This window comes from Pseudomonas sp. TH21 (genome assembly GCF_016651025.1).
GTDB lineage: Bacteria > Pseudomonadota > Gammaproteobacteria > Pseudomonadales > Pseudomonadaceae > Aquipseudomonas > Aquipseudomonas aylmerensis.
The window spans coordinates 176304-233974 of record NZ_JAEKEQ010000001.1; the positions used below are offsets into that span (position 1 = coordinate 176304).

Sequence of the window (57671 nt, forward strand, 5' to 3'; positions counted from 1 at the left end):
GGACGCAGGGCGATCAGGTGGGCGGTTTCCAGCTTGAGCTCGCGCACCGGGATATTCAGCTCGGTGCTCCAGAAATCCAGGCAATACCATTGCAACTGTCCGGCGTTACGCTCGAACAGCGGCTGCAATTCCATCTCGGCCATGGCCCGGCTCACCCCGTGCAGCTCGGCGTAACGCTGGGGCAGGTGTTCCATCCAGAAGTGGTTGTCGAAATGCAGGTCGAGCAGTGTGCCGTCCATGTCCAGCAGGACGGTGTCGATGGCGTGCCAGGGCAGAGAGGGCATGGAGTGGTCTCATGTAAGTAAAGATATCCGACACAGACAATCGGAAAAGCCACGGTATAGTAACCCGATCACGCCAAGGAGCCGCTTATGCGCCAGAAACCCACCGTCCTCGCCCGCGAAATAGTCGCCAGTAGCCGTTTGTTCCGCGTGGAGGAAGTGCAATTGCGCTTTTCCAACGGCGTGGAACGGACCTACGAGCGCCTGGTAGGCCGCGGCGCCGGTTATGGCGCGGTGATGATCGTGGCGATGATCGACGACGAGCACGCGTTGCTGGTGGAAGAGTACTGCGGCGGCACGGACGAGTATGAATTGTCGTTGCCCAAGGGCTTGATCGAGCCCGGTGAGGATGTGCTGGCGGCGGCGGACCGCGAGCTCAAGGAAGAAGCGGGCTACGGTGCACGTCAGCTGGAGCATCTGACCGAGCTGTCGCTGTCGCCTGGCTATATGAGCCAGAAGATCCAGGTGGTGCTGGCCACTGATCTCTACGAAGAACGCCTGGAGGGCGATGAGCCCGAACCAATGCGCGTGGACAGGGTCAACCTGCACGAGCTGTCGCAACTGGCGCAGAACGAGCAATTCAGCGAAGGCCGCGCCCTGGCCGCGCTGTATCTGGTACGAGATTTGTTGATTCAGCGTGGAGCGTTTATCGCATGAGCGAACTGTTTTTAGGCCATCCGTTTATCGCCCCGGTGATTGAGCTGGCTCGCCAGGCGGGTGAAGTGATCCTGCCGTATTGGCGCGCGGATGTGGCGGTGACGTCCAAGGCCGATGATTCGCCAGTGACGGCGGCAGACCTGGCCGCCCATCACCTGATCCTCGCCGGCCTCACGGCCCTGGACCCGAGCATTCCGGTGCTGTCCGAAGAGGATGCCGATATTGACCAGAGCGTGCGCGCTGGTTGGCAGCGCTGGTGGCTGGTGGATCCGTTGGATGGCACCAAGGAGTTTATCGCCGGCAGCGAGGAATTTACCGTCAACGTGGCGTTGATCGAACAGGGCCGCGTGGTGTTTGGCGTAGTGTCCATGCCTACCAGTGGCCGTTGTTACTTTGGTGGCGCGGGCCTCGGTGCGTGGCGCTCGGATGTCAACGAAGCCCCCAAGCAGATCCAAGTGCGCGAGTCGCCGGCCGTGGGCGAGTCCTTCACCGTCGTGGCCAGCCGTCGGCATACCAGCCCCGAGCAGGAGCGTTTGCTGGACGGCTTGAGCGAAGGCTTGGGCGCCTTGAAGCTGGCCAATATCGGCAGCTCGTTGAAGTTCTGCCTGTTGGCCGAGGGCAGCGCCGATTGCTATCCGCGCCTGGCGCCAACGTCGCAGTGGGATACCGCAGCCGCCCAGGGCGTGCTCGAAGGGGCGGGCGGTGAGGTAGTGGAGTTGAGCGGCGAGCCGTTCAGCTACCCGGCGCGGGCCTCATTGTTGAACCCATTCTTCCTGGCATTGCCAGCCAAGGCCGCCTGGCGGGACCGACTGCTCACCCTGGCGCGTTCCTGAGTCGGTTGGGGATTTAATGTGGGAGCTGGCTCCCACATTCGAACTGCGCCACCTTGGAGGCGATTGCGGTGGGTCAGCCAGCTTAGCCGGTTCTGATCCACCGCCTTCGCGGGCAAGCCCGCTCCCACATTTTTGATCGGTGTGAAGCTTCGCGTTTGGCCGCGCGGTTGGAATTGCCGGGGTGCACCGCAAGAGCGGACGACGCATCCCCCAATGTGGGAGCGGGCTTGCCCGCGAAAGCGGTATGCCAGTCACTGAACATGTTGGCTGATCCACCGCCTTCGCGGGCAAGCCCGCTCCCACATTTTTGATCGGTGTGAAGCTTCGCGTTTGGCTGTGCGGTTGAAATTGCCGGGCCTTGCGCCGCAGCAATGGACGACGCATCCCCCAATGTGGGAGCGGGCTTGCCCGCGAAAGCGGTATGCCAGTCACCGAACATGTTGGCTGATCCACCGCCTTCGCGGGCAAGCCCGCTCCCACATGGGAACTGCGTCGGGCGCGGATTCAGGCTAGGCCGCTTCCACGCTGGTGCTTTTAGCGGTGCAGGACGTAATGGCCAGTAAACGCCACCGCGCGCGCCTCACTGCCCTCATTCACAATCCATGTCTCCAGGGTCAAACGCGCTCGGCCATAACGCTTATAGGTGGCGAGAAAGCGCTTCCACACCTTCTCTTCCGGCGCTGCGCACATCACCGTCGCATCCTGCGTCACCGGCAGCGGATAGCTGATCTGCCCTTCCTGGATCACGATATGCCCGTCTTCAATGCCTTCCTCGCGCAGCTGCAGGTGCAGCCAACCCCAACCCGCCAACACCGCGCCGCAATACAGGCTGCCGCCGAACATGGTGCTCTTGTGGTTGATATTGGCCTGCAGGGGCAGGTGCAGCTGCAATTGGCCGTGTTGCCAGTCGAGCACCTTGAGGCCCATTTCCCGGGTGAGGGGAATGTCGTGGTGAAGGATGGATTCCAGGTAACGGCTGTCGCGGCTCATGGGTGCCTCTTGATGGGTGGGCGGGGTCATTCGTCGTCGGTACTGTGGTTGCCGCTGTCGGCGAAGTTCAGGCCGTGTTTACGCAGCTTGTCGTGCAGGGTCTTGCGCGGCACACCCAGGGCTTCGGCGAGGCTGCGCAGGGAGCTGTGGGGGCGTGTGAGTTCGGCTGCGATCAGGCTCTTCTCGAACTGTTCGACTTGCTCGCTCAAGCCTCCAGGAGTGGAGGTCAGTACACCGGCCGCCGGATTGTCCGGCGTGTTGTCCAGCGCCAGCTCCAGGCCCAGGGCAAAGCGCTCGGCAGCGTTCTGCAGTTCGCGGACATTGCCCGGCCAGCTGTGGCGCAGCAGCAGCGCGCGTTGGCCCGGTTGCAGCGCGTGCAGCGGCAGGCCGTGGCGGCTGCTGGCTTCGTCGGCAAAGTGCTGGAACAGCATCAGCGCATCTTCACCGCGCTCGCGCAGCGGCGGGATGCGCAACGGCGCGACGTTGAGGCGGTAGTACAAGTCGGCCCGGAAGCGGCCCTGGTCGGCGGACTGGCGCAGGTCTTCCTTGGTGGCGGCGATGATGCGGATATCCAGTGGAATCAGCTGATTGCCGCCCAGGCGCTCGACCACACGCTCCTGCAACAGGCGCAGCAGCTTGACCTGTACATCCAGGCTCATGCTTTCGATTTCGTCGAGGAACAGCGTGCCGCCGTTGGCGAATTCGAACTTGCCGATACGCCGCTTCTGCGCGCCGGTAAAGGCGCCCGGTTCATGGCCGAACAGCTCGCTTTCGACCACCGACTCAGCCAGGGCGCCGGCGTTGATCGCCACAAACGGCCCGCTGCGTCGGCTCGACAAGTCATGCAAGGCGCGCGCGACCACTTCCTTGCCGGCGCCGGTTTCACCGAGGATCAGTACATCGGCCTTGGTCGCCGCCAATGCGCCGATCTGCTCGCGCAGGCGCAGCATTTGCGGGGAGTGGCCGACCAGCCGCGTGCTCAATTGCTGGCGATCACTCAGGGCCAGGCGCAGGCTGCGATTGTCCAGCACCAGGCGGCGCAGGGCCAGGGCGCGGCGCACGCTGTCGAGCAGGGCGTCGCTGGCGAAGGGTTTTTCCAGGAAGTCATAGGCGCCGGCGCGCATGGCCTGCACTGCCAGCGGCACGTCGCCGTGGCCGGTGATCAGCAATACCGGCAGCTCCGCGTCCTGGCCGTGCAGTTCGGCCAGCAGCTCCAGGCCATCCATGCCGGGCATGCGGATGTCGCTGACCACCACGCCCGGCCAATCGCGGGACAGGCGTGCGGTAAGGCCGGTGGCTTCGCCCAGCGTCAGGACTTTCAGCCCGGCCAGGTCCAGGGTCTGGCACAGGGCCTGACGCAAGTGTGGATCGTCGTCGATCAACACCACCTGAATCTGGTTATCGATACTCATACACTACGGTCCTCGGACGGTTGCAGACTGACGCCCGGCGAGCCGGCACGCAATTTCAAGGTTAACAGCGCGCCGCCTTCCTTGTGGTTGGCGAACAGCAGCTCGCCGCCAAAGGCACGCATCAGGGTGTCACAGATTGCCAGCCCCAGCCCCAGGCCTTGAGTGCGCGTCTTGGTGGTGTAGAACGGCTCGCTGGCGCGGCCCAGGGCTTCCATGCAAAAGCCCGGGCCGTTGTCGCGAATGTACAGGTTGACGCCCTGTTCGGTGGTTTGGGCACTCAGCCAGAGCTTGCGCGGCGGGCCTTTTTCGGTGAGGGCGTCGAGGGCATTGGCCAGCAGGTTGCCCAGTACCTGGCGCAAGCGGGTTTCGCCGGCCTGCACCCACAGGGTCGCTTCCGGCAAATCGCGGATCAACTCGACTTCCATCGACCGCCGCCGCTTGGCCAGCAAGGCCAGCGCGTCGTCCAGCGCCGGCTGCAGCGCCACGCTTTCTGGCGCATGGCGGTCGCGGCGGGCAAAGGCGCGCAGGTGCGCGATGATCGAGGCCATGCGCCCGGTCAGTTCGCTGATCAGCTTGAGGTTGCCCCGCGCATCACTGGTGCGCTCGTGGTCGAGCAGGATCTCGGCGTTTTCCGCGTAGCTGCGGATCGCCGCCAGGGGCTGATTGAGTTCGTGGCTGATGCTCGCCGACATGGTGCCCAAAGCCGACAGTTTGCCGGCCTGCACCAGGTCATCCTGGGCGCGCACCAGTTCCTGCTGGGCGTGTTCGCGTTCGAGCACTTCCTGCTTCAAGCGGCGGTTGAGGCCTTCGAGGTCGCTGGTCCGCTCGACCACGCGCATTTCCAGCTCACGACGGGCCTTGGCTTCGAAGGCAATGCGGTCCAGATAGTGGCGGCGGCGCTGCATCATCAGGCCGAGCAGCAGCATCAACACCAGCAGCGTGGCGCCCCCCACCGCAACCACTGTGCGCACCGGGCGGTTGATCAGCGAGCGCGGCGCCAGGATCTCCACGTTCCAGCCGGTCTCGGCGATGGCTGTGGATTGGCGCAGCCACGCCGTGGAGCTCAGTGCCAATGGCTGCGGGTCGCGAGTCGGGTAGGGCTGGATGGCGATGATGGCCTGGCGTTCTTCGGCGGTCAGTGGCCGAGTGGCACGGAAGCGCCATTGCGGGCGCGAGGTCAGGATCACCACGCCATTGTGGTCGGTGACCAGCAGTTGTTCCGGGGTATTGCCCCACAGGCTCTCGGTGTGGTCCAGGTCGACCTTGACCACCAGCACGCCGATGATGGTGGCGCCATCGCGCACGGCGGCGGCGAAGAAGTAACCGCGTTTGGCCGAGGTGGTGCCCAGCCCGAAGAAGCGCCCCAGGCGCCCGGCCATGGCTTCGCTGAAGTAGGGGCGGAAGGAGAAATTGCGGCCGACGAAACTGTCTTGTTTGTCCCAGTTAGACGCGGCGAGGGTCTTGCCGGTGGTGTCCATCAGGTACATCACTTCCACCCCGGCCTGGGCCGCGACGTCCTTGAGCAACAGGTTGGCGTTGACCAGGTTGGTGCTCACCTGCGGCGCATCCAGGGCCGTGCGCAGGGCCGGCAAGTCACCGAGAATCTGCGGCAGCACTTCATAGCGATGCAGCGTGCCGAGCAGGTTGGCCACGTACAGGTCGAGGGTCTGGCGGTTCTGCCCGGCCAGTTCACTGCGGTAATAGCGCTCGGCCAAGTGCTCCAGCGGCCACAGCAGCGGCGCCAGGCACAACGCCAGCAGGGCGAGGCTGCGCCAGCGGGGTCTTCGCGGAAGGGGTGGGTTCATGGGAGTCGTGCGCCTGTGGGTACAGGCGCATTATGCCTAGTGCTGCCTTGCAAGACACTCGCGCAATGCGTCTTGCCACTGTGGCTGGCTGACCTGCCATTGTTGCTGCAGGCGACTGCAATCCAGGCGTGAGTTCAGCGGGCGCTTGGCGGGCGTCGGGTAGGCGCTGGAGGGAATCGCTTCCAGTTCGGCGCAGGCTGTGCCGCCGGCGCGCAGCTGCTCGGCGATCGCCGCGGCGAAGCCGAACCAAGAGGTCTCGCCCTGGGCGGTCAGGTGGTAGACCCCCCATTCACCGGCCTTGCCGGCCTGCCAGCGGTCAATCAAGGCACGGGTGCTGTTGGCAATCGTGCCGGCCCAGGTCGGCGCACCGATCTGGTCGGCGACGATACGCAGGTGCGGTTTTTCCTGCAGCAGGCGTTGCATGGTCAGCAGGAAATTCTTGCCGTGGTTGGAGTAGACCCAACTGGTGCGCAGGATCAGGTACTCACCCCCCACGGCGGCAATCGCCTGCTCACCCGCCAGCTTGCTCTGGCCGTAGACGCCCAGGGGGGTCGGTGTGTCGGCTTCGGTGTAGGGCGAGGGTTTGTTGCCGTCAAACACGTAGTCGGTGGAGTAGTGGATCAACGGGATGCCCAGGGCCTCGGCTTCCTCGGCGAGGACGCCGGGGGCAATCGCGTTGATGGCGAAGGCGACGTCTGCTTCGCTTTCGGCTTGATCGACCGCAGTGTGGGCCGCGGCATTGATGATCAGGTCGGGACGCTGGGCACGGACCTGCTGGCGGATCTGGTCGACGTCAGCCAGGTCGAGCTGATCGCGGCCCAGCACGATGAGTTCGCCGAGATCCTGCAGCCGCTGTTGCAGCGCCAGGGAGACTTGGCCGTGTTGGCCGGTGATGAGGATTTTTAAACGCGGGGTCATGGGAATAGATCCGCGTCTTTGAGGCTTTTACCGCTCTGATCTTTGGCGGACAGGGTCGGAGCGCCGCTGAGTTGCCAGTCGATATTGAGTTCCGGATCGTCCCAACGAATACAGCGTTCGGCTGAAGGCGTGTAGTAGTCGGTTGTCTTGTAGAGGAATTCGGCGTAGTCGCTGAGCACCACGAACCCATGCGCGAACCCTGGCGGAATCCACAGCTGGCGGCTGTTATTGGCCGATAGCCTGACCCCCGCCCATTTGCCGAACGCGGGTGAGCTCTGGCGGATATCCACCGCCACATCCAACACCTCGCCTGCGGTCACACGCACCAATTTTCCCTGTGCGTGTTCGACTTGATAGTGCAGGCCGCGCAACACGCCTCTCTGCGAACGTGAGTGGTTGTCCTGCACAAATTGCTGTTGTAGCCCGGTGGCTAGCGCAAAATCCCGGGCATTGAAACTCTCATAGAAAAAACCGCGTTCATCGCCAAAAACCTTCGGCTCGATGATCAAGACACCGGGCAACTCAGTGGCGGATACATTCATATGGATTATCCCCTGCGAGGGTAAACAAGTATTGACCATAGCCGGTCTTGCCAAAATATCTGGCTCTTTCCAGCAAATACTCACGATTAATCCAGCGGTTCTGGTAAGCAATTTCTTCCAGGCACGCCACTTTCAAGCCCTGGCGATGTTCAATGGTTTGCACGTAAAGCGAGGCTTCGAGCAAGCTGTCATGGGTGCCTGTATCCAGCCAGGCAAACCCTCGGCCGAAGCGTTCCACATGCAGGTCGCCGCGCTTGAGGTAGGCGTTGTTGACGTCAGTAATCTCCAGCTCGCCACGGTGTGAGGGTTTCACTGCCTTGGCAATCTCGATCACATCGTTGTCATAAAAATAAAGACCGGTCACCGCGTAAGGCGACTTCGGCTTGAGGGGCTTCTCTTCGATGGACAGCGCGCGGCCTTCTGTGTCGAAGTCGATCACGCCGAATCGCTCGGGGTCTTTGACCCAATAGCCAAACACCGTAGCGCCGGACGGCCGTTTGGCCGCAGCACGCAACTGCTCGCCGAAATACTGGCCGTGGAAAATGTTGTCGCCCAGGATCAGGCAAACCGGATCATCACCGATAAACTCTTCACCAATGATAAACGCCTGGGCCAAGCCGTCCGGCGACGGTTGCTCCGCGTAGGTGAAGCGCACACCGAATTGGCTGCCATCGCCCAGCAAATTGCGGTATTGCGGTAAATCCACAGGGGTGGAGATCACCAGAATGTCCCTGATCCCCGCCAGCATCAGTACCGAGATCGGGTAGTAGATCATCGGCTTGTCATACACCGGCAGCAGTTGCTTGGACACACCCAGGGTAATCGGGTGCAGGCGCGTTCCGGAGCCACCCGCCAATACGATTCCTTTCATCATGCAATCAGATCCTTCATGTTGGTATTGCCCAATCGTTCACCCTGATAACTGCCATCCTGGACCCTGCGGCACCATTCCAGATTGTCCAGGTACCACTGCACAGTTTTGCGCAGGCCGGTGTCGAAAGTTTCTTCGGGAACCCAGCCCAGTTCGCGTTCGATCTTGCGGGCGTCGATCGCATAGCGTTGATCATGGCCTGGACGATCTTTGACGAACGTGATCAGGTCGATAAATTTTTCGACATTGGCAGGGCGCTGTGGTGCCAGCTCTTCCAGCAGTGCGCAGATACCTCGTACCACGTCGATGTTTTTTTGCTCGTTATGGCCGCCAATATTGTAGGTTTCGCCGACTGCGCCCTCGGTGACCACTTTTAGCAAGGCGCGTGCATGGTCTTCGACGAACAGCCAGTCGCGCACCTGCAAACCATCACCATAGACGGGTAATGGCTTCCCTGCGAGGGCGTTGAGAATCACCAGCGGGATAAGCTTTTCGGGGAAGTGGAAGGGCCCATAATTGTTTGAACAATTGGTCAACAACACCGGTAGGCCGTAGGTGCGGTGCCATGCGCGCACCAGGTGATCGGATGCCGCCTTGCTCGCCGAGTATGGCGAGCTGGGGGCGTAAGGCGTGGTTTCGGTGAACAGATCGTCCACGCCATGCAAGTCGCCGTACACCTCGTCGGTGGAAATGTGATGGAAACGAAAGACGCTCTGGGCAGGCTCGGCCAGCGTGAGCCAATACGCGCGCGCGGCCTCCAACAGGCTGTAGGTGCCAACGATATTGGTCTGGATAAAATCCGACGGCCCGTCAATCGAGCGGTCGACATGGGACTCCGCCGCCAGGTGCATGATCGCCTGGGGCTCAAAACGTGTCAGTACCGCGCTGATAGCGGCTTGGTCGATGATGTCGGCCTGGACGAATTCGTAGCGGCTGTTCGATGCGATGCTGGTCAGCGACTCGAGATTGCCGGCGTAAGTGAGTTTGTCCAAGTTGAGCACTTCGTGCTCGGTATGTTGAATCAGGTGGCGGATCAGGGCAGAGCCGATAAATCCTGCACCGCCGGTGATGAGAATGCGCATGTCGTTGGGCCTTTTCCTTAGACGGACCTTGAGCGAATGAGCATAGCTTGAGTTGTGCGGGAGGACGGCGCAAGCGCGCTGTACCCAGGGGGTTGCTTAACTTACCTGAACAATGGCGATATACACCCCTGAAAAAAAACCGAGGCCACCCCATGTTGCTCGCCACGTTGATTCATCGCGCCAGTCTACCCTGCCCGCAAGTAGGCCCCGATCAGGCGGCGCAGTTGCTTGAGCAACATTACGGCCTCGCGGGCACATTGCAGTCACTGGGCAGCCAACAGGACCTCAACTACAAGGTCGACAGCCCGCGCGGGCGCTTTGTTCTGAAAATCTGCCGGGGCGACTACGCCGCTGTGGAATTGCACGCCCAGCACGCGGCCTTCAACAGCTTGCAGGCGCAAGCCGGCCTGCGTGTACCCAAGGTCATCCCGGCCTTGAGCGGCGACGAACTGCTGAGCGTCAACCTCGACGGGCAAACCCTGCATGTGCGTCTGCTGGATTATATCGACGGGCAGCCGTTGACCCACCTGCCTCACCTGGGGCGTGAGGTGATCGCGGGCTTCGGCGACCTGTGCGGCCGTATGAGCCTGGCCCTCGCGTCTTTTGCCCACCCGGGCCTGGAACGCACCCTGCAATGGGACCCGCGCCATGCACGGGAACTGATCACCCACCTGCTGGCCAGCCTGGAAAACCTGCCGCATCGCGCGGCCCTGGAGCAGGTGGCCGAGCAGGTCGAGCAACGCATCCGGCCCTTGGCCGAGCGCTTGCCGTGGCAAGCGGTGCACATGGATATCACCGACGACAACGTGGTCTGGCAACGCGATGCTCAACGCCGTTGGCAAGTCCAGGGCGTGATCGATTTCGGCGACCTGGTCCACACCTGGCGCATCGCCGACCTGTCCGTGACCTGCGCCGCCCTGTTGCACCATGCCGAAGGCGATCCGTTTGCGATCCTGCCGGCGATCCAGGCTTGCCATGCCGTGACACCGCTGCAGCTCGAAGAATTGCAGGTGCTGTGGCCATTGATCGTCGCCCGCGCGGCCGTGCTGGTACTCAGCAGCGAGCAGCAGCAACGCCTGGATCCGGATAACAGTTACCTGTTGAAAAACGCCGAGCACGAGTGGGAAATCTTCCATGTGGCGACATCGGTGCCGTTCGAGTTGATGGAAGCGGCGATTCTCAGCAGCGTCGGGCAGGCGCCTGCCGCGCTGGTCAGCCAAGGCTTCGCGCCGTTGTTGCCTGGGCTGGTGGGGCGCGAATTTGCGCTGATCGACCTGGGCGTGCTCAGCGCGCATTTCGAGGCGGGCAACTGGGAACATGCCGGCGCCGATCAGCGTTTGCTGCAGGACGCGGCCGCCGTGCATGGCCTGGCGGCCAGTCGTTATGGGCAGTACCGTTTGTCACGGACTCAGCCCGACAGTGCCCATGAGCCGCAGACGTTCCCATTGCACGTCGAGCTGCACGTGCCCCAGGGTACCTCCGTCGAAGCGCCGTTTGCGGGCACTGTGCACCTGGGCGCCAACGGCGAACTGCGTGTGCACAGCGGTGAAGCCAACGTGCGGTTGTGGGGTGTCAAGGCGTCGCTGCGGCCGGGCGCTGCGGTGCTCAAGGGCCAGGTTATCGGCGAAGTCGAAGGCCCGCTCACCGTGCAACTGTGCCGCACCGAGCTGTCGGCGCCGTTGTTCTGCACGCCCTCGCGCGCGCAGGCGTGGAAGGTGCTGTGCCCCTCGCCGGCCGCGCTGCTGGGGCTGGCTTGCGATGCCGAGCCCGAGCTGGACCCCGAGGCCCTGCTGGCGCGCCGCGATGCCAGCTTCGCCCGCTCGCAGAAACACTATTACGCCGATCCGCCGCGTATCGAGCGCGGCTGGCGCAACCACCTGATCGACATGCAGGGCCGCTCCTACCTGGACATGCTCAACAACGTGGCGGTGCTCGGCCACGGCCACCCGCGCATGGCCGAGGTGGCGGCGCGCCAGTGGTCGCTGCTCAACACCAACTCGCGCTTCCATTACGCGGCAATTGCCGAGTTTTCCGAGCGCTTGCTGGCGCTGGCGCCGGCGGGCATGGACCGGGTGTTCCTGGTCAACAGCGGCACCGAAGCCAACGACCTGGCGATCCGCCTGGCCTGGGCCTACAGCGGCGGGCGCGACATGCTCAGCGTGCTGGAGGCGTACCACGGCTGGTCGGTGGCAGCGGATGCGGTCTCGACTTCGATTGCCGACAACCCCCAGGCCTTGAGCAGCCGCCCGGAGTGGGTGCACCCGGTGACCGCGCCCAATACCTATCGCGGCGAGTTCCGCGGGCAGGACAGCGCGCCGGACTATGTACGAAGCGTGGAACACAACCTGGCGAAAATCGCCGCGAGCAAACGTCAATTGGCGGGTTTCATCTGCGAGCCGGTGTACGGCAATGCCGGTGGCATCTCGCTGCCGCCTGGTTATCTGCAGCAGGTGTATGCATTGGTGCGCGCTCAGGGCGGCGTGTGCATCGCCGATGAAGTGCAGGTCGGTTATGGCCGCATGGGCCACTTTTTCTGGGGCTTTGAAGAGCAGGGCGTGGTGCCGGACATCATCACCATGGCCAAAGGCATGGGCAATGGCCAGCCGCTGGGGGCGGTGATCACCCGCCGCGAAATCGCCGAGGCACTGGAGGCTGAGGGCTATTTCTTCTCATCCTCCGGTGGCAGCCCGGTCAGTTGCCGCATCGGCATGGCAGTGCTGGATGTGATGGAGGAAGAAAAGCTGTGGGAAAACGCCCAAGTGGTCGGCGGGCATTTCAAGGCGCGTTTGGAAGCATTGATCGACCGCCATCCGTTGGTCGGCGCCGTTCACGGCTCGGGTTTCTACCTGGGCCTGGAGCTGGTGCGCGACCGCCACACCCTGGACCCCGCCACCGAAGAAACCGCGCTGCTCTGCGAGCGCCTGCGCGAGCTGGGGATTTTCATGCAGCCTACCGGTGATTACTTGAACATCCTCAAGATCAAGCCACCGATGGTCACCTCCCGCCGCAGCGTGGATTTCTTCGTCGATATGCTATCGAAGGTGCTGGATGAGCTTGTGTAGGTAGTCGATTGTTATCGGCTATTTATTGTCATATTTATCAACTATGATCGTTGATCGCTTTTAAAGCCGATTTTTATCCGTTATAAAGTCGGCTTTCACCCCATTCGGAGTCCTGAACGCCATGACCACCCTGCACAGCACACCCCGCGCCGATGGCTTCTACATGCCCGCCGAATGGGCGCCACAGACCCAGACCTGGATGATCTGGCCAGAACGCCCGGACAACTGGCGCCTGGGCGGCAAGCCAGCGCAGGCGGCGCACGTCGCGGTGGCCAAGGCCATTGCGCGCTTTGAACCGGTGACCGTGGCGGTGTCCGCCGGCCAGTACGAAAACGCCCGCGCCCGCCTGGATGTGCCGAATATCCGCGTGGTGGAAATGTCCAGTGACGATGCCTGGGTACGTGACACCGGCCCGACCTTCGTGATCAACAACAGCGGCGAAGTGCGCGGCGTGAACTGGGACTTCAACGCTTGGGGCGGTTTTGACGGCGGCCTGTATTCGCCGTGGAACCGCGACTCGCAGGTGGGCGGCAAGATCCTCGAAATCGAGCGCGCGCCGCGCTACCGCACCGAAGGCTTTGTGCTCGAAGGCGGCTCGATCCACGTCGACGGCGAAGGCACCTTGATCACCACCGAGGAGTGCCTGCTCAACCGCAATCGCAACCCGCACCTGGACCGTGGCGAGATCGAAGCGGTGCTGAGCGCCAACCTGGCTGTGGATAAGATCATCTGGTTGCCGGACGGCCTGTTCAACGACGAAACCGATGGGCATGTGGATAACTTCTGCTGCTACGTGCGCCCGGGTGAAGTGCTGCTGGCCTGGACCGACGACCCGCAAGACCCGAACTACGCGCGCTGCCATGCCGCCCTCGACGTCTTGCAAAGCAGCACTGATGCTAAGGGACGCGCGTTCACAGTGCACAAAATGCCGATCCCGGGGCCGCTGTACGCCACCGAGGAAGAATGCGCCGGCGTGGACCCGGTAGACGGTACCCAGGAGCGCAACCCGAGCGTGCGGCTGGCGGGTTCCTACGTGAACTTCCTGATCGTCAACGGCGGCATTATCGCGCCGAGCTTCGACGATCCGCTGGACAGCCAGGCCAAGGCGATCCTGCAGCAGCTGTTCCCACAGCACGAAGTGGTGATGGTGCCGGGCCGTGAACTGTTACTGGGCGGCGGCAATATCCATTGCCTGACCCAACAACAGCCAGCCCCGCACAAAAACTGAGTGCAGTTGTAACAGCATTCGAGCGATGAGCGGGCGCTAGCCGGTTTCAGCGTTTTGAGCAAGCCCGCGGCCCAGCAAGGTCGCGGGCTTTTTTGTGTCCGCATGCCTATAAACACGGGACATTGGCATAGCTCTTGTATCGGTGTTGTCACAGTGGCCCAGGGTGATGACTGCGCAGTTCTGTCATAAACCTTGAGTAAGTTAGCCGCTCACGCAGTAGGAGAGAGCGCTGAAATGAATGCCGATATCAACCTGATGTACACGCGCACCTTCCACCCTTTGCGGGTCAACGGTGACGCGATCCATGCGCTGGCGCTCTGGTTGAAGGAAAACGGTTCGCGACAGATCCGGCAGCAGCCTGACTTGCGCAGCGTGATGAGTGAACGCTACCCGGCGGGGTTGTTCAGTGAGGAAGAAGTGCACGCGCTGTGTGAATTGATCGCACCCTTGTAGGAACCGGCTCGCCGGCGGCGACGGCCTTGGGCCTGCGCTGATCTCGCCGACGCTATCGTCGGCAAGCCGGCTCCTACAGGTGGAGGGGGAATTTAGAAGCTGTAAGTGCCTGTGACCACCAGGCTGCGTGGCTCGCCTGGCTGGATCTGCGCCACGCTGGTCGCCGAGGCGTAGTAGGTTTTATCGGCGATGTTATTCAGCGCCGCGCGCAGGTCCCATTCCTTTTGACGGAACCCGGCCAATGCGTCCCAGCGACCATAACCTGGCATGACCACGGTGTTGAGGCTGTCGGCATAACGGTCGCCGACCAGGGTCAGCCCGGTTTCCGCGTACCAACCCATTTCCGGTTTCCAGGTGAGGAACAGGCTGGCATTGCGCTTGGCGACGTCGCTGACGCGCTTGCCTTCAAAGCCGTTGTTGTCCTTCACGACCGTAGCGTCCTGCAAGCCGATGCCGCCGCGCACCGACCAGTTGCCGACAATCTTGCCAGTGGCGGTCAGCTCCACGCCACGCGAGCGCTGCAGGCCGCTGAGCAAGGTGATGGTGCGGTCCAGCGGGTCGCTGGTGCGGCGGTTGTAGAGTTCCAGTTCGTACACGGCGAGGGTGGTGCTGAGGCGGTCGTCGAGCCAGTCGCTCTTGACCCCGATTTCCTTCTGCTTGGTCAGTTCGGGGCTCAGGTCGTTGACGCTGCCGGCGGCGTTCGGGGTGATGCCGATCACGCCGCCCCCCGCCGGGGAAAAGGTTTTGCTCCACGAGGCGTAGAACGAGTGATGTTCCAGCGGCGTCCAGACCACACCGAAGCGCGGGCTGGTGCTGTGGCTTTCGACCGCTTGCCGGGTGTTGAGCAGCTTGTTCTTGGTGTCCACTTCAAATCGGTCGTAGCGCAGGCCAGCGAGCAATTGCCACTGATCATTCAGGCGCAGTTGGTCCTGTACGTATACGGCGCGGCTGTCGACTTCAGTGTGATTGTTGCTCGACACGCTCATTCGCCCGGTGTGGCTCAGGTGGCGATTCGGCTGGTTGAGGTCCAGGCTCGGCACGGCCTGCCCGCCACGGCTGACGGCTGTCGCGGTGTACAGCTTGGGATCGCGACGCTGGCTGCCCAGCTCAAGGCCGCTGAGCAGGCGATGCTCCAGGCCGAAGGTGCTGAAGCCACCTTCGAGCTCAAGGTTGTTGAAGATATTCAGGGTGGTCAGGTCCTGCTGCCAGCGCTGGCGTGTGACGCTGTTAGTCGCAGGCGCGTAGGCGGTCTGGTAAGTGTTGTCGAAATCGCTGTCGAGCTTGAACACGCCCAACGTCTGGCGCAGTTGCCAATTGTCATTGAGTTCGTAGGCCAGCTTGGAGCGCAGCGACTGGGTCTTGTCGTCGATGTAGTCGCGGCTGTCAAAGTAGGTGGTGCCGCGGCTCACATCCGCCGGGCGGCCGTTGACGCCGGGGATGCCACGGTCCGGCGTGCGGTTGTAGCGGCTGTATTCGTATTGCACCAGCCAGTTCAGGTCCGGGGTCAGTTGCCAGCTCATGGACGGTGCGAACAACTGGCGATTGCCGCTGACGCCATCGCGAAAGCTGTTGTTGTCCTGGTTGCCCATGTTCAGGCGCAGGCTGAGGGTGTCGCTGGGGTCGGCACTGAGATCGGCATACAGGCTGCGCAAATCATTGCTGCCACCCTGGGCCTCGATGCTCGAGGCGTGGCCGGCGATGGGCAGTTTGCTCACGCGGTTGACGATCCCTCCCTGACCGCCTCGCCCGTAAAGTACGGCTGCTGGCCCCTTGAGCACTTCGATGCGCTCGATGTTATGCAGGTCGCGCACGTATTGGCTGTCGTCGCGAATGCCATCCAGATAGAAGTCATTGCTCGCGTCGAAACCACGGATGCGCAAACTGTCGAAACGTGTGTCGGCGCCGCTGCTCACGTTGGGGATGCCGCTCAACGCCTGGCCGAGGTCATTGGTGCCGTAGGCGCGCAGAGTTTCGGTCTTTACCGAGTCAATCGCCTGGGGCACATAACGCACCGCAGTGGCGGTGCGGGTGGCGGTGGTGGTTTCCCTGACGCGGGGATCGTCTTCGTCGGCGTCGGCGCTGATCGAGGTTTCGGGCAGGGTGGTCGCCGCACAGGCAAAACCGGCAGACAGCAGAACAGAAAGCCCAAGGGTGAGGGGCATCAGGCGTGGGGCTGGCATGGGGAAATGTATCCGAATTGTTAGGAGGAAATTGCGCTTTAATGGTAATGCTTTGCATTTACGTGCGTTATCTATTCCCAAATGTATCGGCTTTGAAATATGTTACTAAATGTGTTTCAGGGGTCGCCAAAGGCGATTTTTTGTCGTTTCCAGAGCGGCAATAGGCCTTTGCTTAGAATTATTTCGCCTAAATACAGACGATTCACGAAATTGACACATAGTTCAACGCGCGACTAGGATTGCGCCCAACGCCTGTGGCTAACCGCCATGACTCATCCAATAAAAAAGGCCCGCGGCAGTTAAGTCGTCCGCGGGCTTTCTTTTTCCTGGAAAAGTCGACACCAGAAAAGCGACACGGAGCCTGGTGTCACAGCGCGTACTCAACCAGTAATAAGGAATATAAGAAATGTTGAAGCAACGGATGGGTCTGATCGCTCTGGGGATTTTGAGCGCCACTCAGGCAATGGCCAACGACCAGGAGCAATCCAAGGGTTTTGTTGAAGACAGCCACCTGAACATCGCAGCACGTAACGCCTACATCAGCCGTGACTACAAGAACGGCAAGCAAGACAAAGCCGAGTGGGGCCAAGGCTTCATCGGTAAGTTGGAGTCCGGCTTCACCCAAGGCACCGTCGGTGTGGGTGTGGACGTCATCGGCCAATACGCTATCCGTCTGGACGGTGGTAAAGGTCGCGCCGGCGCGGGCGGCATCGACTTCTTCAAGCAGGGCAATGGCACCACCAACCCTGATGGCAGCAACAACCCAGGCTCGGCACCGCACGACCTGGCCAAAGGCGGCGCTGCCGTGAAGTTCCGCGTTTCCAACACCGTGCTCAAGTACGGTGATCAGTTCCCGGCCGTGCCTGTACTGCAGTACGACAACTCCCGTCTGTTGTCGGAAACCTACACCGGTACGTCGATCGTTTCCAAAGAGATCGCCGGTCTGCAACTGGACGCAGGTCATTTCACCAAAGAAGCGCGCAAGAGCATGGAAGGCACCGACAGCGGTCGCCTGAAAAGCATCGACTACATCGGTGGTAGCTACAAATTCACCGAAAGCCTGTCGGCTGCGCTCTACGCTTCCGACATGCAGGACGTGCTGAAGAAGCAATACGTCAACGTCAACTACGTGCTGGCCCTGCCAGAGAAGCAGTCGCTGACCTTTGACTTCAACGGCTACAAAACCAAGTTGGACAAGAGCTTCGCCCTGGAAAACCAGAAAGACGAAGACGCTCGCGACAACAAAATCTGGAGCCTGGGCGCCACGTGGGCTGTCGGCCCGCACAGCTTCACCCTTGCTCACCAGCGCAGCACCGGCGACACCGGCTACCTGTATGGCGGCTACCGCAACGCTGGCGGCATCGGCGATGGCGGCAACACCATCCTGCTGGCCAACTCCTACTGGTCCGACTTCAACGGCAAGGACGAGCGTTCGTGGCAAGCAGCCTACGGTATCGACTTCGCTACCTTCGGCGTGCCTGGCCTGAGCTACAACGTTGCCTACGTGCGCGGTACCAACATTGACGACGGTTCCAACCGCGGCAATGGCACTGAGCGTGAAATCTTCAACCAGTTCAAATACGTCGTTCAGAGCGGCCCGGCCAAAGACCTGAGCCTGCGTGCGCGTGCGTCCTGGTTGCGTGTTTCCAGCAACGCCGACCAGTACAACGTAGGCGGTAACGAAATCCGTCTGTTCGCCGACTACCCGATCAACGTTTTCTAATTGATCTGGCGTCGCGCCTGATCCAAGGCGATAAAAAACCCCGACTGGTTCGGGGTTTTTTTATGCCTGTGCAGAATCCTCCCGGCTCTGCAGGACCTTGCGTGCAACAGACGCATTGACGTAGTCGAGCATCAGCCTCAGGCCCTCGTAGGGTTCGATCTTCTGGTTGTCGATACACAGCTGCGCCATCTGCAGCAGCACTTGGCGTTTCTTCTTGTTGATCCGCGCGCCGGGCACGCCAAACGCGGTCTTGCGCCGCTCAGGCAAGGGCGCATCCGGCTTCAACTCCAGCGTTACCCAGATGCCCTGCATGAACTGCAGCGAGACATCGGCGATGTGCTCGATCGGCAGCGGCTGCTTCAGGTTGGCGAAGACAAAATGCTCCGGCGTCAGGCGCAAGGCGACTTGCGCTGCGCGTTTGTACCGCCGCACGCCCAGCCCCAGGAATATCAGCGCGACGCTACCGACGGCGGCGCCCACGCCGATTGTCGACAACGGCGTGCCTTTCAGGCGCTCCGGGGCCAGCCAGGGGCGGGCCATTATCCACAGGGCGAACAGCACGAAGGGTATCGTCAATACCGCCATCAAGACGCCGCGCCATGCGCCGCCTTCATGCAGTGCGCGTTCGCCATCTGTCGAAACGACCAGGGTTTCCAGCAACTGAGTGTGCACGGCGTTCTCGGCGACGGCCACCTCGAGCAGATCGCGAGACAGTTGCTCGCGCAGCGTCTGTGGCGCGCGGAAATAACCATCGATTTGTCCGTTCGCCGCGGCGGCGTCGACGAGGCGGGTGGCGGTGCGCAGCGCCTCGTCCAATGGCACCTCAAGCGCCTGCAGGCGTTCGCCATTGGACGGGTGGGAGTCGGTCGGATGCGGCTGATGAATCTCCAGTGCTTCAGGCGGCAGATGCAATTCGCAACCGCTCAGCGCGGTGAGCACGGCGCGGGGCAGGTCTTCTTCTGATGCGGCGTCACATAACGCCAGCAGCGATTCCTCGACGTGGGCATGCAGCACCGACACCCGCAACAGGGCCGACGCCGCTGCGCGATTGCCGGCCACGCGCGCACCGGCGGCATCCGCCAGCAGCTCGCGCTCGCGGCTCCAATGATTCACCGCGTGATCAAAGTGCTGCATGAAAAACACGCCGAACAAGAATGATGGGCGCATCAGCCAGCCCTGGATCAGGTCGCTCGCCAGCAGGGTTTGCAGCAAAGCCTGCAGGCTGCGATTGACGCCGTCATAGATCGGCACAAAGCGCAGGCTGTAGTCGGTGTCTTCGCCGGCGAAGTGCGCCAGTTCATGGCCGATCACCGCGCCGATTTCGGCGCGGCTCAGCAAGCCAAGGTGCAGCAGCGGCACGTGCAGGGTGCGTCCAGTCAAGCGGGTTTGCGCCGGCAGCACACTGGCCTCGCTGGACGTCACATAAAAGCCCTGGGCCAGGCTCACGACGATATGGTCCGGCGCCAATGCACCCAGTGTGCTCGAAAGCTCATTCACCTGGCGCCACAAGGCCGGTGCCTGTTCGGGCGTCACCACGGCGCCGAAGATCTCCAGCGGTTCGGGCTTGAACATGCCCAGCATGTACCGCAACTGCTTGAGCAACAGCCAGATCGAATACACGCAGAACGCCGCGACCACCCCCAGCACGGCCATCAGCTTGATTTCACCGCTGCCCAGCCGGCCGACATGCCACATCGCCAAACTTTCATAGCTCAAGGCGAGGGCGACCGTTGCTGCCATCGCCACCACATGGCTGACCAACACGTAGGGCAGCAAGCGGCTGCCGAGGGTGAACGCCTGCAAGAGTTTGTCCCGCGACTGCTGCGCGCGTTGCCCGGCCCACTGCGTGCCGAGCAGTGCCGCGAGGCCAATCAAGGCCGCCAGCAGCCCGAGGCCGATCACCCACGGTGCCAACGCCCGCAGTGCACGGTTGATGTGATGGGCGGTGGGCAGTTCGGCTTCGATCTTGTCCAGCCGCGAGAGCGCCAGTTGCACGCGGATTTTTTCTTTGCCGAGGTCGACGGTCGCGGCCGGGTCTTGCGCCGCCAGCGCCTGCAGTTGCTGCTTGGCGATGCCGACATTGAGGTGATAGTCGATCACCGCGTTGCTGGTTTGGGCAGCGCGCTGGTGCTCCCAACCGCCGAGTGCGGCCAACAGCAGCGGGAAAATCACCAGCAGAAAGGTCAGCTTCAGGGCGTTCATGGGAGTCCGTTCGCAACGCGTGGGCTTCGGTTATACCGAAAAATACGCCAGCGAGGATAGAGCAAGACGGCGCTGTTGATCCATTACACCGCGTCACTAATGAAGTACCCAGCCCCACCTTTATCCGCTCAAGGCGCACGCCTAAATTGGCCCCACTGCCAGCCCATCACCCCGATGGCCGGCGACTGGAGCCATTGCCATGCCCTTTGTCAGCCTGCGCATCACCCGAGACGGCGTTACCCCGGAGCAAAAAGCCCAGGTCATCGCCGAGTTCACCGAAACCCTCGAACGCGTCCTGCACAAACGCCCGGACCTGACCCACATCGTCATCGAAGAAATCGACACCGATAACTGGGGCTACGCCGGCATCACCACCACTGAGTACCGCAAATCCATTACCGGAGCATCATCATGAGTAAAGTCGTTATCGTTACCGGCGCTTCCCAAGGCATCGGCGCCGCCGTGGTCCAGGCCTACCGCGCCCTCGACTACCGCGTGGTCGCCACCTCGCGTTCGATCCAGCCGTCCACCGACCCGAACATCCTCACCGTCGCCGGTGACATCGGCGACTCCGCCACCGCCCAGCGCGTCATCCGCGAAGCGCTGGCAGCCTTTGGGCGCATCGACAGCCTGGTCAACAACGCCGGTATCTTCATCGCCAAGCCTTTCACCACGTACACCCAGGAGGACTACGCCAACGTGCTCGCGGTGAACCTCAACGGCTTTTTCTACATCACCCAACTCGCCATTGCCGAGATGGAAAAACGCGGCGCCGGCCACATCGTCAGCGTCACCACCAGCCTGGTCGACCATGCCGTCGACGGCGTGCCTTCGGTGCTCGCCAGCCTCACCAAGGGCGGGCTGAATTCGGCGACCAAGTCGCTGGCGATTGAATACGCCAAGCGCGGGATTCGGGTCAACGCAGTGAGCCCGGGGATCATCAAGACGCCGATGCACGCCGAGCCCACCCACGCGGCACTCGGGAAGTTGCACCCGATGGGGCATATGGGCGAAGTGAGTGACATCGCCCAGGCGATTATATATTTGGAGCAAGCGGCATTCGTGACCGGCGAGATTCTGCATGTGGACGGCGGCCAAAGTGCCGGGCACTGAGTGCGGTTGGCTTGAGTCAATGACGCCCGCCGACTAGTCTCGATGGCGGGCACCGCTGCACAAAAACCTTCCACCCACTGTTCGGGATGAGATCAAAATCGGCAAGGCTGCGCGCGAACAGTTTTCAGGCGGGTTCGATGCTGACCCAATAGCGGGTCAGGTAGCGCACCCTTACCGGCAGGGTTTTGCTCAGGTTTTCCAGCACAGTGTCGGTGTCGTCAATGCGGAACGCGCCGGAAATGCTCAGGTCCTGGACCTGCGGCGCGCAACGCAGCACGCCTGGGCGGTAACGACCCAACTCGGTGATGAAGTCGCCGAGGCGCCAATCGTCCACGCTCAACATGCCGCGAACCCATGCCGCCGAGCCGGGAGGCAGAGGACGCGCGTTTTCAAGCGCATCGTGATCGAACGTGACCTGTTGGCCGGCCTCCAGGCGCAACGCCTGTTCTGGTTGGCGGCGCGGGCGGACTTCAACGGCGGCCTCCAGCACACCGACGTGGGTGCTGTCTTCCAATTGGCGAACGCTGAACTGGGTGCCAAGCGCCTTGATCGTGCCGTCGCCGGTGCTGACGATGAGCGGGCGCCGGGCCGGGTCCTTGGCGGTCTGCACCAGGATTTCACCCTCGTACAGCTGGATCAGCCGCTGGTGGGCGTCGAAGCGGATATCCAGCGCCGTGCCGGTGTTCAACTCCAGTTGCGTGCCATCGTCGAGCCTCAGCGAGCGCCGTTCCCGGGTGTGGGTGCGGTGTTGTGCGAGCACCGCGCGATACGGCACCTGTTCCACCGCCAGCCACGAACAGCCACCTACCGCGAGCAGCATGCCGAGAATCTTCAACACAGCGCGACGTTGTTTCTGCGCCGCGCCCAGACCGGAAAGCGCCGCCTGGCGAGGCATCTTCGCCCACTGCTGCTGCAGCGCCTCGACCCGTGCCCACGCCGCCGCATGTTGCGGGCTGGCCTGCAACCAGGCCTGCCAGGCGTGGGTGCGCGCCTCATCCGGCGTACCGTCATTGAGCTGCACGTACCAGGTGGCGGCGGCCTCCAGCGTCTTGAGGTCCGGCGGTGTAGCCATCAGGTTTCGACCAGCAACAGGCATTGGGTCATGGCGCGAACCAGGTGATTTTTCACCGTGGTCACCGACACCCCGAATCGCTCGCCAGCCGCTACGTAACTCAAGCCTTCCAACTGCACCGCGAGAAAAATCTCGCGTGTGCGCGTGCCCAACCCATCCAGCAGCGTGTCGATGGACACCAGCATCTCAATGATCGACAAGCGCACCTCCGGCGACACCTCCACTGGCTCCGGCCGCAGCGCCAATGCCTGCAGGTAAGCCTGCTCGATGGCCCGGCGCCGGGATTTATCGATCAGCAACGAACGCGCAATCGCACTCAGATAGCCGCGCGGCTCCCGGATGGGCGTAGTGTGGCGGGCCGTCATCACCCGTACGAACGTGTCCTGCGCCAAGTCGGACGCATCCGCAGCATTCCCCAGGCGCACCCGCAACCAGCCCTTCAGCCAACTGTTGTGTTCGCTGTACAGCTGGTGAAGTGTTGAAGGATCGAGGGTCGACATGAGCGTGCCACCGAAGTGTAAATGGTAATGGCTCTCATTATTGTGATGGCACGTTTATTAGGCAAGGCCTTTGAATGTTCTTTTAGTACGTTCGGTACTATTAAAATGTGGGTCTTTTACAACTTTCCGCTCGTACGTATCCGCACTTTTCCCGCGACTAAACCCGTTAGCGAACGCCCTCCATGGCACCATTTATGTCGTCAAATAAGTGACGTTTTTGCGCAAAAAATGCCGTTGGGCGGCAGATAAGACAAAGCGTTGACAGTTTGATATTCATCCAACATTATTCGCGACGGTTTTGATGGCTCTAAGCCATTAAAATGACATTAATGACGCGCGTTCGTCCCGCAGTGATTTTTCAAGATAAAGGGATATGGCGGCTCGGATTCAAACGGTCCGGCGGCGTCGGCCAGAGTTAACTAATAAACGCTGTCACTTTATTTAGCAGGCTCGCTTCTACACGCCTGCGCTCGAGTCTTTAGGAAGAAAACTACATGGCTGTTGGACGAATTCTGGTTACGGGTGGTGCAGGTTTCATTGGTTCACATCTGGTAGATGCTTTGCTTGGCAAAGGCTACAAGATTCGCGTACTCGATAACCTGTCGACCGGCAAGGTGACGAACCTGCCCGTCGACAATGCCGACCTCGAACTGGTCGTCGGTGACGTGGCGGACAGCGCCGTCGTTGACCAGGCCATGCGCGACTGCAGCGCCGTCGTACACCTTGCCGCAGTGGCGTCGGTGCAGGCGTCGGTAGACGATCCTGTCGCCACCCACCAAGCCAACTTCGTCGGCACCCTCAATGTCTGCCAGAGCATGCTCAAGGCCGGCGTGAAGCGCGTGGTGTTCGCCTCCAGCGCCGCGACCTATGGCAACAACGGCGAAGGCACGGCCATCACCGAAGACACCCCCAAGTCGCCACTGACCCCTTATGCCAGCGACAAGTTGGCCAGTGAGTACTACCTGGACTTCTATCGCCGCGAGCACGGCCTGGAACCGGTGATCTTCCGTTTCTTCAATATCTTCGGCCCGCGCCAGGATCCTTCCTCGCCGTACTCCGGTGTGATCAGCATCTTCACCGAACGCGCGTTGGCCCGTAAGCCGATCACGGTCTTTGGTGACGGCGAGCAGACGCGCGACTTCGTCTATGTGCAGGACCTGGTCAGCATCCTGGTCCAGGCCGTGGAGACTCGCAAACCGGCCCCTGAAGCCATCAACGTCGGGCTTAACCGCGCGACCAGTCTCAATGACCTGATCGCCGAACTGGGCAAGGCCACGGGTACCCCGCTGAACGTGACTTACCAGGCGCCACGCCAAGGTGACATTCGCCATTCGCGCGCCAACAACACCCGTTTGCTGGAACGCTTTGCACTCCCGGAACCGACCTCCATCGGCCAGGGTCTGGCGCAGCTTTTGCGAAGTTTGTAACTCGCCGGTCACCCTGTCCGTCGTTAACGCAGTATTGGCTCAGTCATTTTTCAAGAGTGAATTATGGAAATCGTTTTCCGCAGGACGCGTGTCCGCGTGATCGCTGAGCGGCTATTAGCTGCTCTTGCCTTGTTCGTCGGAGGGCCAGCGGTCCAGGCTGCTGTGTTACCCCAGCCAGCCAGCGTGGCTTTCTGGTACGCCGACCAGCCGCCACTGCCAGAGTTATCGCAATTCGACTGGGCCGTGGTCGAGCCAGGCCACATGACACCGGGCGATGTGAAAACCTTGCGGGCCCTGGGCAGCCAGCCGTTTGCCTACTTGTCCGTGGGGGAGTTCGACGGCAACAAGGCGGAAATCGAAAAGGCCGGGCTGACCAAAGCTGTTTCGCCGGTACGCAACAATGCCTGGGACAGCCAGGTCATGGACCTCACTTCACCCGCCTGGCGCGAGCATTTGTTTGGCCGTGCGAAGGCGTTGGAAGCCCAGGGTTATGCCGGCCTGTTTCTCGATACGCTCGACAGTTTCCAACTGGTGCCCGCAGCCTCCCGTGAAGCCCAGCGCGTTGGCCTGGCCAGCCTGCTGCGTGAATTGCACAAACGTCAGCCCAAGCTGAAGCTGTTCTTCAACCGTGGTTTCGAAGTATTGCCCGAACTGGACGGCGTCGCCGCTGCCGTTGCGGTCGAGTCAATCCACGCCGGCTGGGATGCCGCCGCCAAGCGTTATCGCCCGGTATCGGAGTCCGACCGCGCGTGGCTGGAAACACACCTGCAACCGCTGCGTGCCAAAGGCATCCCGTTGGTCGCGATCGACTACCTGCCCCCGGAGCGCCGCGAAGAAGCCCGCACACTGGCCAAGCGTCTGCGCGACGAAGGCTTCATCCCGTACATCAGCACCCCGGACCTCAACACACTGGGCATCAGCAGTATCGAAGTGCAGCCGCGCCGTATCGCGCTGATCTACGATCCGCGTGAAGGCGCGATGGAAGACGCCGCCGGCCATACCAATCTTGGCGGCCTGCTCGAATACCTGGGCTACCGCGTCGACTACCTGCCGGCCGACAGCAATCTGCCGCTCTACAGCTTCAGTGGCCTGTACGCCGGCGTGATTACCTGGATGACCAGCGGCCCGCCGCAGGATGCCCCGGCGTTCAACCGGTTCCTCAATGCGCGCCTCGACGAGCAGGTTCCCGTGGTGTTCTTCAGCGGGCTGCCGGTCGAAGACAAGCTGCTGCTCAAGCGCCTGGGCCTCAAGCGCGATGCGCCGCCGGCGACACAGGTGTTGACCGTCACCCATCAGGACAAGGCCCTGCTCGGCGCTTTTGAAGCCCCTGTAGTGCCGCGCTCCCGTGACCTCGCTGCGGTCTCGGTACTGCCCGGCGGCCCGACCCCGGCGCTGTCGTTGAAAGGCGTCGGTGGCGACGTATTCACCCCGGTAGTAGTGGGCAAATGGGGTGGACTGGCCCTCGCGCCTTATATCCTGGAAATCAACAACGAGCGCAGCCGCTGGATTCTCGATCCCTTTGCGTTTCTCCAGGCCAGCCTGCGCCTGCCGAACCAGCCGCGCCCGGACACCACCACCGAAAATGGCCGTCGCATCGCGACCGTGCACATTGATGGCGACGGCTTTCCTTCGCGTGCCGAAGTACGCGGCACGCCTTACGCCGGGCGTCACACCCTGGACGACTACATCAAGCCCAACCCGTTCCTGACGTCGGTGTCGATCATCGAAGGGGAAATTTCGCCGCGTGGCGCGTTCCCGTTCCTGGCACGCGAACTGGAGCCGATTGCGCGCGAGATCTTCGCCAACCCGAAAGTTGAAGTGGCCACCCACACCTTCAGCCACCCGTTTTTCATGCAGCCGAACAAAGCCAAGAAACGCGAAAACTTCAACGCGGAATACGGCATGAACATGAAGATCGCCGGCTACGACAAAATTGATTTTCGGCGTGAAATCTTCGGCTCGCGCGACTACATCAACCAGAACCTGACCACCCCGCAAAAGCCGGTGAAGATGGTGTTCTGGCCAGGTGACGCGCTGCCATCGTCCGACACGATCAAACTGGCCTACGACGCTGGCTTGAAAAACGTCAACGGTGCCGAAACCATCATGACCAAGGCCAACCCGTCGCTCACGGGCCTCAACCCGCTGCTGCGACCGACCCCGGGCGGGCTGCAATACTACGCGCCGATCATCAACGAAAACCTCTACACCAACCTGTGGAAGGGGCCGTATTACGGTTTCCGCGAGTTGATCGAGACTTTCGAACTCACCGACAGCCCCCGCCGCCTGCGCGGGCTGCATCTTTACTATCACTTCTACTCCAGCACCAAGCAGGCTTCGATCAAGGCCATGCATGAGATCTACGGCTACATGCGCGATCAGCAGCCGATGTCCTTGTGGATGAGCGATTACGTCGACCGCCTGCACGGCTTGTACCAGGCGAGCCTGGCGCGAACCGCTGACGGGGCCTGGCAGATCCGCGGGATGGACGCGCTGCGCACCGTGCGCCTTGACGCGCAAATGGGCTGGCCGGACCTGCTCCAATCCCAAGGCATCGCCGGTGTGCGCGACTTGCCGCAAGGGCGCTATGTGGCGCTGAGCAGTGACAAGGCCTTGCTGGTGCTGCGCCCGGATCGAGACCCCAGGCCCGCCCTGGAGGAGGCAAATCTGCCGTTGCTTGACTGGCGCTACGTCGATGCAAATCGCGTGAGCTTTGCGTTTGCCGGTCAGTTCGACCTGACCTTCTCCGTACGCTCGGCGACGGCTTGTCGCGTGGAAGTCGATGGACAGCGTTTCGCGGGCAAGGCGTCAGCCGGCCTCTGGACTTTTCAATTACCTATGAAGCAGGTGAGTAATGGTCAGCTCCTCTGCAACTAAAAATAGCCGCCTGCTCAATCCTTGGGCATTGGCGGTAGTCGCGGTCGCCGTGGGCGGCCTGCTGTGGGCGACGTTCCAGCGTGAAGAAGTCTTCCAGCCGGATGGGCGCCAGCCGGACGCAGTGTCGGCCAACTACGCCGAGCTGCTGCTGACGGCCCACCCGGATGACGACCACCTGCGCCTGCAGCTGGTTGATTTGCTGATTCGCCTCGGTGACTACACCAAGGCGCGCCAGCATCTGGAGGCCTGGCCCAAGCCGCAGCCGGAAACCCAGGCGTACTATCGCCTGGAACTGGATGCACTGGTCGCGGCCAGCAGCAACGACCTGATCGCGCAGCAGGCGCTGGTCGAGCGCCTGGAAACATTCGATCACCGCAAACTGGCGGTGCCACAGCTGCAGAACCTGGCGAAGCTGGCGCTGACATTGCAGGCACCGGCATTTGCAGCCAGCGTGTTCGAAGAGATCGCCGCGCGCGATCCGGCGCAGCGCAGTGAATCACTCAAAGCCGCTGCGCAGTGGTTCATGGCCGGCGAAAAACCCGCGCGTGCCGCGCAGATCTACCTGCAACTCAAACGCGATGCCCAGCAACCGGCCGAGCGACGTGAGTACGCACAACTGGCGTTCAACAGCCTGTTGTCGGCAGGGCAAGATGAGCAAGCCGCACAGGTGCTCTCCGATGAGTTGCCCGACCTCACCAACCCGCAGACCGATCCGGCATGGCTGGAGCAGGGCGTCGATGTCGCCGTGGCGACCAAGCATTACGACCTTGCGCAGCGCGTGCTCCAACAGTGGCGCGTGCTGCAGCCGGACAACCCGAAAATTGCACTGAAAGAATTCCACGTGCGCCTGGCCATCAATGACCTGGCCGGTGCCTGGGAAACCGGCCAGCAATTGACCGTCGATTACCCGGATGACACCGAGCTGCTCGAGCAAATGGCCCGCCTCGGTGAATGGCGCGGCGATAACGAAGCGGCGCTGGACTACTGGGTTCGCCTGCTCAAGCTCAAGGAAGACCCGGCCACCCGCGAACATGCCTGGCGCCTGGCCAGCCAACAGTTCGATTTTGACCGCTCGATACCGTTGCTTGCCGAGATCATGCAACAGCGCGCACTCACCGATATCGAGCTGGATGCGTTGATCTACGGTCACGAATCGCGCGGTACACCGGCCGAGGCCGAAGCCTGGTTGCGTACGTACCTGCGCAAATACCCTTCGCACCGCCTGGCCTGGACTCGCTTGCTGCAAAACCTGGAAAACACCGGGCAGTTCGCCGCCAAAGGCAAGCTCTACAAGGACTACGCCAAACGCTACAAGCTGACCACGGCCGAACAGGTCGACTGGGCCAGCACCCACATGAAGCTGTTCGAAGAGCAGGCTGCGTGGGACGTGGTCAAGGTGGATGATCCCTCCATTCAGGATCCGGAGTACTGGCACACACGTGCCGCACTGGCTTGGGACCTGGAGCGCGATGAGGATTTACGTGTGTCGCTGGAGCGCCTGCTCGCCATCAACGGCAAGTTGGTCAGCGGCGACGAGAGTCAGTTGATCTCCCTGTACCGCGTCAGCAACCCCCAGCGCGCGCTGGAGTTGATGGTTGCCAGCTGGCACCGCGCCCAGGATCCTCAACGCCTGGTCGAAGCCCTGCAGCTCGCCCAGGAATTGCAGGACTGGGACCAAGTGATCGCCTTGCTGGATGACGCCCGCAAATACCCGCAGGCCTACGAGCAAGCCCAGGTCCTGGCCGTGCGTGGCGCGCTGGCTATCGAGCAGGGCGACACGGCCGAGGCTGAGCGCCTGTACCTGCTCGGCTTGTCAAACTACCCGGATGACAACCTGTTCCGCGAGCGCCTGACCTGGCTGTATGTCGACCAGGCCGACACCGCCAAGCTCAAGCCACTGCTCACCAAGTGGCGTGCCTATGCGCGTGAAGACCGCTTGCTGTGGCTGCCGTTTGCAAGCGCCAGCCAGTTGCTGGGGCGCGACACCGAGGCCTTGGCGTGGTACCGCATGTACCTCAAGCTCACCCCGAACGACTGGCTGGTGCAAGCGGCCTACGCCGACGCACTGGACACCGCCGGTTACCAGGACGCCGCCCAGCGCCTGCGCTTGAAGCTGCTGCGTAACCCTGAGGCCGATAACCTGCAACCCTCGTCCCAGCGTTATGCGATCTGGCTGCGGTTGATGTCCAGCAGCTACTCGCCTCGCAAGGCGCAGCAGGAATTGTTGAAGTGGAAGGACGGTTCGCCGTCGATGAAGCAGATGTGGTTCGAGCGTCTGCTGGCCCGCCTGGATGCGACCAACCAGGAAGCGCAGAAAGACCAGTGGTTGGAGTGGGCACGCAGCCAAGGCTTGAAAGTCGATCGCTACGAGCAGATCCAGGAAGCCCTGCGCAGCCGCAACAAGGCCCAGGTTGAGACCCTGCTGGCCAGCAGCGACTTGAACCCGGCCCAGCGCTCCCAAGCGCTGAGCCGTCTGGGGCGCACCAACGAAGCCCTGGACACGAGCCTGTCCGCCCTCGGCGACGACCAGCCGCCTTCAGTGAACGAGCAACTGCGTCGCCAGGCCGTGGAAATTCACGAAAGCACCCCGCAAGGCGCGTTGCTGTCCTATCAGAAGCAGGATTTCGGTGGCCTGTCGTTTGACTCGCCGCGCCTGGAAATCGCGCATAACCTGGGTGACAACTGGTACGCCGACCTTGAAGCCGAGCACGGTAACTACAAGGGCGACGACATCATCTCGTCCCGGATCGGTGATGAGAGCAATGCCGCCCTGACCCTGGTTCGCTCGGTGGAAAACGGCAGTTGGAAGCTCTTCGCCGACACCAGCCAGCGCAAGGACGATGACCGTAACGGCCTGGGCCTGTCGCGTATGTGGCAATTGGGTAACAGCCACCAGATCGAGACCGGCCTGGACTGGCATCGCAAGAGTGACGACAGCGGCCTGATGCGTGCTTTCGGCCAGCAGGACCGCGCCTGGGTGGGTGGCCGTCACGGCCTGACCGCACGCGATCAGTTGAGCTGGGAAGTGGCGCAGCGGTCGTTCTCGACCCGCGCGGGTGACTCGCTGGGGACTGGTCAGGCGTTGAAGCTGGAACTCAACCACACGCTGGAATTCGCCGGGCCTAACTGGACGGTGCGCAGCGGCGTGGATTACCAGAAAAACAACGTGAAGGATCGCAACCTGGACTACCTGTCCAGCCGCAATGGCGGCGCCGTCAAGATCACGCCTCAGTCGACCGACCCTGACACCGGCCAGCTTGATCCTCTCGATGTCGACACCGTGACCGGCGCCGACCTGCTGCAAAGCCGCTATGGCCAGCTCTACGTCGGCACTTCGTGGCGTCGTGGCATACCCGGCGCACTGGTGCGCAGCAAGCCGCAGTACACCTGGCTGGTGGACATGACGGCGGGCTGGCAATGGACCGATCAGACTTTCAACTACGGCATCAACACGGGCATCGGGTTTGAAGTGCTGGGTGATGACGAACTGGCCCTGACCTTCGGTTACCAATCTGCCCCACAGGGCGGGGATGGCAAGTCCGGCGGCACACTGGGCATGAGCTACGGCGTGCGTTTCGGGCGCTGATTACAGAATCTACGGGAGAAAAACCTATGCAAGCAATTCGTACACTGAGCCTGGCCCTGACAGTACTGTTCGTCGCCGGTTGCTCGAGCTTCACCAGTGAAAACAGCCCGAACCTGTCGCGCAGTGCGAAATGGGGCATCGTGCCGATGGTCAACTATTCCCAGACCCCGCAAGCCGGTGAGCGCAGCGAGCAGATCCTGCTCAGCGTCCTCAGCAGCCACGGTCTGCAGCCTCGCGTTTACCCGACCACTACCCAGGGCGAACAAGCGCTGATGGATGACAACGAGCGCCTCACCGGCGCCCTCGAGTGGGCCCGCGACCAGAAGCTCGACTACGTCGTTGCAGGCAGCGTCGAAGAGTGGCAATACAAGAACGGCCTGGACGGCGAGCCAGCGGTCGGCATCAGCCTGCGCGTGCTGGACGCCAAGGACGGTACCGTGCTCTGGAGCAAGAGCGGCGCGCGCGCCGGCTGGTCCCGTGAAAGCCTGGCGGGCAATGCTCAGACGGTAATCGACAAACTTGTTGGCGCCCTTCGGTTCGAGTGAACGCAATGAATTCTCCACACATGGATTACAGCCTGGCGCCCCGCGCCAGCGGGCCGGTGTCTTGGCTGGAAACGCTGATAGTGACGGGTGCCGCGATTGGCCTCGGCCTCTGGCTGACTCCCGAAGACCCGTTGCAGATGCACGGTGGTTTCCCTTGGGTAATCCTGGCGCCGCTGCTGTTAGGTGTGCGTTACGGTTTTGTACGCGGCTTGTTCAGCGCAGGTCTGCTGGTAGTGGCGTTATTTGTGCTGCGCTACACCGGGCATGCAGGCTACACCGAGCTTGAGCCGTCGTTTATCGTCGGCGTGCTGGTGTGCGGGATGCTCGTGGGTGAAGTTCGCGACCTGTGGGTGCGCCGCCTGGAGCGTCTGCAGATGGCCAACGAGTACCGCCAGTACCGTCTGGATGAGTTCACCCGCGCTCACCAGATCCTGCGGGTTTCCCATGACTTGCTGGAGCAGCGCGTCGCTGGCAGCGATCAGAGCCTGCGCAGTTCTTTGCTGGGCCTGCGCGAGAAGCTGCGCAGCATGCCGATCGAAGGCGATGCCTTGAGCGACCTGGCCGAGCCGATCGTGGCGATGCTGGGCCAGTACGGTGCCCTGCGCGTTGCCGGGCTGTACTGTGTCGATGAAAGCGAAAAAAATGTGCTGCCCGAGGCCTTGGCCATGATCGGCGTGATGGGCCCGTTGGGCACCGACGACGGTCTGATCACCCTGTGCCTGGAACGTGGCGAGCTGGTCAGCGTGCGTCAGGACCTGATCGACTCCGGCAACTCCGCGCAGTTCTCATCGCTGCAGGCATGCATCCCGCTGATCGACGCCGAAGGTCGCCTGCTGGCGATCCTGGCGGTCCGGCAGATGCCGTTCTTCGCGTTCCAGGACCGCACGCTGAGCCTCCTGTCGTTGCTCGCCGGCCACATCGCCGACCTGTTGCGCCGCGATCCGCAAGTGCTGCGCCTGCCCGATGCCGACGCGCAGCAATTCACCTTGCAGCTCAAGCGCTCGCTGGTGGATGCGGAGCAGCACACGTTGCCGGCCGGCCTGTTCGCGTTTGAAATGACGCGCCCCAACGACGAGTTGACGCGTTTGATGGAGCGCAGCCAGCGTGGTCTCGACCTGCACCTGCCGGTTCGCAACAACCGCGATCATCCTTTGCTGTTGGTCCTGTTGCCGCTGACCAGCCCGGAAGGCACCCAAGGCTACCTGGCGCGTATCGGCCTGTTGCTGCACGAGCACTTCGGCATCGACACCGATTTTGACAGCCTGGGTGTGCGGGTAATGCCTTTCAACCTGGAGCCTGGCTGTGACCGCAACGGGCTGCGTAACTTTCTTCACAACGAGTGTGGCCTGAATGATCAGCAAGTGGCTGTTTAGCGGAGCCTTGTTGTTAGAGGCGGGCAGCTGGGCCAGTTTGTGGCTCAATGCGCCGGAGTTGCATCAACTGCTGGTGTTTATCTTCAGCCACGGCCTCGCCTGCCTGATGCTGTGCGCTGCCGTGTGGCGGATGCTGCCGGCGCGCTACCGTGCACCGCTTCCCTGGAGCCCGCTGTTCATTTTCTGCCTGGCATTCTTCGTGCCGGTCATCGGTACCCTGGGCGTGGTGGCGGCAATCTTCCCGGCGCTGTACCTGCCGCGCAAACGCGACCGTCAGGCCTGGCAGGCTGTCGGCATTCCGGGCCTGCCGTTCCGTGCGCAGGCACAGACACGCACGCCGATTTTTGCCGATGGCGGCCTGCAGGATGTGTTGCGTCACGCGCCCGACCCGGACCAGCGCCTGGCAGCCTTGCTGGCGACGCGGCGCATGCCCGGCAAGGACGCGGTGCCCATCCTCAAATTGGCCCTGGGGGATCCGAGTGACGACGTGCGCCTGCTGGCGTACTCGATGCTCGACAAGCAGGAAAGCGACATCAACCTGCACATCCAGATGGCCCTGGAGCAATTGGCCGGCGTGAGCCCACGCATGGCAGGCCCGGTGCACAGCATGCTGGCGCGCTGGTATTGGGAGCTGGCCTACCTCGGCCTGGCCCAGGGCAGTGTGCTCGAACACGTCCTCAATCAAGCCAGCGAACACGCCGAGCAAGGTTTGGCCGCGGGCGAGGGCGGCGAGTTGCTGCTGTTGGCGGGACGTATTGCGTTGGAGCGCGGCGAGAACGAGCGAGCTGAAGCGCTGTTGCACGAGGCCGAGCGAAATGGCCTGGGCGCCGCGCAATTGCTGCCGTTTCATGCAGAGCTGGCGTTCGAAGCCGGTCGTTATCACGAAATCCCTGGGTTGCTCGCCAGCCTTCCCGAGAAAACCCGCCAGCGTCCACCGTTCGCTGAGCTGGTGAGGAGCTGGAATGAATCATAAGGAAGCGACACCCACCGCTGATATCTGTCTGTTGCTGGAAGGCACCTGGCCGTACGTGCGCGGCGGGGTATCGAGCTGGATTCACCAGATGATCCTGGGCCTGCCGGAGCTGACCTTTTCGGTCATGTTCATCGGCGGCCAGCGCTCGGCGTACTCCTCGCGACGCTATGAAGTGCCGACAAACGTGGTGCACATCGAAGAAGTGTTCCTTGAGGATGCCACCCATCCCGCCAACCAGCGCGGTAAGCCGCGCGAGGCAGACCCGCAGCAGTTGGCCGACCTGTATCGCTTCTTGCACCACCCGGACGCGCCCCCGCGCGAGCTGGGCGAGCGCATGCTCAATTGCATCGCCGAAGGGCACATGACCCTCGACGATGTACTGCGCAGCCGCGCCAGTTGGGAGACCCTCAGCGAAGGCTATCGCCAGCATTGCGCCGACCCTTCCTTCGTCAATTATTTCTGGACCCTGCGCTCCCTGCAGTCGCCGTTGCTGATGCTCGCCGAAGCTTCGCGCAAGATGCCGCGTGCGCGCGTGCTGCACTCGATCTCCACCGGTTACGCGGGGCTCCTGGGCTGCATCCTCAAGCATCGCTGGGGATGTCCTTACCTGCTCAGCGAGCACGGCATCTACACCAAGGAGCGCAAGATCGACCTGGCCCAGGCCACGTGGATCGCCGAAAGCTCCGGGCAGGCGCTCAACCGCAGCCTCGATGGCGGCTCGGGGTATATCCGCACGCTGTGGGTGCGCTATTTCGAACGTATCGGCCAGTTGGCCTACAACAGCGCCGACAACATCATTGCCTTGTATGACGGCAACCGTCAGCGTCAGATCAAGGACGGCGCCGACCCGAGCCGCACGCAGTTGATCGCCAATGGCATCGACCTGTCGCAGTGGGCAACGGCCTTGGAATCCCGCGAGCCGGGCATTGCGCCGGTGGTGGGGCTGATTGGGCGGGTGGTGCCGATCAAGGACGTCAAGACCTTCCTGCGGGCCATGCGCGGTGTGATCAGCGCCATGCCACAGGCCGAGGGCTGGATTGTCGGCCCCGAAGAGGAAGATCCCGAGTACGTCAGCGAATGCCGCAGTTTGATGGCCAGTCTGGGGCTTGAAGGCAAGGTGCACTTCCTGGGCTTCCAGCGCATCCAGGACATCCTGCCCAAACTGGGCCTGATGGTGCTGACCTCGATCAGCGAGGCCCAGCCATTGGTGATCCTCGAAGCCTGGGCCGCCGGTACACCGGTGATCAGCAGCGACGTCGGTTCGTGTCGGGAATTGATCGAAGGCGGCAGCGCCGAAGACCGTGACCTTGGCCTCGCCGGCAAAGTGGTGGCGATCGCCGACCCACAAGCCACCTCGGCGGCGATCCTCGAACTGCTGCGCAGCCCGGAACGCTGGAAGGCCGCACAGGCCAGCGGGCTCTTGCGGGTCCACCGTTACTACACCGAAGCCTTGATGCTGCAGCGCTACCGCGACCTGTACCAGGCAGCCATGGAGAACAATTAAATGGCCGGTATTGGCTTCGAACTGCGCAAGATTCTTTCGCGCGACTCATACACCGCAACCCTGCACGCCTACGTGTATGCGGGCTTGATCAGCTCCGGGCCGTGGGTGTTGTCGATCATCAGCGTGATGCTGGTGGGGATCATCAGCCTCGGCCTGTTGTTGCCCAACTCACTGGTCGGGCAGTTCCTGGTGACGGTGACCTACCTGATGGCCAGCTCGCTGATCCTCACGGGTGGGCTGCAGTTGTTCTTCACCCGCTTTGTGTCCGACCAATTGTTCGAGCAACGCTACGAGCAAATCCTGCCGAACCTGTTGGGCATCCTGTTGATGGTCACCGTCGGTGCCGGCGTACTGGGTGTCATCGTGCTGGCGCTGCTGTTCGATCAGCCCCTGATCTACCGCGTGCTGGTACTGTCGAACTTCGTGGTGCTGTGCAACCTGTGGCTGGTGATCATCTTCCTCTCGGGGATGAAAAAATATAACCGCATCCTGCTGGTGATGGTGGTGGGTTACGCGCTGATGGTGGCGAGTGCCTGGTTGCTGAGCTTCCTGAAGATGCCCGGCCTGTTGCTGGCGTTGTTGATCGGGCACGGCAGCCTGCTGTTCCTGTACCTCTACGACATCCTGCGCGAATACCGTGCCGAGAAAATGATTGCCTTCGATTTCCTCAATCGTCGCAACGTGTTCCTCAGCCTGCTGGTCACCGGGTTCTTCTACAACTTCGGCATCTGGGTCGACAAGATCCTGTTCTGGTTCAACCCCGGCACTTCCAACGCCGTCATCGGCCCGCTGCGCGCCTCGATCCTGTATGACATGCCGATTTTCATCGCGTACCTGGCGATCATCCCTGGCATGGCGGTTTTCCTGGTGCGCATCGAAACCGACTTCGCCGAATGGTACGACCGGCTGTTCCGCGCCATCCGCGACGGCGAGACCTTGCAGCACATCGGTTCGCTGAAAACCGAAATGACCCTGTCCATTCGCCAGGGCCTGCTGGAAATCTGCAAGGTCCAGGGCCTCACCGTGGTCCTGCTGTTCCTCTTCGCGCCGCGCTTGCTCGAGTGGATCGGCATCTCCAGCTACTACCTGCCACTGTTCTACATCGACCTGATCGGTGTGAGCATCCAGGTGGTGTTCATGGCGCTGCTCAACGTGTTCTTCTACCTCGACAAACGTCGCGTGGTACTGGAACTGTGCGTACTGTTCGCCGTGTTGAACGCCGGCCTGACCCTCCTCAGCATGCACCTGGGCCCGAGCTTCTTCGGCTACGGGTTCACGCTGTCGTTGCTGGTGTGTGTCCTGCTGGGGCTGGCGCGCCTGTCGTCGGCGCTGGAAGACCTGGAATATGAGACGTTCATGCTGGCGCGTTAAGCGTATTTGCGGGTGATAAAAAGGGCACTTGGCGGTTAGGCAAGTGCCCTTTTTGTTGCGGACGCGGTGCTGACTGGCGACAACCAGATGTTCCTGTCGGCCAGCTGGGCCCAGCGCAACCAGCCACCAGGCCTACCCGTTCTGGACCGGCGACGACTTCCGTCGCGGCAAACACAAGCACGCCAACAAGCCCTTTCCCGGTGAGGCTGAGTTGCGCCAGGGCGCACTGTGCCCCGATGGCCAGTGGCGAAAGATCATCAACATCCACGACGCCATCGCTGGCGGCTGCGACCTGTTCGACCTGGAGCGATGCTACTCGGACCAGTCGCTATGGACCGACTACAACCCGGATCCCAAAGCCGAACGCCCCTTTGGCAACGCCCCGGTGTGGATCGGCTACGACCCCAGCCGCACACGCGACGACGCGACCTGCGTGGTGGTGGCACCGCCGCTGGAGCAGGGCGGCAAATTCCGCATCCTGGAGAAGCATTCCTGGCGCGGGCATTCGTTCACCTACCAGGCCAGCCAGGTGAAAAAGCTGTGCGACCGCTTCAACGTGCAGTACATCGGCATCGACATTACCGGCGTGGGCTACGGGGTGTTCGACCTAGTGCGCGACTTCTACCCGCGCGCCACGCCAATTCACTACAGCCTGGAGACCAAAAACACTCTGGTACTCAAGGCCCAGGACACGATCCAGGGCCGGCGTATTGTATGGGACGCCGGCTGGAACGACATCGCCGCCGCCTTCCTGACCATCAAACGCGGCGCGACCACCAGCGGCCAGATCACTTACAGCGCCTCACGCACCGATGCCACCGGCCACGCAGACATCGCCTGGGCGGTGATGCATGCCCTGGCCCACGAACCCCTCAACGTCAACAAGAAGCGGCGCAGCCGCTGGTCAACCCTCGAAGGCAGCCATGAACGATCCCAAGCCACCGGCCACCCCCATACACCGCGAGGTAAAGACGTTGAGCTTCGGCGCGCCCGAGTCGGTGCTGACCGGCAACCTGGGCGAATACATGGGCGTGTTCGCCAGCGACGACGGCCAGCTCTACACCCCGCCCGTGTCCCGTACCGGCCTGGCCAAACTGCTCCGTGCCAACGCCCACCACGGCACCATCCCGCGCTTCAAACGCAACCTGCTGTTGCGTGACTTCATCCCCTCGGCCGGGTGCAGCACCCAAACCATGGGCCGCGCTGCGCTGGATTTTATGGTGTTTGGCGAAAGCTACTTTCAGCGCAAAACCAACGTGCTGGGCCAGGTGCTGGAGCTGGAACACCTGCCTGCGTTGAACATGCGCAGAAAGGTTGGCGGCGGGTTTGTGCTGCTGTTGCCCGGTGGCAAACAGATCGATTTTGACGAGGACCAGGTGGAGCACGTGATGGACTACGACGTAGAACAGAACATCTACGGCGTGCCCGATTACCTGGGCGGGATGCATGCGCTGTTGCTCAATGAGTCGGCCACGCTGTTTCGGCGCCGGTATTACAACAACGGCGCACACGCGGGGTTCATCTTCTACACCAATGACCCGAACCTGTCGGAGGCCGATGAAGAGCGGATGCAAAGCCAGATCGGCGCGAGCAAGGGCGTGGGGAATTTTCGGTCGCTGTTTGTGAATATACCGGGGGGAGGGGATAAGGCGATTCAGATCATTCCGGTGGGGGATATCGCGACCAAGGATGAGTTTGAGCGGATCAAGAACATCACTCGCAACGACGTGATCGCAGCCTGGCGGATGAACCCGGCGCTGGCGGGGTGCATGCCGGAGAATGCGGCGGGGTTTGGGGATGTGGAGAAGATTGACCGGGTGTATACGAACAATGAGATACGGCCGATCAGGCAGTTGTTTTTGCAGGTCAATCAACAACTGCGAGGTGATCGGCGTATCGTGTGGTATGAATCCTAATCGGGCACATCCTGAAAAAGTGACATTTTACTCGCTCAGTACTCAAAAGTGACGCACCCGTTCGCACCTTTTGATCCAGCACGTCCTACAGTTCCTCCGTATGTACTATTATTGATGATGCCTCCTTCACCACCAGCACCGCCTGCCCCTGCGCCGCAGGCGTTCGATCCAGCCTTACCAGCAGCTCCTGCTTTTTGGGGGGGGCCGTTTGTACCTCCGGCAGTGCCAGGTTCTCCGTCCATTATTGTGCAGTTCGACAACTCGGAGTCGACACCTCCTCGACCGCCAGCGCCACCAGCGCCGCCAGGATCAGGTCCGGTTGCGGTGCCTGTCGGGCCGCCTAGTCCCGGTGAACCATTTCCTGCGGTCATTTTAGAGTCCAATCTCCCCCATCACCTTTGTCATTAAAGAAATAAACATATGCGTCTCCTTGCCCTCCCTTGCCACTATCCCCATTCTTCTCTAAAGCCCCTCCGGGGCCTTCTTTCCCACCGTCAGCGACGCCAAAATAAAACCTTTCCACTTTAACGGGCTCAAAAGTGCACTTGACGGTAGCTCCTCCGCCTCCCCCTCCGCCTCCACTAGCTCGACTATTGATAACACCAATCGAATATGCGCCGCCGCCGCCGCCGCCACCACCACCAGCGCCTGTAACTGTAACGGTCATTTTGGTCACGCCCTTAGGGACGGTAAAAATTTCGTTGATCCTGTCTCCTTGGTTGGGCCCGCCTATATATTGCGGACCATTGTATCCAGCCGTTGGGGTATTAAATGTGACAGTGGTTGCGTGAGCATTATAGGAGGCGCCAATCATTGGTAGCGCAAGCATTATCGCCGCTGTGAGTTTTTTATCGAAGTTAATCATTCTTCTTCTCCGTCAGAGTTGGTTCTTGTCTGGACACTCCGGTTATTAGGATTCTAGGGGCGTAGATCGAATTTAGAACCTGTTAGAATTGACAGTTGTTTATATTTGTTTGAAATAACGATTTGCGGTGTTGATTTATTTTGTTCCGTCGCGAGTGTCGGGGCGTGATTATGGAAATACTGAGCGCAGCTTAATAGGAAAGCTTCGTAGCTGAGATAGATGTAGTTATTGAGACGAATCAGTGAGGTCAGAAGAGTGGGGGATGAAGCGCGAGTGACTGCGGAGCATTAGTACTTGCTCCGCGCCAATGCTCACCACGGCACCATCCCGCGCTTCAAACGCAACCTGCTGCTGCGTGACTTCATCCCCTCGGCCGGGTGCAGCACCCAAACCATGGGCCGCGCTGCGCTGGATTTTATGGTGTTTGGCGAAAGCTACTTACAGCGCAAAACCAACGTGCTGGGCCAGGTGCTGGAGCTGGAACACCTGCCTGCGTTGAACATGCGCAGAAAGGTTGGCGGCGGGTTTGTGCTGCTGTTGCCCGGTGGCAAACAGATCGATTTTGACGAGGGCCAGGTGGAGCACGTGATGGACTACGACGTAGAACAGAACATCTACGGCGTGCCCGATTATCTGGGCGGGATGCATGCGCTGTTGCTCAATGAGTCGGCCACGCTGTTTCGGCGCCGGTATTACAACAACGGGGCACACGCGGGGTTCATCTTCTACACCAATGACCCGAACCTGTCGGAGGCCGATGAAGAGCGGATGCAAAGCCAGATCGGCGCGAGCAAGGGCGTGGGGAATTTTCGCTCGCTGTTTGTGAATATACCGGGGGGAGGGGATAAGGCGATTCAGATCATTCCGGTGGGGGATATCGCGACCAAGGATGAGTTCGAGCGAATCAAGAACATCACACGCAATGACGTGATCGCAGCCTGGCGGATGAACCCGGCGCTGGCGGGGTGCATGCCGGAGAATGCGGCGGGGTTTGGGGATGTGGAGAAGATTGACCGGGTGTATACGAACAATGAGATACGGCCGATCAGGCAGTTGTTTTTGCAGGTCAATCAACAACTGCGAGGTGATCGGCGTATCGTGTGGTATGAGTCCTAATCGGGCATGTCCTAAAAAAGTGAAACTATATTCGCTCAGTACTCAAAGGTGACGCACGCGTTCGCGCCGTTTGATCCCGCACGTCCGGCTGTTGCTCCGTAAGTACTATTATTGATGATACCTCCTTCACCACCAGCACCGCCTGCCCCTGCGCCGCAGGCGTTCGATCCAGCCATACCAGCAGCTCCTGCTTTTTGGGGGGGGCCGTTTGTACCTCCGGCCGTGCCAGGTTCTCCGTCCATTATTTCGCAGTTCGACAAATTGGAGGAGAAACTTCCGCGACCGCCAGCGCCCCCAGCGCCGCCGGGATCAACTCCTGTTATTGTTCCCGCTCGGCCGCCTTGTCCAGGTGAACCTTCTCGTGCAGATATTAGAGCCTCACCACCACCATTTTTATAAAAACTAACATATGTTGTTGCCGTTGATGCTTGGCCAGGGTTCCCATTCCTCTCTACAGCCCCTCCGGAGCCTCCTTTCTCAGCATCCGCGACAAGGTAATAAAATTGTTTCGTGTCAACAGGATCGAAAGTGCACTTTACGGTACTTCCTCCACCTCCCCGCCGCCGCCACTCGCTCGACTGTTTACCAGGCCGTTTGTAAATGCGCCGCCGCCGCCACCGCCGGCACCACCAGCACCTGTAACTGTAACGGTCATTTTGGTCACGCCCTTAGGCACGGTAAAAATCTTGTCGGTCTTAATTCCCGGCTTGAGCCCGTATCCAAGATCCGGACCAGCGTATCCAGCCGTTGGGGTATTAAATGTGACAGTGGTTGCGTGAGCATTATAAGAGGCGCCAATCATTGGTAGCGCAAGCATTATCGCAGCTGTGAGTTTTTTATCGAAGTTAATCATTCTTCTTCTCCGTCAGAGTTGGTTCTTGTCTGGACACTCCGGTTATTAGGATTCTAGGGGCGTAGATCGAATTTAGAACCTGTTAGAATTGACAGTTGTTTATATTTGTTTGAAATAACGATTTGCAGTGTTGATTTATTTTGTTCCGTCGCGAGTCTCAGGGCGTGATTATGGAAATACTGAGCGCAGCTTAATAGGAAAGCTTCGTAACTGAGATAGATGTAGTTATTGAGACGAATCAGTGAGGTCAGAAGAGTGGGGGATGAAGCGCGAGTGACTGCGGAGCATTAGTACTATTTTTTACAGATGATATAGGAGGGACCTGGCGCCCGGTGCCTGGCACCGGGCGCGAGATATTTATTGCGGTAATGGGCTGTCCGACTGTAGCGTTAAAAGCAGGTCATCGATGATGGCCTTACCCATTTCGCCTAAATAGTGGGAGGCGAATGCGAACCTCTCTGCCCTGGGGTCCATGGCGGCTTCAAGCGAGAGCATTTTTGCGTAGTAGAGGACGTGTGAGGCATGTTCAAGGGCTTCCCGAATGGGGACCCCTGCGTTGACACGGAACAGCTTCAGATTGCTTTTGTTCTCTCCACAATCTGCGAAGGTCACGGCGCCGATGGTTTCGGCTGTAGGGTGATTGCTCATTGCCTGCCTCCCACACGAGTGGAGGCATTATAGGTACGGACGGCACTACGGTAATCAATCATGGTGTGAAACCTCTCTGATGACCAACTGAGACGGCCACACATCGTTTCCAGGCGATGGGTGGCAGCCGTGCGCAGGCTGGAAACCGAGACAGAGACAACTCGGCAGACACGAATGTCTCCCACACACGGCCGCCATAAAGCACAAACGGCAGGCACAAAAAAGCGCCGGCTGTTTGTTTGACGACGCTGCGTGCGTCTCGGTTACGGGTTTCCAGGCCCGGTCGCTGATGAGCAGCGACCCGGGAAGGTTAACTGGCTATGCGCGGTGCTGCAAGATACTTGTGTTTCACTCCCGCGAAACATAACCAGGTCATTAAATATGCGGCTGGTGAATGATTAGTCCATTTTGTGGCGTAAGCGGCTTATCAACACAGCGTCCTGTGTCGTCATAGAACTTTTGGCTCTAATCCAATCCAAAATAGGGCCTTGCGCGAATGAGTCAGACTGCAGGAAAACTTTCTGTAAAACCCATGCGCTTACTGGAATATAAGCTGCGGCGGCGATTGCAGCTGGAGCTGCAATTGTCCCTGCAATCGCGGAGGCCGCACTTACTAATCCTAAAAGATCCATTTTTTGCATCTTTTTCTGATTTTTTTCGAATTTCTTTATCTTTATATTTAAGTCGTTTACATAATCCATCAAAGTATCATTTGAGTCCGCATGCTCATAAATTAATTTTTGTAGCAAAAGTTGGTCGGGCCCTTTAAATGCTTCTTCAACTTCGTGGATAGGGGCGTCATTGTCTAGACACAAGACTCCATTGATTAAAACATTCATGTCGCATACTGGTGCAATAAAGTTTTGTTGTTTTACACCTGTCATTATGCTGGCAGAGAACTCCGCCAGAGGACCTTCGTTGAATTCTTTTGTCCTGATAGGACTATAGGCTGCTCCGAGAGCTGCGGCCCACTCTACTGACGCCATCGTCTCATAAATTATTGAACCTAGCTCAATGCCATGATGTTCTTTAGCTATTCCTTCAGCTACTCTACTTAATCCATTGCGCACCATTCCAATGGCGCCCAAATTGCTAAAGCTATACTCAAGTGATGGCCACACTTTGGAAAAATGTTCGATAAAGATATTAGGCAATGCATTTGATTTCGTACTTTGTACATTTCCCAATACATCTAAAATTTCCCTTCTCTCAACATTATTAAGATTCGGGAATAGAAGCGGATTTCGTCTTCTCGATTCAGCAATTGACGCAGCAGCAAGCCTTTTTGAAAAGATTACCGACTTTGGAGATGCTTCCAGCATCCTTTCGAGGAATCCTACGGGGTACAGCGGTAGGTTACCGGGAACTACGAATCCGACCCTTCCACTGATAGCTAACTTTACTAACTCGCTCTCCGTGACGTTCAACCCCTGGAGAAAAATATCTATGTGGGTGCTCAGTGGAAGAGCGATCCAAATTAGCTTATATAGTGTTAAGTAGGCCCTTATGTTTTTTGGTTCAAAAGTTGTGCTGTTTATGAAGCATGAGCAAGTTTCTTTCGATAGGTCTGAGTTTAAGTATTTATGCCTATCTGTGCTACCTTCTGCGAACAATGAGAGCCTACTGTCTATCCAAAGATCCTCATCTTCCTCCAATGCCGATCTTACTGCAGATGGAGTTAAGTTCCTAATTTCAATATTTTCATATCTCTTGGGTTGGGAGTTTTGCCAAGCAGCGCTGTTGACTACAATTTCGACCTCAACGTTGAAGCCCAAGTTTGCTAATGCGATCTCCACCTCAGTTATCTGATCGGAACAAATTTCTGATTCTAGCTCTAATCTAATCCCGCCATGATCGGTGTGCACACCGAACCTAGGGAAGTTTTTAGGTAGTGAATTTTTTAACAGTTTATTGAATTCTGGTGCTGAGAAGGGGATTCCGTGATGTTGGGATAGCTGAGTATTCGTTCTTGGTGGGACTGATATTGCGCCTGGTGGAAGGGCTTTAACAATTGTTACAGGGGTGCATATGATTCTGCAAGATTCATGGAACCACGATGAGAGTTCATCAAATTCACCCTCAGTCAAGCATGCTCTTGATTCATCGATTAATATATAATAATAGCCATTCAGTTCTCAGAGTCCATCAAAAAAAATCTTATGCTTTTGTAGGATTAAACGTTCGTATGATTCTTGGGCATATCCCCGTACAAATACATTCATGCAGATTAAATTCCTATGTTTGCTCGGATTTTTTATAAACCGTTCAGTGGTGAAATCGATTACGAGTTTCTACTCCAGCCCTCGACGTGGTAGGGTTTTCGATACAGGACGCGTGGAAGTAGCGCCAAGCAGTACCTACTTGATTTATGAATAATGGCATATTGCCTGGGAGACAACGAAGACCAGTGGCTAACGGATTTTCTTAAATAGGAATTTAGTCTTTGCCCAGCAATAGTTTACCGGTAACGCGTGCCAACAGTGATAAACTGCTATCTCATTGTTTCTTATAGGTAAGCCTATGCGAGTCTATTGCAAAGTGTGTGGCGAAAAAGCGCGAATTGCTTCCCGCGACGAGCTTTCCCTAGAGTTCGCCCGTCTCTACTGCCAATGCAGCTCCCCTCACTGCGGCCACACCTGGGTAGCCAACCTGACCTTCTCCCACACCCTAAGCCCCTCCGCCCAGGCGGTCGATCGTCTGCTGTTCGACCGCCTGCGCAGTTTATCCAAGGTCCAGCAGCGGGACCTGTTCGATCAACTCGGCGTTGCATCCTCCACGTAGTCGCGCAACGTCGATTCAACCTTTTCGAATCGACTCAGCTGCATCAGCCCATATTCAATCAGCGCCAATTTGGCACGATTCGTCAGTTGCAGTTCTGCGGTGAGCAGTTCGGTCACCAGCGCGAAGCTGTTGCCGCACTCTTCGAATTCTTCCCGTATTTTCAAAGCGCAGGGTTTTGAGTTCTTCACAGCGATTCTTCCTTTTTCGTTGTCGTCGGGCGGTAGTTTATGGAAGGTTTTGTTCCCTGCCAGTGGCCCGCGGACGCACAAATGTAACTAGGTAATATCCCCTGCAAGCCAACGAAAACGCCCGCTGGACTCTGCGCATTCCCCTCTGTCGGCTGTGATTCAAATTGTGTTTTGCTGAAAAGTTTTGTTTTAAATCCAGAAACGCGAATGGCTCTAAACCAGGTGCTTTGATGGACGGTCGCGGGCTTGTTGCATGAGCAGCAGAAAGGAAACCGGTTTGATCGCAGAAATCAGAAATCCCAGCGTGTGGTGACCATTACATTGCGTGGATCGCCAGGGTAGGCTGAGTCATAGAAACCGATGTTGGTGTAGTAGTGTTTGTCGAACAGGTTGTTGACGTTGAGGGTCGCCGAGAGGTTTTCGGTCACTTGGTAACGGGTCATCAAGTCAACCAGCCAGTACGGGTCCTGGGTGAACTTCTCGGAGCGGCCGCCACCAGGGTAGCCCCAGTTGTTGACGGTCTGCCAGCCGGCACTCTGCCAGCGTGCGCCGCCACCAATGGTGAGTTTGTCCAGGTTGCCCTGCAGTTTGTAGGTGGTATAGAAGCTCACCTGATCTTCCGGTTCCCAGGTGGCAACCTTCTTGCCATCGTCATCGCGGGCGATCTTGTGGGTGTAGCCCGCTTGCAGTTGCCAGCCTCGGGCGAGTTCGCCGGAGATTTCCGCTTCGTAGCCCTTGGTCTTGGTCTTGGTGCCGATGTACGAGTAGTCGACGCCTGGCTGGGAGTTCCAGGCGGTATCGGCAAGGGGACGGTTTTCTTCGTGCACTTCGAAGTAAGCCAGGCTGGAGTTCAGGCGGCCTTCGAAGAATTCACCCTTGAGGCCCAGCTCATAGTTCTTGCCTTCGTTCGGGTCGAGCATGGTACGGGTACGTGTACGGTACTGGGTTTGTGGCTGGAAGATTTCTGTGTAGCTGGCATACGCGGTGAAGTTGTCGTTCAGGTCATACGTCAAGCCGGCGTAGGGCACTACCTTGCCGCTTTCCTGGGTGTCGCTGGTACCGGTGACCTGGTAGTTGGCGATACGTGAGCCGAGTAACAGGTGCAGCTCATCCGTCAGGCTGAAACGGCCAGTCACATAGGTACCGGTCTGGCGGGTGGTTTCGTCATTGATCTTGGTGGCAGTCCACAGCGGCTCTATGGCCTGGCCGTGCCAGTTGTAGAAGTCATAGGAGTTGTTGAAGTAGGTGGTCGCGGTGTAGTCCTTGGCTTTCCATTTGGAGATGGAAAGGGACTGGCCGATCACCAGTTCGTGTTCGCGGCCGAACAGCTCGAATGGCCCCGAGGCGTACACATCGAGGCTGTCGCTGGTGGTGTCGCCGACGTATTTGCGCGCATAAATGGAGCTGGCCGTGGCGGAATCCTGGGAAATGTAGCCCAGGGGCGCGTTATAGCCGTTGATCTGGTGGTTGTACTGGCCCTTGGTGACCCAGCCATTGTCGAACGTATGTTCCAGGGTGGCGAACGCAGTGCGGCTGTACTGCTCCCATGAGCCCCATTTTGGGCCGTTGTTGAACGAACGCGGCAGGTCCAGCTTGTTGCCGGTAGCGTCAAAGATGGTGCGCGTTCCGGTCCAGCTGGAGCCTTTCGGGTCGCTGTCCTGGTAGTCGGCGCCAACGGTCAGCAGGGTATTTTCGTCCAGGTCGAATTCGAGGATGCCGTAAAACACACCTGTCTTGCGCGAATAGTGGTCGAGGAACGAGTGTTTGTCCTGATAGGCCGCAACGGCACGGCCACGCACGTTACCGGTTTCGGTCAGTGGGCCGCTGACGTCGACCTGGGAGCGATAGTTATCCCAGGAGCCGGCGCCTAGCTCGATGCTGCTCTTGAACTCGGAGGTCGGCTTTTTGCGGATCAGGTTGATGGTACCGCCCGGGCCGCCGGCGCCGGTGAGCAGGCCGGTGGCGCCCTTGAGCACCTCGACGCGGTCGTAGATCGCCATGTCGGTCAGGGTCTGGCCGGCCGAGTATTGGGCGTCACGCAGGGTCGGAATACCGTCGTATTGGAAGTTGACGATAGAGAAACCACGGGAATAGTAGTTGGTGCGCTCGGTGTCATAGGTCGACACGGTGATGCCCGGGGTGTGGCGCATCACGTCATCGATAGCGTTGAGCCCGAAATCATCCATCACCTGCCGCGTCACCACCGAAATCGACTGCGGCGTTTCCCGTGGCGTCAGCACCAGGCGCGTCGCCGTGGCGATAGTGCCAGGGGTGTACGAACCGGTGCCTTCAGTCACGGTGCCCAACTGGTTGGAGGTGATTTGCGTAGTCCCCAGTTCCAGGGCATCGTCGGTGCTGTTCGCGACCAGAACGTACCCGCCATTGTTCTGACGTTGCGCTTGCAGTCGACTGTTGGCGAGCAGGCGCGACAGCCCATCCTCGATGCTATATGAGCCTTTGAGCCCAGCCGTTGTGAGATGACGAGCCTGCTCGGTGTCGAACGAAATAGTAACCCCCGCTTGCACACCGAACTGGGCCAGGGCGGTACCCAACGGGCCGGGGGCGATCTGGTAAGCGCTTAGGCTTTGAGCCATGACCTGAACCGGCATCAGCGCTAGGCCAGCCAGGCTGGCGAGGGAAGCGCTCAGTACGGCCAGGCGAACGGCGCGCGTCAGCAGCGTCGGGGTTTTGAGGGGAAGCGGGGGCATTCAGTGATCCTTCCGTTGTCATGGCAGAAACCCGCTATATCGCGGCTTATGTCATTGACGGATGAGAATCCAAATCAGCAAGGTTTCCGATTAAAATTCTGCGACGCAGGTTCACACCGATTCAATGCTGCTCGATTGCTTGAGATCGCTATCGCGAGCAAGCTCGACTTCTACTGAGTGAGGTAGGTCTTGGGGAGGGGGCTTGTGTTGGATGACGCCTTCCCAGCTTTCGGCAGCTCCTACAAAAATCTAGCGCGCACAAAAAAGGCCCACCTTTCGGTGAGCCTTTTCTGGTACTGCGTATGGTGCCGGCACCAGGAGTCGAACCCGGGACCTACTGATTACAAGTCAGTTGCTCTACCAACTGAGCTATACCGGCGTGTTAGGGCGACGATTATAGCGATTAGAGGGGTTCTGTAAACCCCTGAATTCTGACTATTTTTGCGCAATTGCAGTTTTTTTGCCTGGCTGGTTATTTTGCCCGCTGGAATGGCTTCTGTTTGCACAGTCAGCAAGGAATTACATATGCCCCCGCACTGGAATTTGGTTATGGGGCCCGTCCTCGTCTAATGCAGCAAATCGATTGAAAACCCCTATGAAAGGCTCATTGATGGTCATTAAATTGACGACTTGCCGTTTGTCTAAAAAATAGCCAGCCATGACATCAAAATAATGACACTTTTATGCGCTTGAAGCAGACTGCACGGACTAGGGCGACCAGAAAAAGACCTGCGGTAAGCAGTCGTATCAGCTGACCTTTTCACGTCTTTAAACTTCGCCGTGACGAGGAACGCGCTATGAGTTTTACCGATGGTCTTCTTGCCTTGCTTGGCAAAGATGTCAGTCGCGACGCCCGTGGGCTGAATGCGCGGCTGCACTTTTTCGGCAGCATCCCGGTGGATGATGGCACCCCGTTTCCCCCTCAGACTCCCAGCGCCAATGAGCATTGCCTGCCGGTGGACAAGGCCGAGCGGCGTCCGTGTGTGGTGGCGTTGGTGTCGGTCAATGGCGGCGTGGGGCGAAGCACCCTGGCCACGGCGTTGAGCAGCGGTTTGCAGCGCCTGGGTGAGTCAGTGGTGGCGGTGGATCTGGACCCCCAGGATGCATTGCGATTGCACTTCGGTGTCAGCCGAGCATCGCCCGGGATTGGTCGCGCCAGCCTGCGCAATGCGCGTTGGGAAACTCTCCAGCAGCCGGGTTTTGTCGGCAGTCGCGTGATCACCTTTGGCGACACCGATATCCGCCAGCAGGACGACCTCCAGCGCTGGCTCAAACATGAGCCGCAATGGCTGGCTCAGCGCCTGGCAGCCCTGGACCTGAGTGCCCGCGACACGGTGATCATCGATACCCCTGCCGGCAATAACGTCTATTTTCATCAAGCCTTGAGTGTCGCCGATGTGGTGTTGGTGATTACCCAGGCCGATGCCGCTTCCTTGGGCACCCTGGATCAACTCGATGCCTTGATGGCGCCGCACCTTGAGCGCGAGCGGCCACCGCATGTTCACTTTGTGATCAATCAGCTCGATGAGGACAATGCCTTCAGCCTGGATATGGTTGAGGCATTCAGGCAGCGCCTCGGTACGAAGGAGCCATTGGAGGTGCACCACGATTTAGCGATCAGTGAGGCGCTGGCGTTTGGCACGGATCCCTTGGACAGCCAGGCGTTGAGCCTGGCGGGTGACGATATCGATGCGCTTTGCCGGCTGCTGATCGCACGCAGAAAACACCTGTGAATAGCGGTTTATACGCGTAACAGCAGATGCTTATGCACAATCGGTTGGACTGGGTTGTCACGAAACAGCCATTTTGTGGAGCCGTTCTCATCACGCCGCAACTGCCTGTTTTACGTGTGTTTTATTTTGTGAACAAAAAATGACCAGCGCGGCTTTCGGCCTGTAGCGCAGATGGCTACGGGCTCCGTAAAGAATTCATCAACAGAGTTATCCACAGGTTGGGGTGCGACAATTTCGCCCCTTAATCGCGCTCGGCGAGCACCATCAAGTTGCGCGGCGTCAGGGTTGGTTCGCAGAAGCTGCCTACTTCGACCGTGTAGCCGTTTTCACTTAGAAACAATGCCCGATCCAGCACCAGCCAGACCTCCAGCGGGCGCCGAAAAAGACCACGTACCAATTCCAGGTTCCTGACCTCGGCCAGACGGCGCCAGCCGTATGCCTCTAGCGCCACCCAATCCTGCCCACCTGTGGATAACCCTTTGCGGCTCGCCAGCTCCCGGCAGTAGTCCGCGAAGGGTTTGTCCAGCCAGCTGGCGGGCAGGGACGGCGTGGGCAGATAGTCGTCGCGGCCTCGTAGCTCGCGTTGCAAGTGATCGAACCCCAGGCGTCGGGCCATGGACGTGTCCCGCTGCAAGCGCACGCGTTTGCCTGCGGTAACGGTTTCGCTCAGCGGCAGGCCAAGGTCATCGATCGACAGCTGCAGGCGCGATGCACGGCCTGCGGTGGACAGCGGTTGGTAGGTGTCGGCGTTGATGCGGTTGTAGCAACACGGCGCCAGCGCCAGCTGTTTGCAGCCGGCGGCGTTGGCCAGGTGCAGCAGGCGCACATGCAGGTCGCCACAGGCGTGCAGGGCGACGGGCGTGTGTTCGGGGCCGATAGCCACGTCGGCCATCACATCTTGCAGGCGATGGGTGACCGGCAGGCCGTGATGCTCGCTCAAGGCTTGGCCGGCGGCGATCAGTGCCGGGTCGTATTCCAGGCAGGTCAATGTTTGGCCTGTTTGCAGCAGGCGACGACCCAGGTGGCCCTTGCCTGCACACCAGTCCAGCCAGTGCCGGGGTGTTTGTGCAAACGGCAGCGCAGCGCCGAAGGCTTCGATTTGTTCCCACTTGCGGCCCGGCACGTCGACGTTCAAGCGCTGGCGGGCGGGGTGCAGGGGCTGCGTCGGCAACTTATCCACAGCACTGAGTTGCAGGGCTTGCTCGGCGAGCTGTGGAAAAGGCGCAGGCGCGGCGAGGTCGTGGGGATGGTTGTGACTGGCTTCGGCATCGGCCAGCGAGCGTTGACGCAGCCACTCGGCGAGGTCGGGATGCCGGGTTTCCCAGGCTAGCTGGCGATGCGTGAAGGGCCGTGGTTTCCACAGCCCCTGGTGCTCGATCAGAAACGCATCCAGCGCCGCGAAGCGTGTCTCAACGTCCCTGGCAAGCATCGACGCGCAGCCAGCGTTCGAGCAGCTTGAAGCCCCGTACCAGGATGTAGGCCATCAGCAGGTAGAACAGGCCGGCAGCGAAGAAGATTTCCACCGGCAAGTACGTGCGGGCAATGATGGTGCGTGCCATGCCGGTCAGTTCCAGCAGGGTTACGGTGCTGGCCAGCGCGCTGGCCTTGAGCATCAGGATCACTTCGTTGCTGTAGGCCGGCAGGCCGATGCGCGAGGCGCGGGGCAGGATGATGTAGAACAGCGTCTTCGGCTTGGACATGCCCAGGGCGCGCGCGGCTTCGACCTCGCCGGGCGGTATGGCCTGGATCGCGCCGCGCAGGATCTCGGCGATATAGGCGGCGGTGTGCAGGGTCATGGTCGCCGTGGCGCACCAGAACGGATCGCGCAGGTACGGCCACATGAAGCTGTTGCGCACCGCGTCGAACTGCGCCAGGCCGTAGTAGACCAGGAACAGCTGCACCAGCAGTGGCGTACCACGGAAGAAGAAAATATAGGCGTAGGGCAGGGCGCTGACATACCAGCGGCGCGAGGAACGGGCGATCCCCAGGGGGATCGCCAGCAGCAGGCCGGCGATCACGGCAATGGCCACCAGCTCCAGGGTCAGGGTCGCGCCCTGGGCCAATTTTGGCAGCCACTTGATGATCACGGCCCAGTTCAGGCCCAGGTCGAAATGCGCCAGCCAGCTGTAGTCGCCGCTCATTGGGTGCTCCTTGCAAAGCCGCGGGCGGCGCGTTTTTCCAGGAAGTGCATGCCGGTCATGGCCAGGACGGTGAGGCCCAGGTACATGAAGGCGGCCACCATGAAGAAGGTGAATGGCTGCTTGGTCACGGTCACGCCGATCTGCGCGTGGCGCATGATTTCTTCAAGGCCGATCACCGACACCAGCGCGGTGTCCTTCATCAGGATCATGAACAGGTTGCCCAGGCCCGGCAAAGCGATGCGCCACATCTGCGGCATGATCAGGCGAGTGAAGATGCGAAACTTCGACAGCCCCAATGCCACACCGGCTTCGCGGTGGCCCTTGGGAATGGCGAGGATCGCACCACGGAATACTTCCGTGGCGTAGGCACCAAAGCACAGGCCCAGGGCAATGACCCCGGCAGCAAAGGCACTTAAAGAAAGGTCGGGGTTGCCAAAGAACTCCCCCAGGGCACGCATCAGGTTGACCGTGCCGAAATAAATCAGCAGTACCCACAACAACTCGGGAATACCGCGAACGATGGTCGAGTAAGCACCGCCAAGCCATTGCAGCGGCTTGTACGGGGACGTCTTGGCCAAGGCGCCGGCGAGGCCGAGCACCAGCCCCAGGCATAGGGCCGTGAGCGCCAGTTTGACGGTCATCAGCGCGCCAGCGGCGAGCGCCGGGCCGAATCCGTAGAGATCGAAATTCATGGTGTTTTCATATCGCGGCAGGCATTGCTGAAAGCCGGCGCGCCCGAGGGGGCGCGCCGGTCAGGCCGTTCAGATCATTCGATGCTGAACGGGAAGTACTTGTCGTTGATCTTCTTGTAGGTGCCGTCAGCCTTGATCTCGGCCAGGGCTTTGTTCAGGCGCTCGCGCAGCGGGTCGCCCTTGCGTACGGCGATACCGATCTTGTCGCTTTCTACCACCGGGTCGCCCTTGAATTCATAGGCGGAACCGTCTTTGCTCTTGAGCCATTCGTACTGCACGTACTTGTCGGCGAGCATCCCGTCGAGGCGACCGGACGTCAGGTCGAGGTAGGCGTTTTCCTGGGTGTCATAGAGCTTGGCGGTGGTTTCCGGCAGTTTGTCTTCCAGGTAGGTACCGGCCAACGTCGCGCGTTGTGCACCGATGACCTTGCCCTTCAGGTAAGCGGCGTCGGTCTTGAAGTCCGTCGTGGCTTTAGGGGCAATGAACTGCAGCTTGTTGGAGTAGTACGGGTCGGTGAAGTCGACGGCCTGCTTGCGCTCATCGGTGATCGACAGCGAGGACACCAGGAAGTCGAACTTCTTGGCGTTCAGGGCCGGGATGATGCCGTCCCAGTCGGACACATACACTTCGCACTTTTCGACTTTCATCTTGGCGCACAGGGCGTCGCCGATGTCTTTGTCGAAGCCGACCACGTTGCCGCTGGCGTCTTTATTGTTGAAGGGCGGGTAGGCCGCTTCGATCCCCATTTTCAAGGTTTCTGCCATGGCCGTGGCGCTGAACGCCATCGAGACGGCCGCGGCCAGAAGGAATTTTTTATAGTTCTGCATGCATGTTGCTCCGTTAGCGGTTGCTGGACATGAATTGTTTGCAGCGCGCCGAAAGCGGGTTTTCAAATACCTGCTGTGGCGATCCTTGCTCTTCGACCAGGCCCTGGTGCAGGAACACCACTTCACTGGACACCTGGCGGGCGAAGCCCATCTCATGGGTGACCAGCAGCATGGTGCGGCCTTCTTCGGCCAGCGCGCGGATCACATTAAGTACTTCCTGGACCATTTCCGGGTCAAGCGCGGATGTAGGCTCATCGAACAGGATGACTTTGGGCTGCATCGCCAGGGTGCGCGCGATGGCCGCCCGTTGTTGCTGGCCGCCGGACAATTGCGCGGGGTAGGCGTGGCGCTTGTCGCTGATGCCGACCTTGGCCAGCAAGGCTTCGGCGACTTCGATCGCCTCGGCCTTGCTCTGGCCGAGCACACGGCGGGGTGCCTCGATGATGTTGTCGAGGATGCTCATGTGCGGCCACAGGTTAAAGTTTTGAAACACAAAACCGATTTCGCTGCGCAGGCGATTGATCTGCTTGCCGTCGGCGGCCATCAGCTCGCCGTTTTTCGCGGCCTTGAGCTTGAGCTCTTCGCCGGCGACCAGGATTTGGCCCTGGTGCGGGTTTTCCAGCAGGTTGATGCAACGCAGGAACGTGGACTTGCCGGAACCGGAGGAACCCAGGATCGAGATCACGTCGCCGTCGCGAGCGGTCAGCGAGATACCTTTAAGTACCTCCAGCTCACCATAGCGTTTATGCAAGTTGCGGATTTCAAGCGCGGGCGCGGCCTCGGCCATGTGCGGTCCTCATTGTGTTCATTGCGTTCCTGCTGTTGGGCCGCCTTCCTGGCGAGGCGCCAAGCTAGCATAGCGCCTTGATGGCAGCCAACAGCGCGGCCGGCGGTAAACAGGCGGTGTGCGGCAGGGTGTCGCATCGGCACAGCAGCGTGTCGCGCCATCAACAACCGAACAACCGTTTGAACCTGTAAAACCGCAGGCTTCGCGTAAAAAAGGGCGCGATGGTGCCAGCTTTGGGCGGGTGTTGGAAGGGTTAACCGGGCAAACGGTGCTTATCAGCCCTTTTATGGAGCGTCACGTACTTTTTGTGTGTGTTTTTGGTGCGCTGGGTGGCCTTGGAAGTGAGTCGCACGGTAACGCTATAGCGGAATGCCATTGTTCTCAATGACTTGCGATTGCTGTTGAATCGTCCTACAGCCCGCGTGAATCGCGGCCTTGTAACATTTTGGCGCAAATCTTGCGTAAAAAATAAAGAACGCCCTGTTGGTTTCTTTTCACGAGAAAGATTTCAGGCCGGGCGGACCGTTTTCGCAATTCCTCGTAAAGGTGTGTCAATGAGTAGTACGCAAAGCTCCAATGACCTCGAACAGGGGCTCAAACCGCGTCACGTCACCATGCTGTCGATTGCCGGCGTCATCGGTGCCGGTTTGTTTGTCGGCTCCGGCCACGCGATTGCTGCCGCCGGCCCTGCCGTACTGCTGGCCTACGCCGCTGCGGGGACGCTGGTGGTATTGGTGATGCGCATGCTCGCCGAAATGGCCGTGGCCTCGCCTGACACCGGTTCGTTCTCCACCTACGCCGACCGCGCGATCGGCCATTGGGCCGGTTTCACCATCGGCTGGCTGTACTGGTGGTTCTGGGTATTGGTCATCCCCCTGGAGGCCAACGCCGCCGCGACCATCCTGCACGCATGGTTCCCGGATGTGGCCATCTGGGCCTTTACGCTGATCATCACTTTGCTGCTGACGGCGACCAACCTGTTCAGCGTGAAGAACTACGGTGAGTTCGAGTTCTGGTTTGCGTTGATTAAAGTCGTGGCGATCGTGGGCTTTGTGATCCTCGGCCTCGCGGCGATTTTCGGCTTCCTGCCGACCAGCCAAGTCAGCGGCGTTTCACACCTGTTCGACACCCAAGGCTTTATGCCTAACGGCATGGGCGCTGTCCTGGCTGCGATCCTGACCACCATGTTCTCCTTCATGGGTACCGAGATCGTTACCATCGCCGCCGCCGAATCGAAGAACCCAGGCCAGCAAATCACCAAGGCCACCAACTCGGTCATCTGGCGGATTGGTTTGTTCTACCTGTTGTCGATCTTCATCGTAGTGTCGCTGGTGCCATGGAACGATCCGACCCTGGCTGCCGTAGGTTCCTACCAGACCGTGCTGGAACGCATGGGCATCCCGAATGCCAAGCTGATCGTCGACCTGGTGGTCTTGGTCGCTGTGACCAGTTGCCTGAACTCGGCGCTGTACACCGCTTCGCGCATGCTGTTCTCGCTGGGTCGTCGCGGTGATGCACCGGCAGTCGCCAAGCGCACCAACAAGAGCGGCACGCCTTACTGGGCAGTGTTGCTGTCGACCGGCGCGGCGTTCCTGGCAGTGTTTGCCAACTACGTGGCCCCGGCGGCGGTGTTCGAATTCCTGCTGGCCAGCTCCGGTGCCATCGCGTTGCTGGTGTACCTGGTGATTGCGGTATCGCAACTGCGCATGCGCCAGAAGCGCACGGCGGCGGGCGAGAAGATTGTGTTCAAGATGTGGCTGTTCCCAGGCCTGACCTACGCAGTGATGGTCTTCATCGTGGGCACGCTGACCATCATGCTGTTCCAGGAAGCGCACCGGGTCGAGATCATCGCGACCGGTATCCTCAGCTTGCTGGTGGTCGTGGCGGGGCTGTTTGTGTCGAGCCGTCGCAAGGCCCAGCGGGTAGGCGCTGCAGCACTTAGTTAGGTTGCACCAATGCCTGTAGGAGCTGGCTTGTCGGCGATGGCGTCTTCAAGGGCCCCATCGCCGGCAAGCCGGCTCCTACAGGGTCAGAGTTGGGTCAGTGCCTGCGAGGCCGCGAGGTAATCCGCCTGGAACTGCGGCGATTCGATCCACGCCAGCGCAGCCGCTTCATCATCGGTGTCCGTGGCCCACTGCCGATATTCGATCAGTGCCGCCAGGATGAAGTCGGTGGCTTCCTCTTCGCCTTCCTGCTCCAGCACCAGCGCCAGCAACGGGTGCGCCAGGAACACGGCACACAATGCCTGCTGGCTGATCTCGCCCGCTGTGCGCATCTCGACGAACAGCTCGGTCAAATCCACCGATTCAAGGTCAATGCGGCTGTCATCGCCGGCAAACGCATCCGGCTTGCTCGCGACGGCGCGCTGGGTGCGGTTCTGCTTGGCCTTGGCCTTTGCCCGTTGGGCGCGTTTTTGCTGCTTGTTTGGCGAGGCCATGGGCTCAACGTCCTGAGGATCTGGGATGAGTATTGAAGCGCAGGTTGGGGGAAATCCCAAGGGTATCTGCGGTTAATTCGCCGTTTTGCAGCCACGCCAATGCAATCGGCCACAGTCGATCCTGATACTCGCTGCGAAAGAACGCGAAATGTCCGACCTGTTTTTCGCCGATATCTTCAGGCGCAATCCGCAGGTGAGTGCGTTCGCTGCCGTCGAAGTAGTCCAGTAATCGCTCAATCGCCGGCACTGTGCCAAACGGATCATCGGTGATGCTGATCGCCAGGATCTGCGCGCTCACACGACTGAACGGCAAGCCCGCCAGCGCGCGACCGCTGGGCCGCGTTTCGTATCTCGGTGTCGGCGTGCTCCAGTCGCGTACCACGCCTGCCGGCGTGTCCTCCAGCCAGCCCAGTCGCTTGCCCGGGAAGTACCCGCACAGCGCCGTGACCAGTGGCATCACTACATGCCACTTGGCAAACATCCGCCAGCGCCCGCTCGCCTGGTAATCGCGCCAGTAGGCGAACTGCGCGCCCACCGTGACGATCCGCCGGATCACCGCCCCTGAGGCGGCGAGCCCTGCCGCACAACCGCCGAAGCTGTGGCCGACCACATCAATCGGCTGGCCCGGAAACTCCCGCTGCACCCGTCGCAGGATCGCCTCGAAATCCAGCGCGCCCCAATCCGACCACGAGGCCTTGAAGCCGCGCAACGAACCGCTGCGGGATTCGCCGATGCCTCGGTAGTCATAGGTAATCACGTCGAAGCCGTGGGCGAACAGGTAATCGGCGAAGCGTGAGTAATGGCGGCAGCGCACCGAGGTGGCGGCGTTGATGATCACGGCGGGGCGCGCCAGGTCGGTTCGGACGTGGCGCCAGCTGAAGCCGCCGAGAGGGTAACCGTCGGCAGCGGGCTCGCGGAATGCTTCTGGGGCAGGTCGGGTGGGCAGGTTCATAGGTCGACTCGATCCTTGCGCTTCGATGTGGGCTGGAAGGCCCATGCGCTTTTGTAGTCAGCCGAAATTAACAAATTTCGCCCGGCACAGGCGCAGGAATTATTGCGATGCTCGACCTTATCCCCTGGGGTGCTTAGGCTTACGAACTTTTGATCAACCGGAGTCAGTCCATGACCCGCGACACCCTCGAGCACAACCAGATCCCGGTCTACTTCGTCGCCGTCATTCTGGCCGTCGCCTTCGGCCTGCTTGCGCCGTCCTGGGGGCATGGGTTGGGTGCGTTGGTCACGCCTGCCATCGCGGTCTTGATGTACGCCATGTTCCTGCAAATCCCTTTTCTGGATCTGCGCCAGGGCCTGGGCAACAGGCGCTTCCTCGCGGCGCTGCTGCTGGCCAATTTCATCCTGGTGCCGTTGCTGGTGTGGGCGTTGACGCGTGGCCTGGTGG

Annotated in this window: 47 protein-coding genes, 1 tRNA gene and 1 pseudogene (2 of these 49 cut by a window edge); 23 read left to right on the forward strand and 26 right to left on the reverse strand. The window is 60.3% G+C overall.

Annotated features, from left to right (window positions below; translation table 11 throughout):
- Nucleotides 1-284, reverse strand: partial view of a GMP/IMP nucleotidase gene (gene yrfG, locus JFU04_RS00750; protein ID WP_120447393.1) — the beginning only. Its footprint begins 379 nt before the window's first position; 284 of the gene's 663 nt are visible here — the first part of the coding sequence; its start codon is at nucleotides 282-284; the stop codon falls past the left edge of the window.
- Between the two features lie 87 nt (nucleotides 285-371).
- On the opposite strand from yrfG, the gene nudE reads away from it, so the two are divergent.
- Both nudE and cysQ read left to right on the forward strand, forming a co-directional pair.
- Nucleotides 372-938, forward strand: coding sequence for an ADP compounds hydrolase NudE (gene nudE / locus JFU04_RS00755; protein ID WP_065899618.1), 567 nt, complete (start codon nucleotides 372-374; stop codon nucleotides 936-938).
- The gene (cysQ, locus tag JFU04_RS00760) at nucleotides 935-1771 is read left to right on the forward strand and encodes a 3'(2'),5'-bisphosphate nucleotidase CysQ (protein WP_201143336.1); all 837 of its coding nucleotides are present in this window, start codon (nucleotides 935-937) and stop codon (nucleotides 1769-1771) included. The genes nudE and cysQ overlap by 4 nt, the downstream gene beginning before the upstream one ends.
- A 534-nt stretch (nucleotides 1772-2305) precedes the next feature.
- Here cysQ and JFU04_RS00765 read toward each other — a convergent pair.
- From JFU04_RS00765 to rfbB, 7 genes are read right to left on the reverse strand one after another with little or no spacing between them, the layout of a single operon-like run.
- On the reverse strand, nucleotides 2306-2761 hold the full coding sequence (locus JFU04_RS00765; protein ID WP_201143337.1) for a YiiD C-terminal domain-containing protein: 456 nt from the start codon (nucleotides 2759-2761) through the stop codon (nucleotides 2306-2308).
- 26 nt (nucleotides 2762-2787) lie between these two features.
- The gene (locus JFU04_RS00770) at nucleotides 2788-4173 is read right to left on the reverse strand and encodes a sigma-54-dependent transcriptional regulator (RefSeq protein ID WP_201143338.1); all 1386 of its coding nucleotides are present in this window, start codon (nucleotides 4171-4173) and stop codon (nucleotides 2788-2790) included.
- Entirely contained in the window at nucleotides 4170-5978 is a 1809-nt protein-coding gene (locus JFU04_RS00775) for a sensor histidine kinase (protein ID WP_106805432.1), read from the reverse strand. The genes JFU04_RS00770 and JFU04_RS00775 overlap by 4 nt, the downstream gene beginning before the upstream one ends.
- Before the next feature lie 36 nt (nucleotides 5979-6014).
- Nucleotides 6015-6896 (reverse strand): dTDP-4-dehydrorhamnose reductase, encoded by an 882-nt coding sequence (gene rfbD, locus JFU04_RS00780; RefSeq protein WP_201143339.1) that lies wholly within the window; start codon nucleotides 6894-6896, stop codon nucleotides 6015-6017.
- On the reverse strand, nucleotides 6893-7438 hold the full coding sequence (gene rfbC, locus JFU04_RS00785; RefSeq protein ID WP_201143340.1) for a dTDP-4-dehydrorhamnose 3,5-epimerase: 546 nt from the start codon (nucleotides 7436-7438) through the stop codon (nucleotides 6893-6895). Before rfbC ends, rfbD begins: the two co-directional genes overlap by 4 nt.
- Nucleotides 7419-8312, reverse strand: coding sequence for a glucose-1-phosphate thymidylyltransferase RfbA (gene rfbA / locus JFU04_RS00790; RefSeq protein WP_201143341.1), 894 nt, complete (start codon nucleotides 8310-8312; stop codon nucleotides 7419-7421). The genes rfbC and rfbA overlap by 20 nt, the downstream gene beginning before the upstream one ends.
- Nucleotides 8309-9391, reverse strand: a complete 1083-nt coding sequence (gene rfbB / locus JFU04_RS00795; RefSeq protein WP_201143342.1) for a dTDP-glucose 4,6-dehydratase — start codon at nucleotides 9389-9391, stop codon at nucleotides 8309-8311. The genes rfbA and rfbB overlap by 4 nt, the downstream gene beginning before the upstream one ends.
- A gap of 152 nt (nucleotides 9392-9543) precedes the next feature.
- Between rfbB and JFU04_RS00800 the strand changes: the two genes are divergently transcribed.
- The 3 genes from JFU04_RS00800 to JFU04_RS00810 all read left to right on the forward strand — a co-directional run bounded on the left by JFU04_RS00800 (nucleotide 9544) and on the right by JFU04_RS00810 (nucleotide 14134).
- Nucleotides 9544-12453, forward strand: coding sequence for an aminotransferase (locus tag JFU04_RS00800; protein WP_201143343.1), 2910 nt, complete (start codon nucleotides 9544-9546; stop codon nucleotides 12451-12453).
- Between the two features lie 121 nt (nucleotides 12454-12574).
- Complete coding sequence (gene aguA, locus JFU04_RS00805; RefSeq protein WP_065899628.1) at nucleotides 12575-13681, forward strand: agmatine deiminase; 1107 nt, start codon at nucleotides 12575-12577, stop codon at nucleotides 13679-13681.
- 234 nt (nucleotides 13682-13915) lie between these two features.
- A complete protein-coding gene (locus JFU04_RS00810; protein ID WP_065899629.1) occupies nucleotides 13916-14134 on the forward strand; it encodes a hypothetical protein in 219 nt (72 codons plus the stop codon).
- A gap of 92 nt (nucleotides 14135-14226) precedes the next feature.
- On the opposite strand, the gene JFU04_RS00815 is transcribed toward JFU04_RS00810, so the two are convergent.
- Entirely contained in the window at nucleotides 14227-16314 is a 2088-nt protein-coding gene (locus tag JFU04_RS00815; RefSeq protein ID WP_201143344.1) for a TonB-dependent receptor, read from the reverse strand.
- Between the two features lie 406 nt (nucleotides 16315-16720).
- Here JFU04_RS00815 and JFU04_RS00820 point away from each other — a divergent pair, with 406 nt between their 5' ends.
- Nucleotides 16721-18037 carry an OprD family porin gene (locus tag JFU04_RS00820; protein WP_065899631.1) on the forward strand — a complete coding sequence of 439 codons (1317 nt, stop codon included), beginning with the start codon at nucleotides 16721-16723 and terminating at the stop codon, nucleotides 18035-18037.
- A gap of 60 nt (nucleotides 18038-18097) precedes the next feature.
- On the opposite strand, the gene JFU04_RS00825 is transcribed toward JFU04_RS00820, so the two are convergent.
- On the reverse strand, nucleotides 18098-20239 hold the full coding sequence (locus JFU04_RS00825; protein WP_201143345.1) for a M48 family metallopeptidase: 2142 nt from the start codon (nucleotides 20237-20239) through the stop codon (nucleotides 18098-18100).
- 199 nt (nucleotides 20240-20438) lie between these two features.
- Here JFU04_RS00825 and JFU04_RS00830 point away from each other — a divergent pair, with 199 nt between their 5' ends.
- Together JFU04_RS00830 and JFU04_RS00835 are read left to right on the forward strand one after the other, a co-directional pair.
- Nucleotides 20439-20654, forward strand: coding sequence for a tautomerase family protein (locus tag JFU04_RS00830; protein ID WP_065899633.1), 216 nt, complete (start codon nucleotides 20439-20441; stop codon nucleotides 20652-20654).
- Nucleotides 20651-21352, forward strand: a complete 702-nt coding sequence (locus JFU04_RS00835; RefSeq protein ID WP_065899634.1) for an SDR family NAD(P)-dependent oxidoreductase — start codon at nucleotides 20651-20653, stop codon at nucleotides 21350-21352. The genes JFU04_RS00830 and JFU04_RS00835 overlap by 4 nt, the downstream gene beginning before the upstream one ends.
- A 124-nt stretch (nucleotides 21353-21476) precedes the next feature.
- Here the strand turns inward: JFU04_RS00835 and JFU04_RS00840 are convergent, their stop codons facing one another.
- Nucleotides 21477-22424: a FecR domain-containing protein gene (locus JFU04_RS00840; RefSeq protein ID WP_201143346.1), complete on the reverse strand. Its 948-nt coding sequence runs from the start codon at nucleotides 22422-22424 to the stop codon at nucleotides 21477-21479.
- Nucleotides 22424-22924 (reverse strand): sigma-70 family RNA polymerase sigma factor, encoded by a 501-nt coding sequence (locus JFU04_RS00845; RefSeq protein WP_201143347.1) that lies wholly within the window; start codon nucleotides 22922-22924, stop codon nucleotides 22424-22426. Before JFU04_RS00845 ends, JFU04_RS00840 begins: the two co-directional genes overlap by 1 nt.
- Before the next feature lie 494 nt (nucleotides 22925-23418).
- Between JFU04_RS00845 and JFU04_RS00850 the strand changes: the two genes are divergently transcribed.
- The 10 genes and pseudogenes from JFU04_RS00850 to JFU04_RS30205 all read left to right on the forward strand — a co-directional run bounded on the left by JFU04_RS00850 (nucleotide 23419) and on the right by JFU04_RS30205 (nucleotide 38496).
- Nucleotides 23419-24351: an NAD-dependent epimerase/dehydratase family protein gene (locus JFU04_RS00850; protein WP_065899641.1), complete on the forward strand. Its 933-nt coding sequence runs from the start codon at nucleotides 23419-23421 to the stop codon at nucleotides 24349-24351.
- Between the two features lie 63 nt (nucleotides 24352-24414).
- Nucleotides 24415-27228 carry a bifunctional glycoside hydrolase 114/ polysaccharide deacetylase family protein gene (locus tag JFU04_RS00855; RefSeq protein ID WP_201143348.1) on the forward strand — a complete coding sequence of 938 codons (2814 nt, stop codon included), beginning with the start codon at nucleotides 24415-24417 and terminating at the stop codon, nucleotides 27226-27228.
- Nucleotides 27206-30814 carry a tetratricopeptide repeat protein gene (locus JFU04_RS00860; RefSeq protein ID WP_201143349.1) on the forward strand — a complete coding sequence of 1203 codons (3609 nt, stop codon included), beginning with the start codon at nucleotides 27206-27208 and terminating at the stop codon, nucleotides 30812-30814. The genes JFU04_RS00855 and JFU04_RS00860 overlap by 23 nt, the downstream gene beginning before the upstream one ends.
- Nucleotides 30815-30840: 26 nt before the next feature.
- The gene (locus JFU04_RS00865) at nucleotides 30841-31359 is read left to right on the forward strand and encodes a penicillin-binding protein activator LpoB (protein WP_065899648.1); all 519 of its coding nucleotides are present in this window, start codon (nucleotides 30841-30843) and stop codon (nucleotides 31357-31359) included.
- A gap of 5 nt (nucleotides 31360-31364) precedes the next feature.
- Complete coding sequence (locus tag JFU04_RS00870) at nucleotides 31365-32732, forward strand: PelD GGDEF domain-containing protein (protein WP_242485878.1); 1368 nt, start codon at nucleotides 31365-31367, stop codon at nucleotides 32730-32732.
- Nucleotides 32710-33705 carry a HEAT repeat domain-containing protein gene (locus JFU04_RS00875; protein ID WP_065899654.1) on the forward strand — a complete coding sequence of 332 codons (996 nt, stop codon included), beginning with the start codon at nucleotides 32710-32712 and terminating at the stop codon, nucleotides 33703-33705. Before JFU04_RS00870 ends, JFU04_RS00875 begins: the two co-directional genes overlap by 23 nt.
- The gene (pelF, locus tag JFU04_RS00880; protein ID WP_201143350.1) at nucleotides 33695-35209 is read left to right on the forward strand and encodes a GT4 family glycosyltransferase PelF; all 1515 of its coding nucleotides are present in this window, start codon (nucleotides 33695-33697) and stop codon (nucleotides 35207-35209) included. The genes JFU04_RS00875 and pelF overlap by 11 nt, the downstream gene beginning before the upstream one ends.
- Nucleotides 35210-36580: an exopolysaccharide Pel transporter PelG gene (gene pelG, locus JFU04_RS00885; protein WP_065899656.1), complete on the forward strand. Its 1371-nt coding sequence runs from the start codon at nucleotides 35210-35212 to the stop codon at nucleotides 36578-36580.
- A gap of 385 nt (nucleotides 36581-36965) precedes the next feature.
- Nucleotides 36966-37433, forward strand: a pseudogene (locus JFU04_RS30490) (phage terminase large subunit family protein); the annotation flags it as partial.
- Nucleotides 37434-37578: 145 nt separating this feature from the next.
- A complete protein-coding gene (locus JFU04_RS30205; RefSeq protein ID WP_342389452.1) occupies nucleotides 37579-38496 on the forward strand; it encodes a phage portal protein in 918 nt (305 codons plus the stop codon).
- Nucleotides 38497-38863: 367 nt separating this feature from the next.
- Here JFU04_RS30205 and JFU04_RS00895 read toward each other — a convergent pair whose 3' ends face one another.
- A complete protein-coding gene (locus tag JFU04_RS00895) occupies nucleotides 38864-39361 on the reverse strand; it encodes a hypothetical protein (protein WP_201146461.1) in 498 nt (165 codons plus the stop codon).
- Between the two features lie 294 nt (nucleotides 39362-39655).
- Here JFU04_RS00895 and JFU04_RS00900 point away from each other — a divergent pair, with 294 nt between their 5' ends.
- Nucleotides 39656-40477 carry a phage portal protein gene (locus JFU04_RS00900; protein WP_242485879.1) on the forward strand — a complete coding sequence of 274 codons (822 nt, stop codon included), beginning with the start codon at nucleotides 39656-39658 and terminating at the stop codon, nucleotides 40475-40477.
- A gap of 535 nt (nucleotides 40478-41012) precedes the next feature.
- On the opposite strand, the gene JFU04_RS00905 is transcribed toward JFU04_RS00900, so the two are convergent.
- From JFU04_RS00905 to JFU04_RS00915, 3 genes are all read right to left on the reverse strand, one after another.
- Entirely contained in the window at nucleotides 41013-41330 is a 318-nt protein-coding gene (locus JFU04_RS00905; RefSeq protein WP_201143351.1) for a hypothetical protein, read from the reverse strand.
- Nucleotides 41331-41687: 357 nt separating this feature from the next.
- Nucleotides 41688-41978 carry a DUF3077 domain-containing protein gene (locus tag JFU04_RS00910; RefSeq protein ID WP_201143352.1) on the reverse strand — a complete coding sequence of 97 codons (291 nt, stop codon included), beginning with the start codon at nucleotides 41976-41978 and terminating at the stop codon, nucleotides 41688-41690.
- A gap of 398 nt (nucleotides 41979-42376) precedes the next feature.
- The gene (locus tag JFU04_RS00915; protein ID WP_201143353.1) at nucleotides 42377-44065 is read right to left on the reverse strand and encodes a hypothetical protein; all 1689 of its coding nucleotides are present in this window, start codon (nucleotides 44063-44065) and stop codon (nucleotides 42377-42379) included.
- Nucleotides 44066-44498: 433 nt separating this feature from the next.
- Here JFU04_RS00915 and JFU04_RS00920 point away from each other — a divergent pair, with 433 nt between their 5' ends.
- The gene (locus JFU04_RS00920; protein WP_201143354.1) at nucleotides 44499-44759 is read left to right on the forward strand and encodes an ogr/Delta-like zinc finger family protein; all 261 of its coding nucleotides are present in this window, start codon (nucleotides 44499-44501) and stop codon (nucleotides 44757-44759) included.
- On the opposite strand, the gene JFU04_RS00925 is transcribed toward JFU04_RS00920, so the two are convergent.
- The 3 genes from JFU04_RS00925 to JFU04_RS00935 form a co-directional block, all read right to left on the reverse strand.
- On the reverse strand, nucleotides 44732-44947 hold the full coding sequence (locus JFU04_RS00925) for a hypothetical protein (protein WP_201143355.1): 216 nt from the start codon (nucleotides 44945-44947) through the stop codon (nucleotides 44732-44734). The two genes, JFU04_RS00920 and JFU04_RS00925, sit on opposite strands and share 28 nt — an antisense overlap.
- 290 nt (nucleotides 44948-45237) lie before the next feature.
- Nucleotides 45238-47655, reverse strand: coding sequence for a TonB-dependent siderophore receptor (locus JFU04_RS00930; protein WP_201143356.1), 2418 nt, complete (start codon nucleotides 47653-47655; stop codon nucleotides 45238-45240).
- A 303-nt stretch (nucleotides 47656-47958) separates the two neighbouring features.
- Nucleotides 47959-48034, reverse strand: a tRNA-Thr gene (locus JFU04_RS00935).
- Nucleotides 48035-48452: 418 nt separating this feature from the next.
- On the opposite strand from JFU04_RS00935, the gene bcsQ reads away from it, so the two are divergent.
- Nucleotides 48453-49388 (forward strand): cellulose biosynthesis protein BcsQ, encoded by a 936-nt coding sequence (gene bcsQ, locus JFU04_RS00940; protein WP_201143357.1) that lies wholly within the window; start codon nucleotides 48453-48455, stop codon nucleotides 49386-49388.
- Between the two features lie 241 nt (nucleotides 49389-49629).
- Here bcsQ and JFU04_RS00945 read toward each other — a convergent pair whose 3' ends face one another.
- From JFU04_RS00945 to JFU04_RS00965, 5 genes are all read right to left on the reverse strand, one after another.
- Complete coding sequence (locus JFU04_RS00945) at nucleotides 49630-50817, reverse strand: methyltransferase (protein WP_201143358.1); 1188 nt, start codon at nucleotides 50815-50817, stop codon at nucleotides 49630-49632.
- Nucleotides 50798-51487: an ABC transporter permease gene (locus tag JFU04_RS00950; protein WP_201146289.1), complete on the reverse strand. Its 690-nt coding sequence runs from the start codon at nucleotides 51485-51487 to the stop codon at nucleotides 50798-50800. Before JFU04_RS00950 ends, JFU04_RS00945 begins: the two co-directional genes overlap by 20 nt.
- A 38-nt stretch (nucleotides 51488-51525) precedes the next feature.
- The gene (locus tag JFU04_RS00955; RefSeq protein ID WP_053253867.1) at nucleotides 51526-52221 is read right to left on the reverse strand and encodes an ABC transporter permease; all 696 of its coding nucleotides are present in this window, start codon (nucleotides 52219-52221) and stop codon (nucleotides 51526-51528) included.
- A gap of 74 nt (nucleotides 52222-52295) precedes the next feature.
- Nucleotides 52296-53048 carry an ABC transporter substrate-binding protein gene (locus JFU04_RS00960; RefSeq protein WP_065899767.1) on the reverse strand — a complete coding sequence of 251 codons (753 nt, stop codon included), beginning with the start codon at nucleotides 53046-53048 and terminating at the stop codon, nucleotides 52296-52298.
- A gap of 13 nt (nucleotides 53049-53061) precedes the next feature.
- On the reverse strand, nucleotides 53062-53835 hold the full coding sequence (locus tag JFU04_RS00965; RefSeq protein ID WP_017138656.1) for an ABC transporter ATP-binding protein: 774 nt from the start codon (nucleotides 53833-53835) through the stop codon (nucleotides 53062-53064).
- Nucleotides 53836-54389: 554 nt separating this feature from the next.
- Here JFU04_RS00965 and gabP point away from each other — a divergent pair.
- Nucleotides 54390-55781, forward strand: coding sequence for a GABA permease (gene gabP, locus JFU04_RS00970; protein WP_065899768.1), 1392 nt, complete (start codon nucleotides 54390-54392; stop codon nucleotides 55779-55781).
- Between the two features lie 83 nt (nucleotides 55782-55864).
- Here the strand turns inward: gabP and JFU04_RS00975 are convergent, their stop codons facing one another.
- Together JFU04_RS00975 and JFU04_RS00980 are read right to left on the reverse strand one after the other, a co-directional pair.
- Nucleotides 55865-56272 (reverse strand): hypothetical protein, encoded by a 408-nt coding sequence (locus tag JFU04_RS00975; protein WP_065899769.1) that lies wholly within the window; start codon nucleotides 56270-56272, stop codon nucleotides 55865-55867.
- A 4-nt stretch (nucleotides 56273-56276) separates the two neighbouring features.
- Nucleotides 56277-57224 (reverse strand): alpha/beta hydrolase family protein, encoded by a 948-nt coding sequence (locus tag JFU04_RS00980; RefSeq protein ID WP_201143359.1) that lies wholly within the window; start codon nucleotides 57222-57224, stop codon nucleotides 56277-56279.
- A 170-nt stretch (nucleotides 57225-57394) separates the two neighbouring features.
- Between JFU04_RS00980 and JFU04_RS00985 the strand changes: the two genes are divergently transcribed.
- Nucleotides 57395-57671: the 5' portion of an arsenic resistance protein gene (locus tag JFU04_RS00985; RefSeq protein WP_201143360.1), read on the forward strand. Its footprint extends 689 nt past the window's final position; only the first 277 of its 966 coding nucleotides appear in the window; it begins with the start codon at nucleotides 57395-57397; its stop codon lies beyond the right edge, outside the window.

Bases quoted from the DNA above. Each gene is read 5' to 3' on its own strand.
- nudE (WP_065899618.1), top strand. From the start codon at position 372: ATGCGCCAGAAACCCACCGTCCTCGCCCGCGAAATAGTCGCCAGTAGC.
- cysQ (WP_201143336.1), top strand. From the start codon at position 935: ATGAGCGAACTGTTTTTAGGCCATCCGTTTATCGCCCCGGTGATTGAG.
- JFU04_RS00765 (WP_201143337.1), bottom strand. From the start codon at position 2,761: ATGAGCCGCGACAGCCGTTACCTGGAATCCATCCTTCACCACGACATT.
- JFU04_RS00770 (WP_201143338.1), bottom strand. From the start codon at position 4,173: ATGAGTATCGATAACCAGATTCAGGTGGTGTTGATCGACGACGATCCA.
- JFU04_RS00775 (WP_106805432.1), bottom strand. From the start codon at position 5,978: ATGAACCCACCCCTTCCGCGAAGACCCCGCTGGCGCAGCCTCGCCCTG.
- rfbD (WP_201143339.1), bottom strand. From the start codon at position 6,896: ATGACCCCGCGTTTAAAAATCCTCATCACCGGCCAACACGGCCAAGTC.
- rfbC (WP_201143340.1), bottom strand. From the start codon at position 7,438: ATGAATGTATCCGCCACTGAGTTGCCCGGTGTCTTGATCATCGAGCCG.
- rfbA (WP_201143341.1), bottom strand. From the start codon at position 8,312: ATGATGAAAGGAATCGTATTGGCGGGTGGCTCCGGAACGCGCCTGCAC.
- rfbB (WP_201143342.1), bottom strand. From the start codon at position 9,391: ATGCGCATTCTCATCACCGGCGGTGCAGGATTTATCGGCTCTGCCCTG.
- JFU04_RS00800 (WP_201143343.1), top strand. From the start codon at position 9,544: ATGTTGCTCGCCACGTTGATTCATCGCGCCAGTCTACCCTGCCCGCAA.
- aguA (WP_065899628.1), top strand. From the start codon at position 12,575: ATGACCACCCTGCACAGCACACCCCGCGCCGATGGCTTCTACATGCCC.
- JFU04_RS00810 (WP_065899629.1), top strand. From the start codon at position 13,916: ATGAATGCCGATATCAACCTGATGTACACGCGCACCTTCCACCCTTTG.
- JFU04_RS00815 (WP_201143344.1), bottom strand. From the start codon at position 16,314: ATGCCAGCCCCACGCCTGATGCCCCTCACCCTTGGGCTTTCTGTTCTG.
- JFU04_RS00820 (WP_065899631.1), top strand. From the start codon at position 16,721: ATGTTGAAGCAACGGATGGGTCTGATCGCTCTGGGGATTTTGAGCGCC.
- JFU04_RS00825 (WP_201143345.1), bottom strand. From the start codon at position 20,239: ATGAACGCCCTGAAGCTGACCTTTCTGCTGGTGATTTTCCCGCTGCTG.
- JFU04_RS00830 (WP_065899633.1), top strand. From the start codon at position 20,439: ATGCCCTTTGTCAGCCTGCGCATCACCCGAGACGGCGTTACCCCGGAG.
- JFU04_RS00835 (WP_065899634.1), top strand. From the start codon at position 20,651: ATGAGTAAAGTCGTTATCGTTACCGGCGCTTCCCAAGGCATCGGCGCC.
- JFU04_RS00840 (WP_201143346.1), bottom strand. From the start codon at position 22,424: ATGGCTACACCGCCGGACCTCAAGACGCTGGAGGCCGCCGCCACCTGG.
- JFU04_RS00845 (WP_201143347.1), bottom strand. From the start codon at position 22,924: ATGTCGACCCTCGATCCTTCAACACTTCACCAGCTGTACAGCGAACAC.
- JFU04_RS00850 (WP_065899641.1), top strand. From the start codon at position 23,419: ATGGCTGTTGGACGAATTCTGGTTACGGGTGGTGCAGGTTTCATTGGT.
- JFU04_RS00855 (WP_201143348.1), top strand. From the start codon at position 24,415: ATGGAAATCGTTTTCCGCAGGACGCGTGTCCGCGTGATCGCTGAGCGG.
- JFU04_RS00860 (WP_201143349.1), top strand. From the start codon at position 27,206: ATGGTCAGCTCCTCTGCAACTAAAAATAGCCGCCTGCTCAATCCTTGG.
- JFU04_RS00865 (WP_065899648.1), top strand. From the start codon at position 30,841: ATGCAAGCAATTCGTACACTGAGCCTGGCCCTGACAGTACTGTTCGTC.
- JFU04_RS00870 (WP_242485878.1), top strand. From the start codon at position 31,365: ATGAATTCTCCACACATGGATTACAGCCTGGCGCCCCGCGCCAGCGGG.
- JFU04_RS00875 (WP_065899654.1), top strand. From the start codon at position 32,710: ATGATCAGCAAGTGGCTGTTTAGCGGAGCCTTGTTGTTAGAGGCGGGC.
- pelF (WP_201143350.1), top strand. From the start codon at position 33,695: ATGAATCATAAGGAAGCGACACCCACCGCTGATATCTGTCTGTTGCTG.
- pelG (WP_065899656.1), top strand. From the start codon at position 35,210: ATGGCCGGTATTGGCTTCGAACTGCGCAAGATTCTTTCGCGCGACTCA.
- JFU04_RS00895 (WP_201146461.1), bottom strand. From the start codon at position 39,361: ATGATTAACTTCGATAAAAAACTCACAGCGGCGATAATGCTTGCGCTA.
- JFU04_RS00905 (WP_201143351.1), bottom strand. From the start codon at position 41,330: ATGATTAACTTCGATAAAAAACTCACAGCTGCGATAATGCTTGCGCTA.
- JFU04_RS00910 (WP_201143352.1), bottom strand. From the start codon at position 41,978: ATGAGCAATCACCCTACAGCCGAAACCATCGGCGCCGTGACCTTCGCA.
- JFU04_RS00920 (WP_201143354.1), top strand. From the start codon at position 44,499: ATGCGAGTCTATTGCAAAGTGTGTGGCGAAAAAGCGCGAATTGCTTCC.
- JFU04_RS00930 (WP_201143356.1), bottom strand. From the start codon at position 47,655: ATGCCCCCGCTTCCCCTCAAAACCCCGACGCTGCTGACGCGCGCCGTT.
- bcsQ (WP_201143357.1), top strand. From the start codon at position 48,453: ATGAGTTTTACCGATGGTCTTCTTGCCTTGCTTGGCAAAGATGTCAGT.
- JFU04_RS00945 (WP_201143358.1), bottom strand. From the start codon at position 50,817: ATGCTTGCCAGGGACGTTGAGACACGCTTCGCGGCGCTGGATGCGTTT.
- JFU04_RS00955 (WP_053253867.1), bottom strand. From the start codon at position 52,221: ATGAATTTCGATCTCTACGGATTCGGCCCGGCGCTCGCCGCTGGCGCG.
- JFU04_RS00960 (WP_065899767.1), bottom strand. From the start codon at position 53,048: ATGCAGAACTATAAAAAATTCCTTCTGGCCGCGGCCGTCTCGATGGCG.
- JFU04_RS00965 (WP_017138656.1), bottom strand. From the start codon at position 53,835: ATGGCCGAGGCCGCGCCCGCGCTTGAAATCCGCAACTTGCATAAACGC.
- gabP (WP_065899768.1), top strand. From the start codon at position 54,390: ATGAGTAGTACGCAAAGCTCCAATGACCTCGAACAGGGGCTCAAACCG.
- JFU04_RS00975 (WP_065899769.1), bottom strand. From the start codon at position 56,272: ATGGCCTCGCCAAACAAGCAGCAAAAACGCGCCCAACGGGCAAAGGCC.
- JFU04_RS00980 (WP_201143359.1), bottom strand. From the start codon at position 57,224: ATGAACCTGCCCACCCGACCTGCCCCAGAAGCATTCCGCGAGCCCGCT.